This is a genomic window from Candidatus Delongbacteria bacterium (genome assembly GCA_041675285.1).
Classification (GTDB): Bacteria; CAIWAD01; CAIWAD01; order CAIWAD01; family CAIWAD01; genus CAIWAD01.
Map to the genome: position 1 here is coordinate 57,672 of JBAYTZ010000007.1, position 57,671 is coordinate 115,342.

A 57,671-nucleotide genomic window follows, 5' to 3' on the forward strand; every position below is an offset into this window, starting at 1 on the left:
CGTGCTCATGACCCTGTTCGCCACCCGGCGCAACGGCGAGGCGCGGAGCGCGCGGGACCTAGCCCTGGAGACGGGTCTGCCCCTGCCCATGGTCGGCAAGATCCTCAAGCTGCTGGTGCGCGATGGCCTGCTGGCCAGCCAGCGCGGGGCGCGGGGCGGTTATCGGCTCGGTCGACCAGCCGGCCTGATCTTCGTGGCCGACATCGTGCGCGCGCTGGAAGGCCCCATCGCCATCACGGAGTGTGTGGAGACGGGGCCCGGGGAGTGCCGCTTCCTGGCGGGCTGCTCGCTGCAGCCCAACTGGGTGCGGATCAACCAGGCCATCCAGCAGGCGCTGCAGGGGATCAGCCTGGAGGACATGGCCCCGGCCGAGGGCGATGGTTGCGGCGCCATGGCCTGTGGCGGCGGCGTGTCGAAGTCGGCCCAGGCGTTGCGGCAGCTGGCGGAGGGCGCGGCATGAGCAGCGAGACCCAACAGATCCGCGAACTGGCCGCCCAGGACTACAAGTACGGCTTCACCTCGGACATCGAGTCGGACACCATTCCCGCCGGGCTCTCCGAGGAGATCGTCGCGCTGATCTCCGGCCGCAAGGACGAGCCGGAGTTCATGCTGGAGTGGCGCCTGAAGGCCTACCGGGCCTGGCAGGAGATGAGCGTGCCCGACTGGGCCTACCTCAACATCCCGCCCATCGACTTCCAGTCCATCTCCTACTATTCGGCGCCCCGCAAGAAGGAGGGCCCGGCCAGTCTGGACGAGGTGGATCCGGAACTGCTGGAGACCTTCGAGAAGCTGGGCATCCCGCTGGGCGAGCGCGCCCGGCTGGCGGGCGTGGCCGTGGACGCGGTCTTCGACAGCGAGTCGGTCAAGACCACCTACAAGGAGGAGCTGGCCACCCGCGGGATCATCTTCTGCTCCATCAGCGAGGCCCTGCGCGAGCACCCCGAGCTGGTGCGACGCTACCTGGGTAGCGTGGTCCCCATGCGCGACAATTTCTACGCGGCCCTCAACACGGCCGTGTTCAGCGACGGCTCCTTCGTCTACATCCCCAAGGGCGTGCGCTGTCCGATGGAACTCTCCACCTACTTCCGCATCAACGCGGCGGGCACGGGGCAGTTCGAGCGCACGCTGATCATCGCCGACGAGGGCTCCTACGTCAGCTACCTGGAGGGCTGCACAGCGCCCATGCGCGACGAGAACCAGCTGCACGCGGCGGTGGTGGAGCTGGTGGCTTTGAAGGGCGCCAGCATCAAGTACAGCACGGTGCAGAACTGGTACCCGGGGGACCGCGAGGGCAAGGGCGGCATCTACAACTTCGTCACCAAGCGCGGGCTCTGCGAAGAGAAGGCCCGGATCAGCTGGACCCAGGTGGAGACCGGCTCGGCCATCACCTGGAAGTACCCCAGCTGCATCCTCAAGGGCGACGACTCCGTGGGCGAGTTCTATTCGGTGGCGCTGACCAACAACCACCAGCAGGCGGACACGGGCACCAAGATGATCCACCTGGGGCGCAACACGAGCTCGACCATCATCTCCAAGGGGATCAGCGCGGGGCTCAGCCAGAACAGCTACCGCGGGCTGGTCCAGGTGGGGGCCAAGGCCACGGGCGCGCGCAACCACTCCCAGTGCGACAGCCTGCTCATCGGGGACCGCTGCGGCGCGCACACCTGGCCCGTGATCGACGTGCGCAACCCCGACAGCGTGGTGGAGCACGAGGCCACCACCAGCCGGATCAGCGACGACCAGGTCTTCTACTGCCGCCAGCGCGGCATCAAGGAAGAGGACGCGGTCTCGATGATCGTGAACGGCTTCTGCCGCGAGGTGCTGGCCGAGCTGCCGATGGAGTTCGCCGTGGAGGCGCAGAAGCTGCTGGGCCTGAGCCTGGAAGGCAGCGTGGGCTGAGGGTGGATTCCGCGGACGGCCACACAGGGCTGGACGCGGAGCGATAACCGCGAAGAGAAGCGCGTGCGGTCCCGGGGCCGGCGAAGGTCGGCGGGGAGCGTGCGGAAGAGGCTGGAGGCGGCGTGCCGACGCGACCCGGCGCGCAGACAGGAGCGACGATGCTGCAGATCCACAACCTGCACGCCAGCGTGGCGGGCAAGGAAATCCTCAAAGGCCTGACGCTGGACGTGAAGCCCGGCGAGATCCACGCCATCATGGGGCCCAACGGCTCCGGCAAGAGCACGCTGGCCAACGTGCTGGCCGGGCGCGACGGTTACGAGGTCACGGCAGGAGACGTGCTCTACCAGGGGCGCAACCTGCTGGACCGCGAGCCCGAGGAGCGCGCCGGCGACGGCATCTTCCTGGCCTTCCAGTATCCGGTGGAGATTCCGGGCGTGCCCAACCTCTACTTCCTGCGGATGGCGCTCAACGCCCAGCGCCGGCACCGCGGCCAGCCCGAGATCCCGGCGGAGGACTTCCTGCGCCTGGTCAGCGAGAAGCTCAAGCTCGTGCACCTGGAGGACGGCCTGCAGAAGCGCGCGGTCAACGAGGGCTTCTCGGGCGGCGAGAAGAAGCGCAACGAGATCTTCCAGATGCTGATCCTCGAGCCCCGGCTGGCCCTGCTGGACGAGACGGACTCAGGGCTGGACATCGACGCGCTGAAGATCGTGGCCGAGGGCGTCAACGCCATGCGCTCGCCCGAGTTCAGCGCCGTGGTGGTGACCCACTACCAGCGTCTGCTGGACTACATCGTGCCCGACCAGGTGCACGTGCTGGCCGGCGGCCGGATCGTCAAGACCGGCGGGCGCGAACTGGCCCTGGAGCTGGAGAAGCGCGGCTACGGCTGGCTGACCCAGGAGGTCTCGGCATGAACAGGGCCCGCACCCTGACGGGTTGGCTGACGGATCCGCCTGACGACGCCGGGCTGGTGGCTGGCGAAGCGCGCGCGCGCCTGGCCCGGCGAGCCCTGGAGCTGGGCCTGCCCACGGCCCGCGACGAAGCCTGGCGCTACTCGCGGCTGGAGGGCCTGGCCGAGGAGGAACTGCTCCTGGCCGGCGAGGGCCCGGCGCCCACGGCCCCGCAGCTCACGGCCCTGACGCCCGAGGGCGTGCGCGTGGACCGCGTGGTGGTGGTCAACGGCCGCCTGATGCCCGAACTCTGCGAGATCGGTCCGTTGCCCGCCGGCGTGGGCTTCGGCAGCCTGCGGGCCATGGCCCGGGCCGCCCAGGGGGGACTGAAGGAGGCGGCGGACCTGCTGGAGCGGCTGGACAGCCTCTGCCGGCCCGACCAGCGCATGTTCAGCGCCCTCAACACCGCCCTGGCCGGCGACGCCACGGGGCTCTGGGTGCCCGACGGCGTCCGGCTGGAGCGCCCCCTGCTGGTGATCTCCCTGGTGCTGCCGGGGGCGGACGCGCTGCTCACCCAGCCGCGCCTGCTGGTGATCACCGGCCGGGAGAGCCAGGCCAGCGTGATGGAGGCCCACGGCGGCTTCGGCCCCACGCCCTACTTCTGCAACGCAGTGAGCGAATTCCACCTGGGCGCGGGCGCCACCCTCGAGCACCTGCGCGTGCAGCGCGACAGCCCGGCGGGCCGGCGAGTCTCCGGCGCCTTCCTGCGCGTGGAGGCCGGCGCGCACCTGCGCTCCCACACCTTCACCACCGGCGGACGCAGCGTGCGCAACGAGTTCCAGCTGGAGCTGGCCGGCGCGGGCGCGCGCGGCGAGGTCAACGGCCTCTCCCTCCTGAGCGGCGAGAGCGTGGTGGACAACCACACCCACGTGACGCACCTGGCGCCGGACTGCGAGAGCCGCCAGACCTTCCGCTCCATCCTGGCGGAGCGCAGCCGCGGCGTGTTCACGGGCCGCATCCTGGTGGCCCGGGACGCCCAGCGCACGGACGCCGTGCAGTCCTTCGCCGGCCTGCTGCTCTCCGACACGGCCCGGGCGCTGGCCCGGCCGCAGCTGGAGATCCTGGCCGACGACGTGAAGTGCACGCACGGCGCCACCGTGGGCAGCCTGGACCCGGACAGCCTGTTCTACCTGCGCAGCCGGGGCATTCCCAAGGCCCTGGCGCGCCGACTGCTGATCCACGCCTTCTGCTCGGACCTGCTGGGCCGCGTGCGCACCTCGGAGATGGTCAATCCGCTGGACCGCCTGGTGACCCGCACCCTGGCGGAGCAGGCATGAGCGTGCTGGACGTGGAGGCGCTGCGCGCGCAGTTCCCGGCCCTGGACCAACGGGTGCACGGCAAGCCGCTGGTCTACCTGGACAACGCGGCCACGACCCAGAAGGCCCGCGCCGTGCTGGACGCCCTGGACGGCTACTACCGCGGCGACTGCGCCAACGTGCACCGCGGCGTGCACACGCTGAGCGCGCGCGCGGGCGAGCGCTACGAGGCCGCGCGCGAGACCATCCGCGCCCGGTTGAACGCCCCCGGCACCGAGGGCGTGATCTTCACGGCGGGGACCACGGCGGCCATCAACCTGGTGGCCGACTCCTTCGGCCGCGCCTTCGTCCGCCCGGGGGACGAGATCCTGGTGAGCGGCCTGGAGCACCACTCCAACCTGGTGCCCTGGCAACTGCTCTGCCAGCGCAGCGGCGCCGTGCTGCGCGTGGCCCACGCGGACGCCGACGGCGTGGTGTCCACGGAGACCTTCGCCGCCGCCCTGTCGCAGCGCACGCGGCTGGCGGCCTTCACCCATGTCTCCAATGCGCTGGGCACCGTGAATCCCGTGGCCGAGTGGACGGCCCTGGCGCACCAGGCCGGTGCCCGCGTGCTGGTGGACGGCGCCCAGGCCGTGGCCCACCTGGGCGTGGACCTGCAGGCCATCGACTGCGATTTCTACGCCTTCAGCGGGCACAAGGTCTACGGACCCACGGGGATCGGCGCGCTGGTGGGCAAGCCCGAAGTGCTGGAGCAGCTCCCGCCCTGGCAGGGCGGCGGCGACATGATCAGCCACGTGGGCTACGAGAGTTCCGAGTACAACACGCTGCCCTGGCGCCTGGAGGCGGGCACGCCGCACATCGCGGGGGCCATCGGGCTGGGCGCGGCGCTGGAGTTCCTGGACGGCCTGCCGCTGGACGAACTCATCGCGCACGAGGATCGGCTGCTGGAGCGGGCCTGTGCCGAGCTGGACGCCATTCCCGGCGTCGTGCGCGTGGGCCGGGCCCCGCGGCGGGTCAGCGTGCTCTCTTTCGTGGTGGCGGGCGCCCATCCCAGCGACGTGGCCACCCTGCTGGACCTGGAGGGCGTGGCCGTGCGCAGCGGCCACCACTGCGCCCAGCCGCTGCTTGAGCGCCTGGGGCTGCCGGGGACGGTGCGCGCCTCCTTCAGTCTCTACAACACCGAAGCCGAGGTGGAGCGCCTGGCGGCCGCCCTGCGCAAGGCCCTGCGCCTGCTCGGGGTCGGGTAATTCACGGGGATCGCACCACGAAGCACGGGAAGGGGAACGAAGACCACGAAGAGTTTGATGGATGGATGCCGTTGTCCGGGTGAGTCAGGCGCTGGCGGTCATTTCAGCGCTGGACTTCATGCGGGTGGTTGGGAGTCTCCTTCAAGCGTTCGGCTTCGTGTTCTTCTGCGGACTTCGTGCCCTTCGTGGTGAAACGGGTTGAACGGTAGGAGCAGAAACATGCTGGACAAGCAGGCCCTGGAAGAGCGGATCGTCGCGGCGCTTAAGACGGTCTTCGACCCGGAGATCCCGGTGGACATCCACTCGCTCGGGTTGATCTACGGCGTGGACATCGCCGACGACGGCTTCGTGCAGGTGAGCATGACCCTGACCACGCCCAACTGCCCCGAAGCCGAGGCCCTGCCCGGGCGGGTCACCGAATGCGTGCTGGACGTGGACGGCGTGCAGGGCGTGCACGTGGACCTGGTCTGGGAACCCACCTGGACCAAGGACATGATGAGCGACGCGGCGCGCTTGCAGCTGGGCTTCTTCTGATGATCAATCTGGACCCCGCCCTGGGCGGCCGGGTGGCGGCGGCCTGGCTGGAACTGGAAGATGTGTGCGTGGCCCCGGCCGGGGCCGAGCAGGCGACGGCCTTCGCCGGGCTGGAGTGCGAGCTGCTCAGCCTCTACGGCGGCCGGACGCCGGCGGAGATCGAGGGTCTGCAGGCCGCGCGGCGCTTGTATCACGCCGCCGGGGTGGATCCCACCCGCACGCGGCCCTCCTCCGAGGCCCTGCTGCGGCGCGTGCTCAAGGGCCAGGGCCTGCCCGCCGTGAACAACGCCGTGGACGCGGGCAACGAACTCTCGCTGCGCACCCTGCTGCCGCTGGGCCTCTACGACGCCGGGCGGATCGAGGGCGCGGTGGAGCTGCGGCGGGGCCGGCCGGGGGAATCCTACCCGGGCATCCGCAAGGAGGAGGTCCACCTGGAGGGCCGGCTGGGCCTCTTCGACGCCGCCGGTCCCTTCGGCAGCCCCACCAGCGACAGCCCGCGCACGGCGGTGACGGAGGCCAGCCGCCGCCTGCTGCTGGTGCTGTTCGCGCCCGGCGACCTGCCCGCGGCCCGGCTGGACGGCGCGCTGGAACTGGGCGCGGAGCTGTTCGGCCGCTGGTGCGGTGCGCGGCCGGGCCGCAGCGGGCGCCTGGCCTGAGCCGCCCTTTCTCCCCGGGGATCCTGTTCGCTACCTTGCAGCCAGGGAAGGAACAGGAACACCATGCCACTCAGCTTCCATCTTGAATCGGAGGGGGTCCCCGCACCCTCTCACCCCGGGGTCCGGCTCTACGTGGACGGCACGAGCCACGGCATCCGCGAAGACCGGGACATCGAACTCAGCCACTGGAATCCCAGCACCACGCCGGAGATCTACCAGGCCGACAGCTCCACGGAGATCGCCCTCAATTTCCTCGTGTTCGGCCGGCTGCCGGCGGAGGGACTGGTGATCAACAACCACCTGGACGTGGACGGCATCCTCTCGGCCTTCGCCCTGCTGGAGCCCGCGACAGCTCTGGCGCATCGCGAGCAGCTGGTGGCCGCGGCGGAAACGGGGGATTTCTGGGCCTGGGCGGATGACGGGGCGCTGGGCCTCTACGAGTCGCTGGTGGAGATCCTCGCGGCCGGCCGCGCCGCCGGCCGGGACGAGCTGCAGTTGCACCACGACTGTTTCCAGGCGCTGCCCGGCCTGCTCAAACAGGACTTGTCCACCCGCGTGCCCGTCGCCCTGGGCGAGACCGTGCAGCGGCTAAAGGCGGGTCGCCTGCGTCGCCAGCTGCACCACCAACGCTTCGTGGCCTTCGAGATTCCTGCCGCCCTGCACGAGGGCCGGCTGACGGACGCCCTGCGCGTGAACGAGTTCAACGCCTCCCTGGACGACGGCAGCCTGCTGCACTCCGTGGCGCGCAATCGGCTGGACCGCGAGCGCGTGCAACTGGTCTCCGTGGAGGGCGCGGGCGGTTGGTATCACGACCTCTGCTATCCGGGCCACATGTGGGCGCTGACGGTGAACCGCTGGCGCGCGCCGGGCTTCTGGGAAGGCGAGACCAGCAACACCTGGTACTACCGCTTCGCCCCGCTGGAGGAGGCGCTGGCCCGCCTGCAGGCCCGGGAGGGTGGCGGCGGCCGCTGGCAGAGCGCCGAGGAGCTGACGCCCTTCGCCAGCGTGCTGGGACGCGCCTTTCCCGTGGTGGCCTGCTGCCTGGGCGAGGACGACACGCCGGCGGTCTCCAGCCTGACGCCGGACGAGGTGGCGCGCGAGCTGCGCGCGGCCTTCACCTGGGACCTGACCGGCAGCCGGGGATGATCCACGCCGTCGAGGCCACGCTCTGCTACGTGGAGCGCGCGGGCCAGGTGCTGATGCTGCGCCGCGACAAGCGCCCGGACGATTACCACTACGGTCGCTGCAACGGCTTGGGCGGCAAGCTCGAGCCCGGCGAATCCCCGCTGGACTGCGCCCGGCGGGAGATCCTGGAGGAGTGCGGCCTGGTGGTGGGTCGCCTGCGCTTCGCCGGGCACATCACCTTTCCCCGCTTCGACGGAGTCCGCGACTGGTCGGTCTTTCTCTTCCACGGAACGGAGGTGGCGGAGGGCGAGCCGGTGGATCCGCCGGAAGGCCACCTGCTCTGGGTGCCGCGCGCGGGGCTGCTGGAGCTGCCGCTCTGGGAGGGCGACCGCCACTTCCTGCCCTGGGTGCTGGCCGGCCGCCGCTTCCTGGCGCGCTTCGACTACGAGGCCGGCGTCTATCAGGGTCACGAGGTCTGCTTCCTCGACGACTAGACTCCTGGCCCGCTCCCTCTTACCACAGAGGCACAGAGACACAGAGTGTTGATTGGACTCGCCGGGGTTGGGTTGTCGTTGTCCGAGAATCCACTTGCGCACGAAGGCACGAAGGCACGAAGGCCCGAAGAGGGTTTGTGTAACGTGAGGTGAAGGCCGGAGAGGGAAGCTTCACCACAGAGGCACAGAGGCACAGAGAGCTTGTTGGACTCGGCTTGGGTCGGGTGCTGGACGTTCGAGAATCCACTTGCGCACGAAGGCACGAAGGCTCGAAGTGGGTTGTGTCATGTGAGGTGAAGGCCTTCAGGCCTGAACCAGAAAATGGGTGAAGCGCGCAGCGCGAACCAACTACACGGAGTCAGGAAGTCCACAGCTCGGCCGTCTGTTCGACGCCGGCCGTGAGGCCGGCTAGTTACGGCCGGTGAAAAGAGCGCGTCTTTGGCGCCACCTTTCTGCGCGCAAGCAGAAAGGTGGCAAACACGGGCTCCAGGAGAGCGTCGGGATGACGGAGAGAGGAGAGCCCCGCGTGCAACGCGTGATCATCGGTGTGATGGGCGGCAGCCGTTCCACGCCCGCCATTGACGCCCTGGCCGAAGAGCTGGGCGCCGCCATCGCGCGGGAGGGCTGGGTCCTGCTCACCGGCGGGCGGCCTCTTGGCGTGATGGAGGCGGCCTCGCGCGGCGCCGACCAGGCCGGCGGGTTGGTGCTGGGACTGCTTCCCGGGCTGGACCCCGCCGGCGCCTCGGCCCACGTGCACGTGGCCCTGCCCACCGGGCTGGGCATGGCGCGCAACCTGCTCAACGTGCTGGCGGCCCGGGTGGTGGTGGCCCTGCCGGGCGCGGCGGGCACGCTCTCGGAGATCAGCCTGGCGCTTTGCCACCAGCGCCCCGTCCTGCTGCTGGGCTGGGAGCGCCAACCGCTGGACGGCTTCACCCTGCCGCTCTTCCCGGACGTGGCGAGCCTGCTGCCGGCCTTGCGGGAGTTGGCGGGGCGCGCCCTGACGGCTGAGATGGTCTGTCCGCTGGTCTGATTCGACCCACATCGACAGGAGGTTCCGTGAACCGCATCGTGCGCATCGCCAACGGCCAGGGCTTCTGGGGCGACTCCATCGACGCTCCCGTGCACCTAGTGGAGCGCGGCGGGATCGACTTCCTCACCCTGGACTATCTGGCTGAGGTGACCCTGTCCATCATGCAGCGCCAGCGGCTGAAGAACCCCGAGTCCGGCTACGCGCGGGACTTCGTGGAACTGGCGGCTCGCATCCTGCCCCGCTGCCTGGAGCGCGACATTCGCGTGGTGACCAACGCCGGCGGCGTGAATCCGCGGGCCTGCCGCGAGGCGCTGGGCCGGGTGGCGGCCAAGCTGGGCAAGCGCGTGCGCATCGGCGTGGTGGAGGGCGACGACATCCTCGGCCGCGTGGCCGAGCTGGAGGCCGCGGGCGCCAATTTCCGCAATCTCGAGACCGGCGAGTCCTTCGGCGCCGTGCGCGACCGGATCAGCTCGGCCAACGTCTACATCGACTCCTTCTGCCTGGCGGAGGCGCTGGACCAGGGCGCGCAGATCGTGCTGGCCGGCCGCGTCTCCGACCCCGGCCTGGCGCTGGGCCCGCTGGTGCACGCCTTCGGCTGGGGCCGCGCGGACTGGGACCTGCTGGCCGCCGGCACGCTGGCCGGCCACGTCACCGAGTGCGGCGCTCAGTGCACGGGCGGCAACCACAGCCGCTGGTGGGAGGTGCCCGATCTGGCCGGGATCGGCTACCCCGTGGTGGAGGCCGGCCCGGACGGCTCCTTCGTGGTAACCAAGCAGCCCGGCAGCGGCGGCATGGTGACGCGCGAGACCGTGGGCGAGCAGATCCTCTACGAGATGGGCGACCCGCACAACTACATCAGCCCGGACGTGCGCGTGGACTTCACCTCCTTCCAGCTCGAGGAGGAGGCCCGCGACCGCGTGCGGATCAGCGGCGTGCGGGGCCTGCCCGCCACGGACACCTACAAGGTCTCGTTCTCGTATCACGCGGGCTGGAAGGCCCACGGCCAGCTCACCGTCAGCGGGCCGCGCGCGCGGCTGAAAGCGGCCCGGGTGGCGGAGATCATCTGGGAGCGGCTGCGCCAGGCGGGCTGCCGCTTCGAACACACCGAGACCGAATTCCTCGGCCTGGATTCCTGCCACCCCGGCATCCGGCCCGCTCCCGCCCAGCTGAACGAAGTGGTGCTGCGGCTGGGCGTGCGCGACCCCGACGCGGGAATGGTGGAGCGCTTCGGCAAGGAGCTGGCGCCGGTGATCACCAACGGCCCCCCGGGGATCACGGGTTTCGCCGGCGGGCGGCCCAAGCCCCAGGAGATCATCGCCTACTGGCCGGCGCTGGTGCCCAAGCAGCTGATCCGGACCAGCGTGAACGTCGAAGAAGCGGGAGCCTGAGATGCAGATCCGACTGGAGCAGATCGCCTGGGCCCGCAGCGGCGACAAGGGCCCGAACAGCAACGTGGGCGTGCTCTTCCGCCACGAGGCCCTCTACCGCTGGGCCCTGGAGATCCTGAGCGTGGAGCGCGTGGGCGCGCACCTGGCGCGCATCGCCCGGGGCGGGGTAATCCGCTACGAGCTGGACAACCTCCGGGCGCTCAACTTCATCCTGAAGGACAGCCTGGGCGGCGGGGGCAGCGAGTCCCTGCTCAACGACGCCCAGGGCAAGACCCACGGCCAGGCCCTGCTGCAACTGGAACTGGAGCTGCCCGAGGCGCTGGCCCACCTGGTGGACACCCTGCCCGCGGAGGACCTGTAGCGGTCCACCTCGCCGCGCGCTGAACGGAGTGCCGCGCCGTGCTGAAAGCCCCGCCTGAGATCGCCCCGCTGGAGCGCCCGGTGCGCGAGAGCATGCGCCCGCCGGGGCTCCTGCTGCCCCGCCACCTGAGCTGCGGCCAGGCGCTGGACCTGATCCGCGAGCGCGCCCCGGCCGACGCCATCTACTACTTCTACGTCATCGACGAGCACGAGGCCCTCTGCGGCGTGCTGCCCGTGCGCAGCCTGCTGACTTCGCCGCTGGAGCGGCCGCTGGAGGAGATCCTCGTCGCCCGCGTGATCAGCGTGCCCGACACGGCGCGCGTGCTCGACGCCTGCGAGCTCTTCGCCATGCACAAGCTGCTGGCCCTGCCGGTGGTGGACAGCGCCCGACGCGTCCAGGGCCTGCTGGACGTCAACCTGTTCACCGAGGGCGTGTTCGACGTGGCCGAGCGCGAGCGGATGGACGAGGTCTTCGAGGCCATCGGCGTGCGCGTCTCCCAGGTGCAGGGCCAGTCGCCCGTCCTGGCCTTCCGCTACCGCTTCCCCTGGCTGCTGCCCACCCTGGCCAGCGGACTGGCCTGCGCCGTCCTCACGGGCTGGTTCGGTAGCACGCTGGAGCGCTCGCTGGCCCTGGCCTTCTTCCTGACCCTGGTGCTCGGACTGGGGGAGAGCGTGGCGATCCAGACCATGACCCTGACCGTCCAGACCCTGCGCCACCGGCGGCCCACGCTGCGCTGGTACTTGCGCGAATGGTTGCGGGAGGCCATCTCGGCCGGGCTGCTGGGCCTGGCCTGCGGCGCGCTGGTGGGGCCGCTCACGCTGCTCTGGCAGGCGCCGCCCGCGGTGGCCCTGAGCGTGGCGCTGGCCATCGCCCTGGCCGTCACCCTAGCGGGCCTGCACGGCCTGAGCGTGCCCGCGCTGCTGCACGCGCTGCGCCTGGATCCGCGCATCGCCGCCGGCCCCCTGACCCTGGCCCTGACCGACCTGAGCACGCTGCTGCTCTTCTTCAGCACGGCCCGCCTGCTGATCGGCTGAACGAAAAGGGCCGGCGTGCGCCGGCCCTTTCCCAAGGCTGCTATTCGTCCACGCGTGGTTGTTTCACCAGCGGCGGCGCGGCGCGCCGGCCCGCCCGGGCGTCCAGCTGCGGGATGCCCGCCGGATCCGCGGCCCGCAGCGCGCCCTGCCACGACTTCACCTGATAGTAGCGCTGGACGCCGGACAGGGCGCCCGTGTCCGTCCAGGCGGTGCCCGGCACGCTGGCCAGGAAGCCGTAGCCCGTGTAGGGCTGATCGCTGCCGTAGACGTGATACGCGTCGGCTCCCGAGGGCGTCCAGGCCAGCTGCGCGTCGCCGCCCGCCGCCGTGATCTGCAGGGTCACGGGGGCCGGGTTGGAGAGCGTGCCCGTGAGACAGACGTCGTCCACGTACCAGTACCAGTCGTAGAGGTCGGAGTACTCGAAGGCGATCCGCACCTGGGGCTGTCCGGCGGCCCAGGCGCTGATGTCCAGCGTGTTGGGGCCCTCGATGATCTCCTCGCCCGCGCTGCCGTCGGAGGCCCACTCGCCCAGCAGGTAGGGCCAGGTCAGGCCGCCGTCCACGGAGCCGCGCACCTGGGCCAGGGTCCAGGCGCCCGAGTAGCCCATCCGCAGGTAGTGCCAGAAATCCAACTGGAGGCTGGACTGCTGGCTGCAGTCGAAGACCGGGCTGAGCAGGCTGGCGTGGTCCACCTGGGTGGTGCTGCTGTATTGGATGTAGGCCGTCTGGCCCTGGCCTTCGTAGGTGGAGAGGCCCCACGTGCTGCCCGCGGGTTCGTGGAGGAGGACGCTGAAGTCGTCCAGCCCGGCGCTGAAGTCCTGGCAGTACTGCAGGCCCACCGGGGCCAGGATCTGGAAGTCCCAGATCGGGCTGACGCTGGGGTTGGCCAGCGGCGAGGCGTCCACGGCCGTGATGCGGTACTCCACGAGCGAGGGCGTGCTGAGCGGGCCGGGAATCGCCCCGTGCCAGTTGGGCGCCACCGTCAGGTTCATCGGCAGCAAGTTCCAGCCGCCGCCGTTGACGCGGTACTCCAGGGTCGCGGAGGCCACGCCGGAGGCGTCGCTGATCTGCGCGTCCACGGGCCAGGGACCCAGGTCGTCCCCCGTGTCGGGCAGGCTGGTGTGGCTGATCAGCGGGCCGCTCTGGTCCGTGCCGCCCGTCACCACCACCTGCAGCAGGTTGGACCAACCGCTCAAGTCGTCCTGGGCGTCCCGGGCGCGCACCTTGTAGAACCAGGTGCCGGTGGAGTGGTCGCTGAAGGAATAGCTGGTGGCGGGGTGGGCGGCCGCCAGCGTGGTCTCGGAGGTGAAGCTCACTACCGGGCTGAAGTCGTCGACGTAGATGCCCTCATTGAGCACGCCGCCGTCGGTCTCGTAGCGCAGGCGCACCTGGATGGACTGGCCCACCCAGGCCGTCAGCGGGAAGGTGGCCAGCACGAAGCCGCTGGACGCGCCCGTGATCCCGTTGCCGTCGTTGAGGCCGTAGGGATTGGTGGTGGTGGTGCCGGTGCCCGCCAGGCCGGTCCAGCTGGTGCCGTTGGGGGAGACCTCCACGTAGGCGTAGTCGTAGTTCAGCTCGATGTTGTACCACATGCGCAGGCTGATCTGCATGCCGGCCGTGACCGAGATGGGCTGGTTCAGCAGGCTGACGGCGTTGCGGTTGTTGCCCGTGCCGCCGAAGAAGCTGGAGGGCGCGCTGAAGGAGCGGGCGCTGCTCAGCGCGAAGGCGGCCGTGCCGCCGGTCCAGTTGGCCGTGTTGGCGAAGGCGTCGCTGCCCTGGCTCAGGCCGCTCAATTCGCGCAGCTCATAGGTGACGGCGGGATTGTTGGGGTCGGGCGCGGCGGTGGTCCAGTTCAGCGTGAAGGCCGGGTTGGTCTCCGCCGGGCCGCTGAGGGCGGGCGCGGCGGGCGCTCCCAGGGTCCAGGGGTTGCCCGCGATTTCGGCGAACAACAGGTTGGGCTCGAGGTTCTCCGCCACCAGGGCCGGAATGCGCGACTCCGCGGGCCAGAAGCCGTCGCCGCTGGTGCCCACCTCGGTGGTGATGGACATGACCCGGGCGTGCTCGCCCGTGGCTCCGTGGCCCCAGTCCACCGCGTCGCCGTTGGTGTTGTAGAGCAGCTCCCAGGCCGTGCCGCAGGCGTAGCCGTTGTCCGCGCTCAGCAGGTCCGTCATGGCCACGTAGCCCGTGTGCCAGGGCTCTTCGCACTGGATGCTCGCGTAGCCGTAGGGATAGATCATCAGGTTGCTGTAACTGTGATACGACTGCATCGCGGAGATGGAGTGCGCGTTGACGAAGGTGCGCAGCGCCTGGGTCTCCAGCTCGCTGTTGGCGGAGGGCCCGCGGTAGGTGTCGCTGGAGGGCGTGGGGCTGGACCCCACGTTGTCGTAGCCCCACTGGTAGCCGAAGTTGCGGTTCAGGTCCACGCCGTAGCTGCCGTCGCCGTTGTTGCGCCGGTTCTTGCGCCACATGCCGCCGCCGGCGGGATTGGTGGCCTCGTTGTAGAGTACGCCGTCCGGGTTGATGAAGGGGATGAACCACAGCTCGCGGCCGTCCACGATCTCGGTCACCCGGCTGTCCGTGCCGTAGTTGTCCGTCAGGTGATGCAGGAAGTGGAGCAGCACCTCGATGGTGATGGCCTCCCGGGCGTGGATGTAGGCGCCGAACAGCACCTCAGGTTCGGCTTCGTCCACGCCGGGGTTGTCGGAGAGTTTGAAGGCCCAGATGGTGTTGCCGCCCAGCGTGGTGCCGATGCTGAAGGGCGCGCCCACGATCTCAGGGAAATCCGCGTGCAGCTGCTGGATCTCCGCCATGCCCTCGCTGTAGGTGTGGTAGGCGCCGTAGTTGCGGTCCGCGCCGAAGCGCGCGGCGTAGAATTCCTCCAGGTCCGCCACCAGCAGCTGGGGCGCCAGGCCGGCCCGGCTCAGGGCTGCCAGGTCGGCGTCGTCCACGGGCAGCTCCACCCCCGCCTCCGTGAACACCGTGCCGCAGGGGTCCAGCCCGTCCAGCGCCGACCGCAGGCGGACCAGATCCTGCTTGTCCTGCAGGGGAACGAACACCTGGTGCCAAGCGGCCTGCGCGGACTGCAGGGCCAGCAGCAGGACTGCCAGTCGGATCACAATGGACATGATGACTCCCAAGCTGTGTGAATCCGGCCGCGCGGTTCCAGTCATGCTGAGTGCGAGAAGGGGTGGGCGCCGGACGCCGGAGCTTAGGAGTTGAAGCTGGGAAAAGCGAGCGCAAGCTGGCGCGCGGACAGGGTTGACCGCCGGGCGGGGATCAGTCCTTGAGGGGCTGCATGTCCTTGATGCGCTGCTTCAGTTCCCGGGCCCGCTGGTCCCGGGGATGCTCGCGCAGGTGTTTCTTGATCCACGCCGTGGCCTGCTTGCGATCGCCCACGAAGTAGTAGGCCAGGGCCAGCGTGCGGGCCACGCCTTGGTCCATGGACTTCTGCTTGTCCAGCTGGAGCAGGCGCTGGCCGGTCTGGATCATGCCCGGGGCGAAGCCGGCGGACAGGTACTCGGCGTGCAGGCGGTAGAGCGCGCGCTCCTCGGTGCCGGGCATCAGCATGGCGCGCTTGTAGCACTCCAGCTGCTCGTTGTAGCAGCCGGCCATGTCGAAGGAATTGAGCCGGGCGTGCAGATCGGCCAGCAGCAGGATGTCCTCGCCGGTCATGCCGCGGCGGGGAGCCGCCTTGATGGCCCAGTCGCGCCAGTCCACGGCGGGTCCCGCCTGGATGGCCTGCTTGAGGCTGTCGTTGGCCTCGCGCTGCTGCAGGTTGAAGAAGGCCTCGAAGGTGCGGATGCCCAGGTCCAGGCTGTCGCGCAGGGCCTGGATGCGCTGTTCCTGGTGCGCCAGGGAGTCGGCGGCGGATTGGGCGCGGGCCGGGACGCTGCCGAGCAGCAGGAGAAGCAGGGCGAGGCGGGGCAGGGAAGGGCTCAAGCGAGGTACTCCGAATAGTCCGGGCGCTCGATGATCCGGTTGTGTTCGTCCAGTACGATCACTTCGGGCAGGGGCCGGTCCTGGGCGTCCACCCAGGCGAAGCTCATGATCACCAACTGGTCTCCCACCTGGCAGAGCCGGGCCACGCCGCCGTTGGGGGAGACTTCACGCGTGCCGCGCTCCGCCGGGATCAGGTAGGTCTCGAAGCGCTGGCCGTTGGTGAGGTTGCCCACCAGCACCTTCTCGAAGGGGACCAGGCCGCAGGCCTCGTAGATCTCCGGATCCACGGCCAGACTGCCGTTGTAATCCAGATGCGTGGCCGTCACCCGGGCCTTGTGGATTTTCGATTTGAGAACCTGCAGGGTCATCGTTTGTCCTGTTCCACCATGACGTTCCCCAGTGCCCGGCGCGAGTGCGGGTCGCGCGGAGGGCCGACGAGTATAGCATTGGACGGGGGGAGAGTCATCCGTCCAGTGCCGGGCCGGGAGGGCGGGTCCGGGGGCCGCCCGGGGGGCACCGCCGCCCTGCCCGGGCCGCGGGGCGCCTTGTCCAGCGGGGGCGACGCCCCGCGCCGGGAACCCGGGGCCGCCGCGCTCCGGCTTGGCCCTTCGGAGGTGGAATCCTATTATCCCGCCGTCATCGACCGGAAAGGGTGTCGTGAATCCACGCTTCGCTGAACTGCTCATCCTCCTGCTGCGGCGCTTCATGGAACAGGAGCCCGGCACAGATCTCCGTCCGGAGGTGCTGGCCGAGGATCTGACGGCCATGGGCTTCCAGGCGGAGGAAGTCTCCCAGGCGCTGGGCTGGCTGCTGGAGAAGCTGGAGATGCCGTCGGAGAGCCTGACGGGCGACGTGGTGCACGCCACCAGCCGCCGCATCCTGCACCAGGCGGAGGCCCATTACCTCACTCCGGAGGCGCGTTCCTTCCTGGCGGAGCTGCAGAACCACAGCCTGCTGGATCCCGGCGAGACGGAGACGGTCATCGAACGGGCGATCTGGATGCACCGCACCAGCGTGCCCCTGGACGACCTGCGTTCATTCGTGGACCACTACATGCTGGGTCAGGCGCGCCTGGACCCCGGTCAACAAAACCGGGTGGTGCTGCCTTTCCACGCCAGCCGACACTAGTCGACCCCGCACCCGGCGACGTGCCCGTCCCGGCGGGGTCCTCCCGTCCTCTAAGCCCGCAGGCGTGGACGGCCCAAGCCAGAGATGTTCAACACCATGGCCCATACCCTCGTCATCGTCGAATCTCCCACCAAGAGCAAGACCATCGGCCGCTATCTGGACGGCTACAAACCCGACCACTACCGGGTGACCAGCAGCGTCGGGCACATCATCGACCTGCCGGAGCGCGAGCTGGGCGTGGACATCGAGAACGGCTTCACGCCCACCTACGAGCCGGCCGCCCGCAAGGGCAAGGTGATCGCCGAGCTGCGCAAACTGGCCAAGGAGGCCGGCGAGGTGTTGCTGGCCACGGACCAGGACCGCGAGGGTGAGGCCATCGCCTGGCACATCGCCAACGTGCTCAAGGGCTACGCCAAGAAGGGCGTGCCCGTGCACCGCATCCGCTTCAACGAGATCACCAAGCAGGCCATCGTGGCCGCCGTGCAGCACCCGGAGGCCGTGGACCAGAACCGCGTGGACGCCCAGCAGGCGCGCCGGGTGATGGACCGGCTGGTGGGCTACCAGGTCAGTCCCATCCTGTGGAAGACCGTCAGCCGCGGACTGTCCGCCGGGCGGGTGCAGAGCGTGGCCGTGCGCCTGATCTGCGAGCGCGAGGAGGAGATCAACGCCTTCACGCCGCAGGAGTACTGGTCCTTCACCGGGCAGTTCGGCAGCGCCCAGGGCGAGTCCTTCGAGGCCGAGCTGCAGCGGATCTTCGCCGACGCCGCCACGGCCGGGCGCGAAGCGGGCAATCCCAAGGGCGGCGAGAAGCCCGAGGTGCGCTCGGCGGCGGAGGCCGCCTCCCTTAAGAAGGAAATGGAAGCCGCGGACTGGGTGGTCCAGACCATCGGCGAGAAGCAGGTGAGCCGCAAGGCGCCCCCGCCCTTCATCACCTCCACCCTGCAGCAGGACGCCGCCCGCCGGCTGGGCTTCAGCCCCAAGAAGACCATGATGGTGGCCCAGCAGCTCTACGAGGGCATCGAGCTGGAGAACGGCGAGCGCGCCGGTCTGATCACCTACATGCGAACCGACAGCATGCGTCTGTCCGACAGCGCCGTGCAGGAGGCCCGCCAGCTGCTGACCGGGCGCTACGGACCGCACTGCGTGCCCGACAAGCCCGTCGTGCACCGGGGCAAGGGCAAGGCCCAGGACGCCCACGAGGCCATCCGGCCCACCAGCCTGGCCTGGGCGCCCGAGCAGCTCTCGCACAGCCTGAACCGCGACCAGCTGCGGCTCTACGCCCTGATCTGGAACCGCTTCCTGGCCTGCCAGATGGTGCCCGCGCTCTTCAACCAGCGCTCCATCGACCTGCTGGGCGGGCGCTTCCTCTTCCGGGCCACGGGCAGCGTGCTGGCCCGCAAGGGCTACCTGGAGGTCTACGAGGACATCTCCGAGGTCGAGGCGCCCGAGGACGGCGACGGACCCAAGCCGGCGGCCAAGAGTCGCGCCGTGGCCAAGGCCGGCGCCCCGGCCATCCGCAACAAGACCATTCCCCTGCACATCGCCCAGGGCGAGGCGGCCACGCTGGCCGAGCTGGCGACCGAGCAGCACTTCACCAAGCCGCCCGCCCGCTTCAGCCAGGAGAGCCTGATCAAGGCGCTGGAGGAGCTGGGCATCGGCCGGCCTTCCACGTATGCGTCCATCGTGGACATGATCCTCAAGCGCAAGTACGTGGAGCTGAAGGAGCGGCGCTTCTTCCCCTCGCCCTTGGGCGTGACGGTGAACCACATTCTGGTCAATCACTTCACCCAGATTTTCAGCGTGGACTTCACCGCCCGGATGGAGGAGGAGCTGGACCTGGTGGAATCGGGCCGGGACTGGCGCAGCGTGGTCCAGGACTTCTACGGACCTTTTTCCGCGGCCCTGAGCGCGGCGGACTCGGCCCGGGCGGAGATCCGCGCCGCCACCCGCGAGGAGGTGGGCGAGGCCTGTCCGGAGTGCGCCCAGCCGCTGATCTACAAGCATGGCCGCAACGGGCGCTTCATCGCCTGCACGGGTTTCCCGGACTGCCGCTACACGCGCAATCCGGGCAGCGACACGCCCCATCCCACGGAGACCGACGAGGTCTGCGCCACCTGCGGCGCGCCCATGAGCGTCAAGCACTCGCGCTACGGACCCTTCCTGGGCTGCAGCCGCTATCCGGAGTGCAAGCAGACCAAGCCCTTTGACCTGGGGGCGGCCTGCCCGCGCAAGGATTGCGACGGCAAACTGAGCGAGCGCCGCAGCAAGCGCGGCAAGACCTTCTTCGGCTGCACGCGCTACCCGGCCTGCGACTACGCCACCTGGGACCGCCCGGAAAAAGTGGCCTGCCCCAGCTGCGGCTTCTCGTGGATGGGCCGCAAGACCGGCCGGGACCGCGACACGGATCTGCACTGCCCGCGCTGCGGCTTCAGCCAGGACGGCGAGCTGCTGAAGCAGGGCGAGGGCCAGGAGAGCGACGCCTCCTGATCCGGCCCAGGCGCGGGCCAACCGCGCTGGCCGGGCGTTTCGGCTGGAATTGTCGGCCTGGACCTTCAAGCCCGGGGCCGCGCCAGCCGATCTTGACAGCAGGCCGCCCCGGTCGGGCGGCCCATTCCCAGCAGCGGCCGCGTGGGTCGGCCGGTGCGGAAAGGCGCCAGGCATGAGTGCACGGGACAGGCGAGTCCAGCCGGTGACAGTCCCCCCTGGAACCCGGGAAGCCGCCTCCCTGCAAGCCTTTCTGGATCACCTGGGCCACGAGCGCCGCCTCTCCCCCGCCACCCTGCTGGCCTACGGCCGCGATCTGCGGGGCTACCTGGACTCCCTGGTGGAGGGCGCCGATCCCTTCGATCCCAATGAACTGCGCGACTACCTCAGCCTGCGCCTGCGCCAGGGCCTGAGCCGGCGCAGCGTCGCGCGCTGCCAGGCCGCGCTGCGCTCCTGGTGCCGCTGGCTGCAGTCCCGCGGCCGCCTGGAGGACAATCCCGCCGCCGGCCTGCCCGCCGTCAAGCAGGAGAAGCGCCTGCCCGAGGTGCTGAGCGAGCGCGAGGTGCGCGAGGCCATCGAGGGGATTCCCACCGCCACCTTCGCCGACTGCCGCGACCGGCTGATCCTCGAACTGCTCTACGCCGGCGGCCTGCGCCTGTCCGAGCTGACGGCGCTCAACCTGCGCGACCTGCAGGGCGAACTGGTGCTGCTGTTCGGCAAGGGTGCCAAGGAGCGGCTGATTCCCGTGGGCCGGCAGGCCCGGCTCGTGCTCGAGCAGTGGCGGCCCCTGCGGCGCGAGCTGCTGCTGGAGGCCGGGCGGCCGGAGGAGCCCGCGCTGCTGGTCAACCGTCGGGGCGGCCGCCTGAGCGGGCGCAGCGTGGAGAGCCTGGTGCGCGCGCGGCTGGAGCAGGTCTGCTCCCGGCGCACGCTCTCGCCCCACATCCTGCGCCACAGTTTCGCCACGCATCTGCTGGACCGCGGCGCCGACCTGCGCGTGGTGCAGGAGCTGCTGGGCCACGCCTCGCTCTCCACAACCCAGATCTACACGCATGTCAGCGTGAAGCGCATGCAGGAAGTGTACCAGTCGGCCCATCCGCGCGCGGGGCATCCCCCGGCGGGCGGAACCGACCCGAAGGATCCCAAGCTCTCGAAGGAGGTCCCATGAAAACCACCGTCACCTCACGCCATTTCCGGGCCAGTGACACGCTGAAGAGTCATGCGGAGGGGGAAGTCACACGCCTGGACAAGTACTTCGACAGCATCATGGAATGCGACGTGATCCTGTCCTTCGACGTGCACCAGAACAAGACGGCCGAACTGGCCATTCACGTTCCGGGCGAACGTCTGGTGGCGGAGGAGACCAGCGAGGATTTCTACAAGGCCATCGACGCGGCGGTGCTGAAGCTGGAGAAGCAGGTGCAGCGCTTCAAGGACAAGCTGAAGAAGAAGCACTAGCCCCTTGAGCCGTAGACGGACAACGACGCGGGCCGGCCGAACCGGCCCGCTTGTTTCCCGGTCCGCGGCTCCTGACCTTTTGCAGCCGCGCGCGGAGAGTCCGCGTGCCCAGCCAAGGAGAGGCGCCCCATGAGCACCGAGTCGGCGAGCAAGCAACTCAGCGTGCGCCAGTTCTTCGAGGAGGAGCACGAGGAGCTGCGCCTGACCCTGCTGACGGACCCCCAGCAGCTGGATCGGCTGATCCCGCAGAAGAACCTGCACCGGCCGGGCCTGGCGCTGGCCGGCTACCTGGACCTGTTCACCCACGACCGCATCCAGGTGCTGGGCAACACGGAGATCTCCTACCTGCGCTCCTTGAGCGCGGACAAGTGCGGCCAGGCCTTCGAGAAGGTGTTCCAGCACGTCATCCCCTGCCTGGTGATCACCAACAGCAACCCGCCCGTGCCGCCCATGCTGGAACTGGCCGAGCGCGCCGGCGTGCCGGTTTTCCAGTCCGAGATGGGCACCACGGAGTTGTATCACCTGCTCTCGGACTACCTGGACGATTTCTTCGCGCCCACGGAGACCCAGCACGCCACGCTGGTGGACGTCTACGGCACGGGTCTGCTGCTGACGGGCAAGAGCGGCATCGGCAAGAGCGAGGTGGCGCTGGATCTGGTGGAGCGCGGGCATCGCCTGGTGGCCGACGACGCCGTGCAGGTGACGCGCAAGGCCGACCGCATCCTGATGGGCCAGGGCAACGACCTGCTCCAGCACATGATGGAGATCCGCGGGCTGGGCATCCTGGACGTGCGGCAGATCTACGGGATCAGCGCCGTGCGGATGCAGAAGCGCGTGGAGATGGTGGTGGAGCTCTGCCTGTGGGAGGAGCGCGGCAACATCGACCGCACGGGCCTGGAGAAGGAGTCGGCGCAGATCCTGGGCATCGAGCTGCCGCTGGTGCGCCTGCCCATCTTCCCTGGCAAGAACATCACGGTGATCTGCGAGACCCTGGCGCTGAACCACCACCTCAAGGTCTACGGCTACAACAGCGCGGAGGAGCTGAACCGCCGCCTGCTGAAGACCATGGAGGAGCGCCGGCGGCTGCGGGCCTATCTGCGACGGGACCCGGAATGAGCCTGCTGCGCGCGCTGCTGATCACCCACGGCGAGCTGGGCGCGGCCCTGCTGGCCACGGCCGAGGAGATCCTCGGGCCGCGCGAGGGCCTGGCGGCCCTGAGCAACCGCGGTCTCTCCCGGGACGGACTGGTGGCCGAGTTGCGCGCGCGGCTGGCCGAACTGCCGGCGGAGGATGGTCTGCTGCTCTTGGTGGACGCGCCGGGGGCCTCGCCCCACGTGGCCGCGCGCCTGCTGCTGGGCGGCCTGGACAGCGCGGAGCGCGGGCGCGTGCTGGGTCCGCTGACGGGCGTGAACCTGCCCCTGCTGCTGACCTTCTTGAACCGCCGGGCGACCACGCCGGTGGAGGAACTGCTGCCCCTGCTGGTGGAGCGGGGCCGGGCCGGCATCCTGTTGTAACCATGGTGGAGGACCGGACGGCATGACGAAGGCGCCTCACTGGATCGTGCGCGTGGATGACCGGCTGGTGCACGGCCAGGTCTGCGTGGGCTGGTGCGACACCCTGGGCATCCGGCGGCTGGTGCTGGCGGACGACCTGATCGCCGCCTGCGAATTCGAGCGCGAACTCTACGCCTGCTGCCCCGCCGATGAGCAGAGCCTGGAGTTCATGACCCTGGCCCAGCTGGCCGCCGCCCTGGCCGTCCCGCCCGGGGAAACCACCCTGGCCGTGTTGTCGGATCCCGCCGCCGCCGAGACCCTGCTGGAGCTGGGCGCGCCCCTGCCCGAGCTGATCCTGGGCGGCCTGCACCACCAGCCCGGCGCCCGAGAGCTGGCCAACTACCTCTTCCTCACCCCTGACCAGGAAGCCGGCCTGCGCCGGCTGTCTGCCCGCGGCGTGCATCTGATCGGTCAGCCCCTGCCCGACAGCCCGCGACTGGATGTGAACCGGCTGATCTGACGCCCGGGTGCGGGAGTCTTGCTTCAACCAAGCTGCCTGATCCCCCACGGGCATGGTTTCTGCTGCATGGTTTGCCATCCGGACTCGCACAAGCTGCACAGCTTGGTTTCCACTTGCTTGCCCAACCATCTCGTCGAGTCCGCCTGCCGGCTTGTCAAGAATCCCGAACACGCCATTCCGGCCCTTGCCAGCGGGATGCCGTGCCCGCCAGCGCCAGGAGGAACCATGTGCCGTACTCTTCTCCCAGCTGTCGCCTTGCTGCTGCTGGCTCTCGATGTCCCGGTGATCCACGCCCAACAAGTGGACCTGACCGGATTCGGCTACCTCTCAAATGGCCAGATCAGCCCGCTGGGGAATCCGGTGAACTTTGCCTCCGGGCAGGTTTGGAGCGGAAGGGTGCATGTGAACGGCGCTGCGGGTCGCTCCCCGTCGGGTTATCCCCTGTTCACGGGGCCCTTTTCCCAGACGGAGCCTGCCGTCAACAACATGAGTGAAGGTGAGTATGACGAGGTGTTCCAAGGGGGATGGTGCATTCCCCATGCCCCGCTGGAATGGGACTTCGAGGACGAGCTGGAGTTGATCCGCCAGGTCTGCCCGCCGGAGCACCGCTGGACGGCGCTGCTGGACAGCCTGCCCCTCACCACGCTGATCCGCTTCGACGGCCCGGTCTACCACGCGGCCCAGTACAGCCCGACTCAGGTCCAAGGAGTTGACACGACCTACACCGTGCCGTGGACCACCCTGCCCTTGCCTGGCGGCGACCAGCCCCAGCTCATCTGGGTGCAGGGCGTGGCCCGGGTGAAGGGCGTGGTGGAGGGCCAGGTGACCCTGCTGGCCTCGGACAGCCTTTTCATCATGGGGGACGTGATCACCGCGGATGTCCTGCTCGAGACCTATCCGCCCTTCCCGCCCACCGCGGAGGCCTTGCATGGCATGGTGCCGGAGGGTTCGTTCAACCGCATCGGGCTCATCGGCGAGCAGAATGTGTTCATTGCCGCCACCCTGGAGAACGGCTTCGCCAACGGAATCAACACCCCGAGTGTCACCTGCGGCCTGCCCAATCACCCGGTGGTGGAGCAGGGCTGGCAGGGACGGATGGACGTGATCATCAGCGCCGCCGTGCTGGCGGGCTGCAGCTTCGGCACCGAGTACTGGAAGACCACCGCTTACAACGCCGATCCCCCGGCCCCCTTTCCGCAGGCGGCATGCGGCGACTCGGCGTACACCCACGTGCAGTTGTGGGACAATCTGCCCGGCGGCACGTGGCCGGATTGTCCCAATGCCTCCCCGAGCGAGGATCGACGAGGCACCCTTTGGTTCTGCGGTTCCCTGGCCGTGCAGCGGGCGGGCTACAACATTGTCAACCCTCCCGGCTCCATGGGCAACGTCACGGTGGGCTACCAATACCGCCGCCAGTCGCACGACTCCAACTTCCTGCTCAGCCCGCCGCCCTACTGGCCCGCCACTCGCTGGCTGCCGGAGCGCTGGGCCGTGGTGGAACCTACCGCGGAGGCCCCGCCCTGCGGCGTGGTGACGGACCCCGCCGCGCTGGCTCAGGCCTGGGCCTGGGGCGCGCCGGCGCTGCAAATTCGCAGCAGCCAGCCGGAGGCGGAAACCCCGCTGCACGGCCAAGTGCGCGCCTGGGTGAACCACGAACCCCAGGCCCTCTCCCGGTTCACCCTGGCGGGGGACTCCGTTCTGGTGTGGGTCCCCAATTTCAGTCTCTCCCCTTGGACAGCCGGCCCGGCGCGGGTCTGGTTCGAGGTGGAGACCGGCGATTTCTGGGGCGAGGACCAGTCGCTGGAAGTGCAGGCGATTTGGAATGCGGACGGCACTGACTGCGCCTGGTTCTGGGACGAAACCGCCCTGCCCCCGGTGCCCGCGCATCCCGCCGCCTTCCAGCTGGGCGAGCCCTGGCCCAACCCCTTCAACCCCGTGTGTCACGTGACGCTGGCGCTGCCCGCACCCGGCGCCGTGACGCTGGAGGTCTTCGACCTGCTGGGCCGCCGCGTGGCCCTGCTGCAGGACGGCCCACTGGCCGCAGGCGCCCATGATTTTTCCATCGACGGGAGCGGCTGGGCGGCAGGCCTGCATCTGCTGCGGGTCACGCACGCGGGTGGCGTGGAGATGAGGAAGCTGCTGCTGGTCAAGTGAGGAGTCGTCCCATGATTCGTCCGCGCTGGATTCTTCTACTGATGTGGGTGGCTGGCAGTGCCTTCGCTACGTCTCTTGCCCGCTTCCAACTGGTTTTGAATGAGCCGTCCACACCGGAGCACGGCGCCTTCCGTTTCGGCACTGAGGCGAGTTTTGAGGGCCGTGTGCATCTCAATGGAGTGGGGATAGCCCCAGCAATCGGTCTACCATTCTTCCATGGCCCCTACTCGCAGTCGGGAGATGATTTCGCCGGTTTGGACGAAAGACATTTCCCCACCGTGTTCCTGGGTGGCTGGAGTTTCCCGCACGATCGGCTGGATTATAACTTCGATGCCGACCTGCAAGCCCTGCGCCAGCAATGCCTGCCCGATCATCACTGGCTGGGATCTTTGGACACGCTGGCTCTGACCACACTTCTTCGGTTCGACGGATCCGTGTATCACGCGGCCCAGTATATCCCGGACCTCAGCGCAGGCATCGACACGGTCTGGCATGTTCCGTGGACCACTCTTCCCCTGCCCATTCCCGCGGCGCCCTTGGTGATCTGGGTGGAGGGTGTGACGAGAGTCAAGGGCGTGGTCAGTGGCCAGGTGACCGTGCTGGCCGCGGATTCGCTGTTCATCATGGGCGATTTGATCACTGCGGACACGGACACGGTCCACGCCTCGGACCCGGTACTATTCGGTTGCTCACCCGCTGGCTCACCGCATCGCATCGGTCTGGTGGGCGAGAAAGACATCATCCTGGCCGCCACGCTTGAAAATGGTTGGGCCAATGGTGCAGGCACGCCCAATGTGGACTGTGGGTTGAGCAGCCGGCCTGTGATTTGGGGCAATGGCCAGGCGCGTCGTGATGTGATGGTCCATGCCTCCCTGCTTGCTCGTTGCACCAGTTTCGAGACGGAGTTCTGGAAGACCACGGCGTTTGGCGCCACGGTGCCGCCGGTGGCCGACACGCTCTCGGAGTGCCCGGGACCGCGCAATACGCACGTGACCCTCTGGGACGATGTGCAGGGTGGCAGTTGGCCAGATTGTCCGGGGGCCGTTGCCCTCAATGATCGGCGTGGCACGCTCTGGTTCAGCGGCTCTGTGGCTGCCGAGCGCAGCGGGTTCCTCAGTCGCAATCCGTGGGGAGGTCCGTGGGGTCAAGCCTACATCGGGTACTTTCAGCGGCGCTGGGATTTCGATGATAATCTATTGGCTTTGGCACCGCCTGGCTGGCCCGAACTACGCTGGCTGGACGACACTCCCGTGCAGGTCACCTTGAACGTAGGGGCGGGATCCAACTGGGGCGAGGTGGACGATCCCGCCGCCCTGGCGCTTGACTGGGCTGCCGGGCAGGTCCGGCTGGAATTCGAGGCACTGGGCGACTCGAGCGAGACGGGCGAGGATCTGCGCATCCAGACCTGGATCAATGGCCTCGTGGTGGACAGCGCCGAGGTGGCGTTGAATCGGGACACGCCGGTGATGCACTGGACTTCCAGTCTGGAGCTTTCGCCTTGGCTAGCGGAGCCGGGCACCTTGCATGTAGAGGTTCAGCGGGGCATCCATGTGGGATTGCTCAGAGAATACGACCTGTTGGAGCGCTGGAACGAGGGGGGCGCGCTCTATTCGTGGACGTGGCAGGAAACAACCGTGATTCCCGCCCGTCCGGCGACCGCTCTGCTTTCCCAGCCCTGGCCCAACCCCTTCAACCCTGTGTGTCACGTGACGCTGGAACTACCCCATCCTGGCGCCGTGACGCTAGAGGTCTTCGACCTGCTGGGCCGCCGCGTGGCCCTATTGCAGGAGGGTCCGCTGGCCGCGGGCTCACATGAGATCCCCATCGACGGAAGCGGCTGGGCGGCGGGTCTGCAGCTGCTGCGAGTCACGCACGCGGGGGGCGTGGAGATGAGGAAGCTGTTGCTGGTCAAGTGATGTCCCCTGGAAAGGGACAGGGACGGGATAGAGGGACGCAAGCCCAATTCCGGCAATGGGATCTGAAGTGAAGGAGCCGCGAGCATGATTCGATTGCCGGTCCTCTGCCTGACGCTTTTGGCCCTGGGCCAGCTAGAGGCCGCCAGTCTGGCCGGTTTGACCTATGCCAGCGATGCTCAGGCATTTCCAGATGGGATCCCCGCGCGCATTGTATGGCGTGAATTTGGGCAGATCCATACCAATGGCCGTTTCTATCCCGACCCCGCGGGCTTTGGCTCTGATTTGATCGCCAACCAGGTAGAGGAACTGTTGCCCGACCAGGAGGGCTACTTGCCCAACGTGCTTGGTCGACACGATGAATTGGAGTTGGACTTCAGCGAAGACCTGGCCCGCCTGCGCGCCGAGTGCGAACCCTGGCACCATTGGCCGGCCCGCGCGGACAGCCTGGAGCTGACCACCCTGCTGCGTTTCGACGGCGGTGTGTATCACGCGGCGCAGTTCGCCCAATCCCAGGTGGCGGATGGCGACACCAGCTGGAGCGTGCCCTGGACGGTCTATCCGCTCCCGCAGGCGCCCCAGCAGGCTCCACTGATCTGGATCGAAGGCGTGGGGCGGATCAAAGGAGTGGTTCAGGGCCGGATCACCGTGCTCTGCAGCGACTCGCTCTTCCTGATGGGCGACCTGCTCACGGCCGATACCATCCTGGAGCCCTGCGCCGGTGATCCGCCCGCTGAGAACTCACCGTTTGGCACCGTGCCGGCCGGCTCGCCCAACCGCATCGGACTGATCGGCGAGCGCGACGTGATCGTCGCCGCCACATTGGAGAACGGCTTCGCCAATGGCCTTCAGACACCAGGGGTGGATTGCGGCTGGCCCAACGATCCTGTGGTGACGGTGTGCGGAAGTCGACGGCGCGATCTGATCCTCACGGCAGACGTGCTGGCCCTCGGCTGCACGTTTGAAGTGGAGTTCTGGAAGACGACCGCCTGGGGAGCCACGGTTCCACCTGTCGCGCCCCAAGCGGAACCCTGCGGCGGGTTCAGCAACACGCACGTGCGGCTCTGGGACAATGAACCCGGCGGAAGCTGGCCGGATTGCCTCGGGTGCAATGACTTGAGTGATCGTCGGGGCACTCTCTTCCTGATGGGATCGCGTGTGATGCAGCGGGCCGGATACGTCAGTCGCAATCCGGTGGGGGCCTGGGGTAATGCCTACATCGGGTACATGTTCAGGTGTTACCGGTTCGACCCCGCTCTGGCCGCGGACCCACCGCCCTACTGGCCCCAGCTGCGCTGGCGCCCGCCCGTGGAGCTGCATCCCACGCTAATCACGGGCACCCACTCCGCCTGCGGCAGCGTCACGGACGTGTCGGCCTTCCTGGAGGACTGGAACGCGGGCCTCGTGCGCCTGACCCTGGTGCCCGAGGCCATGGCCGAGGATTCCATTTCCATCCGGGTGCTGCTGGACTTTCAGGGTTCTGAGATCATCCTGGAAGAGCGCACGCTGGGGATCGATCAGCCGCTGATCGAGTGGGTGCCGACAGTGGATCCTTCCCCCTGGATGCAACACGATCCCGTCACCCTGCACGTGGAAGTCCGGCGCAACGACGTGCTGCAGAGCCATGACGGCTGGGTGGCGGGGGAATGGCGGCCGGTGTGGAACACGGACGGCGAGGCCTGTTCCTGGCAGCTGGATGCCCTGGAGCTGCCGACAGTCCGGCCCGCGACTGTTCTGCTTTCCCAGCCCTGGCCGAACCCGTTCAACCCCGTGTGTCACGTGACGCTGGAACTGCCAGTGCCCGGCGCCGTGACGCTGGAGGTCTTCGATCTGCTGGGCCGGCGCGTGGCCCTGCTGCAGGATGGTCCGCTGGCCGCGGGCGCTCATGACATCCCCATCGACGGGAGCGGTTGGGCGGCGGGCCTGCAGCTGCTGCGGGTCACTCACACGGGGGGCGTGGAGATGAGGAAGCTGCTGCTGGTGAAATGAGGCACTGCCGGACAGCCATCCCAACGGACGGGATTGGCCGGCAGGACAGGAGGTGAGCGTGCGAATGGGAACGTGGCTGACACTGGCTCTGGTACTGGGCGGCGCGGCCTCGGCGCAACAGACAACCAGCCTGGCTGCCTTGCTTTGGGCACAGGATGTGCCTCTGGCGCCGGAAGGCAATCCCGTGAGAGTCAATAACGCCTTCTACGGGTGGTGCCATTTCAATCAACAGCCCGATTTCGGAATTGGCGCCCGCATCATCTGTCTTTCCACGTGTGACGAAATGGTTGTGGAGCCAATCCCCCCTCCGCCCGTGTGGACCTACAACAGCTTCTCCCATGCCCGGCTGCTGCTGGACTCCGATGAGGAGTTGGACAGCATGCGCTCCGCCTGCCTGCCGGAACATCGCTGGGCGGCGGCGCTGGACAGCCTGCCCCTCACCACGCTGATCCGTTTCGACGGCCCGGTCTATCACGCGGCCCAGTTCAGCCAGGCCCAGGTACAGGGAGCGGACACGGTCTACACGGTGCCGTGGACGACCACCTCCTTGCCGACGGGCGACCAGCCCCAGCTCATCTGGGTGCAGGGCGTGGCCCGGCTCAAGGGCGTGGTGGACGGCTCCGTCACGGTGCTGGTCTCCGACAGCCTGTTCATCACCGGCGATCTGATCACTTCGGACACAATCCTCGAGCCTTGTCCCGGCGATCCGCCGCCGGAGAACAGCTTGTTCGGCACCGTGCCGGCAGACTCACCGCGCTTCATCGGTCTCATCGGCGAGAACAATGTGATCCTCGCCGCGAGCCTGGAAAATGGATTCGCCAATGGCTCGGATTCCCCCGGCGCCGCGTGTGGACTTCCCAATCCGGATCCCGTGATCACCCAATGCCAACAGCAGCGCCGCGACGTGGTGGTCACCGCCTCCATTCTGGCGCTGGGGTGCTGCCTGGAGAGCGAGTTCTGGCAGACCACCGCCTTTGGCGCCATGGTTCCTTCGCCTGTGCCACAGATCACCGAGTGCGGTGGAAGCGCCAATACTCACGTGCGCATCTGGGACGCAAGTGATGGGTGCGAGGGACTGTCCTCCACCTACGATCGTCGCGGCACGTTTTTCTTCTATGGCTCCCTGGCCCAACGGGCTGCCGGGTTCCTGATCCGCAACCCGGTCGGACCCTGGGGCCAGGCTATGATTGGATACCAGTACCGCGCTTTCAGCTATGACCCGCGCCTGTTCACCCAGGCCCCGCCCTTTTGGCCGGCGGCCCACTGGCAGATACCAGAGTTGGACATCCAGCTGGAAACGGACAGCATCGCGGTGTGTGGCGAAGTGACCGATCCGGACGCCTTCGTGGCCGGCTGGAACGAGCAGGTTGGCATCAACCTGACGGTTGCGGAGAACGAGTGGAATCTGCCGGCCAACGTCCAACTGGTCACCTGGGTGAACGGTGTGGCCATGGACAGCACCGCCCTGCGCGTGTGGGACAGCGAAGCCTGGCATCCCGGCCTGGACCTGGAGCCCTGGCGGGATTCCGGCGCCCGGGTGTGGGTGGAAGTGCGCCAGGGCGAATGGTGGAACCTGCCCGGGTCCATGGCAGGCAGCCTGGACTCCCTTGGCGTGTACTCCCGCTGGAATGTCGACGGTTCGGAGTGCGCCTGGGAGTGGGGCGGCACGGGCGTGGGGCCTTCTCCTCAACCCGCCGCCTTCCAGCTGGGCGAGCCCTGGCCCAACCCCTTCAACCCCGTGTGTCACGTGACGCTGGTGCTGCCCGCGTCCGGCGCCGTGACACTGGAGGTCTTCGACCTACTGGGCCGGCGCGTGGCCCTGCTGCAGGAGGGCCTGCTGGCCGCGGGCGCCCATGAGATTCCCATCGACGGGAGCGGCTGGGCGGCGGGCCTGCATCTGCTGCGGGTCACGCATGCGGGTGGCGTGGAAGTGCGCAAGCTGCTGTTGGTGAAGTGATTGGCTGCGGGAGTGATGCGGGAGCACTGCGGGAGAGGAGTCACCAAAGGAGCCTGGCTTTCGTGGCTCACGAAGGGAATTCGAGCTCGCCGGCGGGTCCGCAGGCCCCCTCCGGCGGGAGGGGCTTCCCTATATTCGGATGTCAAGAAAGGGAGGCGCGCATGCGCGTCAGGGCTCTGTTGGTGGGATTGCTGCTTTGGGCGGGCGCGACCGACGCCATTCTGCAACTGGATCTCCCCGCCGCCACGCTGGACGAGGCCTGCCTGGGCGAGCTCCAGGCCCGGCTGTTTTGCGTGGGCAGTGCCCGGCCCTGGCCCGCCAGCGCCATTCTGACCCCCTCGGGCCATCCGGCCCACTGGCACCTGATCTTCCAGTACGACGACGAGTTGCGCGGCAAGCAGATGGACAAGGTGGAGCTGCAGGTAGGCAAGGAACACCGCCAATGGAAGCCGGGCAAGCTGGAGGCGGGCTATCCCGTCGGTCCGGCCTTTCCCCTGACGGGCAAGCTGCGGCCTCTGGCCCCCTGCGCCGCCGGCGCCGCCCCCGCACTTCTACGCCTGGTGCCCGATCCCAAGTCGCGGGCGACCACGATCCAGGTCTATCTGGGACGGGAAGGGGCCATGCGGCTGGAAGTTCTTGACTTGCTTGGGAATTCAGTTTCCACGTTGGGAAACGGCAGCCGCCAGCGCGGGCTTCACAACTTCCTCTTCACCGGCGCGGGACTGCCCGCCGGACTCTACCTGTTGAAGCTGGAAGCGGAGGGTCGGCGGGAGATCCGCAAGCTGCTGCTCTCCTGAGCCGCCCAATGGCATGGCGCTTGCTCAGGGCTGCGTACACACCGCTCCCACCCCCGATTTCATTGGTGGGATCGTTTCGGAACTTTACATTCGACACGAAAAACAGCTAACCGGGAGAAACTTGTGAGCGTCCTGCGTACCGCCGCGTATGGGTTGGTCGGCCTTGTCCTTTGCTGTTCCCAGGCCAATGCCCAGGGCGCCGACGAATCCCGCAAGGCGGCCCCCGATTCGTCCCCCGGCATGCCCATGGTCCTGCCAGGTTATGCCCAGCTGGAGGGCTTCACCCTGACGGAGCCCGGCGGCATGAAGCCCCTGACCCATCGCCACATCGAGGTCATCACCGTCACGGGCGAAGTGGACCCCCCTTTCGCGGACGGGGACGACCGCATCCAGACCGTCAACCCGGAGTACAACGAGCCGCGCTTCAAGGAGCTGATGAACCAGTTTCCGGGCCTGGTGAAGGCCACCATGACGGTCTTCGTGGAAGAGCCCGATGCCAGTGACACGCGCGTCCAACTCTGGGAGCAGGTGATCGTGCGCGTCTACGATTCCGAGGACAAGGACACGGCCCGCCACTACTGCGACACCACTCCCTGGAAAGCGCAGCCGGGCTTCAACGATATCACGCCCAAGCAGGTCCAGTTCGGGGCGTGGAAGTCCATCAAGAAGAGCCACAGCAACTCTAAATGAAATGGGGTCTCCCATGAAGAAACTCTCTCTGCTGACATTGTTGACCTTGGCTGGTGCTAGCTCCTCGTGGGCCATCTACCAGTTTGACGTGCGCATCGAAGACATGGGCGTCATCGACTGCTGGAACCCGGCCACCTGCGCGGCCACGGAAGGTTCCATCACCATCGTCAACGACAACGACGAGATGGACGTGCGGGTCATCCCCGCCACGATCATCCAGGGCGGCATTCCGGAAGCCTACGGCTTCGTCTGCGACGCCGACGAGCAAGTGGACAACTGCGAAGGCGACGACAGCTTCACCATCACCGAGCGTCGCGCCCACTTCGAAGGCCCCGGTTTCCGCTACGACCTCGTGCGGACCCAGATGATCCCCTACCCCTGCAGCATCCCCTTCGCCGCGCGGATCATTCCCACGGCCGACGACGGCTGCTACGAGGCGCCGCAGATTCTGGAGTGGACCTGGGAGAACTATCCCGAAGGTCTGGTGGAAGTGACCGCCGACTTCGTGGTTGGCGCCGGCGAGACCCTGTTCGTCGAGCCGGGCATCCAGGGCAACATGGGCGCGGGCATCAAGATCATCGTCCAGGAAGGCGGCGACGTGGACGCCCAGGGCACGCTGGAGGACGGCATCGTCTTCAACGGCCAGGGCTGGGGCGGCTTTGACTTCGAAGCCAACTCCGACGCCACCATGCGCTACGTCACCGTCAAGAACGTAGCCTCCACGGACGACGGCGGCGCCTTCAACGTCGCCAGCGGCGCCTGGGTGCGGATCTACGATTCCATCATCGCCCACAACAGCACCACGGGTGAGGGCGGCGCGGCCTACCTGCAGGACGGCGGCATTATGTCGCTGAACAGCTGCACGGTTTCCGACAACATGGGCGCCACCGTCGGCGGCGTCTACGTGGGCGGCGACTTCTCCCAGTTCGAGTGCAGCATGTCCATCCTGAGCTTCGCCTCCCCGGCCAACACGGAGCTGGTGGGCACGGGCTTCGCGAACGTCGGCTTCACGAACATCTATCCCCAGAGCACGGGTTTCCCCGAGGGCATGGAAGTGCTGAGCTGGAACTGCGATCCGGGCTACGTGGACGCGGCCAACTTCAACTACTACCCGTCCTTCTGGTCGGTTGACGATCCCGCCGTCGTGAACTGCATCATCGACGTCTCCGTCAACGAGCTCGAGAACGATCCCGACGGCACCCCGGGCGACCTGGGCGCCATCCCCTTCGATCAGCACGAGATCATGATGCCGGCGACTATCCTCGCCGTGACCGACCGTCCCAACGACCAGGGCGGCTTCGTGCTGGTGGAGTTCCTGGCCTCCCCGAACGACGGTTCCATGCTGAACCCGACCACCATGTACTCGGTCTGGATCCAGTACCCCGGCATGAGCGAGGACGAATGGGTGTCCGCCGGCACGGTGGCCGCCATCGCCAACCCCGAGCAGCACTACTTCGTGCAGGTCCCGACGCTGGACGACCAGTTCGAAGGCAACGAGAACATCCACGCCTTCATGATCGGCACCCACAGCGTGCACTTCCCGGTGCCCGCCGCCTCCGCCGTGATGACCGGCTTCTCCCTGGACAACCTGGCCCCGCCGGTCCTGGCCTCCACCAACGTGGGCACCTGGGAGTACGACCAGTTCCCGGCCGAGAACGACCTGATCACCCTGTCCTGGAGCGGCAGCGCGGCCAACGACTTCTCGCACTACGTGGTGCTGACCTCGCTGTCCGAGGACATCAGCACGGCAGAGCAGTACTATCAGGGCCCCGCCACCTCCGTGGTCTACAGCCAGCCCTTCGGCGAGCTGCAGGACGGCGACCACCTGTACTTCTGGGTGTCCGCCGTGGACGAGCACGCCAACGTCGGCACCCCGGTGCTGGGCGGCGCGGACTACGTGGGCATCGCGGACCGTCTGCCGCGCGCCTACGCCCTGTCCCAGAATTACCCGAACCCCTTCAACCCCTCCACCACGATCAACTTCGCCCTGCCGCAGGCCGGCCAGGTGAAGCTGTCCGTCTACAACATGCTGGGCAACGTGGTGGCCACGCTGGTCAACGGCCAGAAGGCCGCGGGCAATTACAGCGTGAAGTTCGACGGCAGCCAGTTGGCCTCGGGCGTCTACTTCTACAAGCTGGAAGCCGCGGGCTTCAGCGACCTGAAGAAGATGATCCTGGTCAAGTAAGCCGACCCTGATCCATCGTCCCGGGGGGCCGCGTGCCCCCCGGGATTTTTTTTGTTCCCTCCCCCCCGACGCACGCCCCACACGCCCAGCTGAAGCACTGCCCTGGCGAGCACCGCAGCGGTCCACGGAGTTCTCTTGTAACACAGGAGATGAACATGAAATGGCAGCGGCGGATACTGGCCTTCAGCGCACTCCTGTTGCTGACTTGCGCGCGCGGCGCAGGGGCCGCGTATCAGTTCAACGTGCTGGTGGATGACCTGGAAGAGATTGACTGCTGGAACTCGGCCAGCTGTTCGGCCACGGCAGGCTCCGTCACCATTGTCAGCGACGAAGATCCGGGGGTCACCCACGAGTTTGCGTGCTCCATCTTCCAGGGTGGCGTCCCCCTGGCATACTCCTTCGTCGTGGATGCCGACGACTGGACCCATTGCGAGGACGGAGCGAGCTACACGATCACAGAGCGGCAGGCCCTGTTCGAGGGTCCGGGCTTCCAATACGAGCTGGTGAACAGCATCGGGGTCCCCTATCCGTGTGACATGCCCTTTCCCGTGCGGCTCATTCCGGCCCCGGGCAGCGACGGATGCGTGGAGTGGGCCTGGCCGGAGGACTGCGAGCTGGATTGCGAGATCGTGCTGCTCGAGGATTTCGAGGTGCCGGCGGGCGAAACCCTGACCATTCCGCCCGGAAGCACCATCACGTGCCTGCCGGGCGTGACGTTCACCGTCCGGGGCGAGCTGCTCGCGCCGGGCAGCGCGGAGCATCCCATCACCATCACGGGTCAGAATTGGGACGGGCTGGAGTTCTTGGGCGACGGGACCGGCCTGCTCAGCCACTGCCGCATCCACGCGGTGACACACGAGGGCGCGGGCGGCGCCCTGCGGCTGACGGATCAGGCCCAGGTGCGGCTGACCCGCTGCCTGGTGAGCGGCAACGAATCCAGCGGCGACGGCGGCGCGGCCTGGCTGGCGGGGGAGTCCGTGCTCAGCCTGCAGGCTTGCACGATTGCGCACAACCGCGGCGCCGCCACGGGAGGCGTGCAGCTGGAGGGCGGCCAGTGCTTGCTGGAGGCCAACCTGAGCCTCGTGACCCACGCCGAACCCGCGGGCAGCGAGATCCGCGGCGCGGGCTTCGTGCATCTCGAAAGCACCGATGTCTTCCCGCAGCTGGAGGACTTTCCCGCCGGCCTGCAGCCGCCGCGCTGGCATTGCGATCCGGGTTATCTCAATCCGTCCGCCGGGGACTTCCACATTTCGTTCTGGGCGCCGGAAGACGGCAGTCTCGTGAACTGCACCATCGATGTGTCCATCAGCGAGCTGGAACTGGATCCCGACGGCACGCCCGGCGACATGGGCGCTTTCCCCTTCGATCAGCACCTGGTGCTACGCCCCGCCACCATCCTGGCGGTGACGGATCGGGCCGAGGATCAGGGCGGCACGGTGCTGGTGGAGTTTCTGGCTTCGCCCAACGACGGCTCGTGGATCAATCCCACCACATTGTACTCCGTGTGGATCCGCTATCCGGGCATGAATGAAGATGACTGGGTTGCCGCCGGAGCCGTGGCGGCCCAAGGCGACCCCGGCCGGCACTACGTCGTGCCGGTGGCGACGCTGGACGACCGCTTCGAGGGCCACGAAAACGTCCACGAGTTCCTGATCGGCACCCACAGCGTGCAGTTCAGCGGGCCCGCCCTCTCCGCCGTCGTGCCCGGCTTCTCCCTGGACAATCGGGCGCCGGAGCCGGTGACGGACGTGTGGGACACGGATTGGGAGGTGGATCCTTGGCCTCCCTTCTGGGTGAATTGCGACGTGGATTGGAGCTACGAGACACCGCAGGACTTTTCCCACTTCGTGGTCTTGGGCTCTCAAGTGGAAGATCCAGACACCGCGCAGCTGGTTTACCAGGGAACCGACGCCCACTGCACCCTTACACTCGAAGGGGGCCCTCCCAGCATCTACTTCCTGTGGATTTGGGCCGTGGATCGCCATGGAAATGCCGGGCCAGCCATGATATACATCATCCTTTCAATGGATTTGGAGCCCGGGCGTCCGGCGGCTTTTGTTTTAGAGCCCAACCTGCCCAATCCTTTCAATCCATCGACTCGCATTGCCTATGAACTGCCTACAGCCGGCCAGCTGCGCTTGACCGTTTTCAACCTGGTCGGTGCAGAAGTGGCGCGCCTGGTGGACGGCCACCAACCTGCGGGTCGGCATGAGCTGCTGTTCGATGGCAGCGGACTGGCCAGCGGCGTGTACGTCTACCGGCTGGAGACGCCCGGGCAGTGCGCCCAGCGCAAGATGCTGCTGCTCAAGTGAGCGGCGGCGCGTTGTGCCCACGGATCACCGTGGCACAGGACGTGCCCACGGGATGAACGGCGAAAGGAGGGAATTCATGAGTGCCCGCATGTGGCTGTTCTCTCTGCTGCTGGCGGCCTGGCCCGCCCGTGCCATCTACCAGTTCGACATCCGGGTGGAGGACATGGCGGTCGTCGACTGCTGGGATCCCAACAGTTGTGCGCCATACGCGGGCTCAATCACCATTGTCAATGACGACGATGAGAGCGAGCTCCACGTCATTCCCTGCGCCATCTCGACGGGCGGCTCCCCCTTGGCGTACCAGTTCGTGGCGGACGCGGACTCGCTGGTGGACAACTGCGAGGGAGACGCCACTTACACCATTGTCGAGCGTCGGGCGCGTTTCTGCGGGCCGGGGTTCGGATACATGGTGAGTCGCCCGCAGCAGATCCCCTATCCTTGCGGGGTTTCCTTTCCCAATCGCATCATCCCCACCGACGATACCGGCTGCGATGTCTCGTGCGGACAACCCTACTGGACGTGCTATTCCTGGGAGGCACACCCGTCAGGGGTCGTTACCCTGCTGGACGATCTCATCGAACTCGTCCTCCATCCGTCGACGCGCGACCTGTGCATCGATCCCGGCATGCGCCTGCACTTCCAGCCTGGAAAGCGTCTCATCGTCGCGGGACCCGGCGAGCTCCGCATCCAGGGCACAGCGGAGGCACCCATCACATTGGCAGGGGAGGACTGGGGCGGCGTGGAATTGCGGGACGGCGCGCGGTTGGAGCTGCGCCACGTGCGGATCACGGGCGTGAACAACCCGGGCGACGGCGGCGCCTTGGAAGTGGGGCCGGGCAGCGAGGCGCGGCTCTTCCACTGCATCGTGGATCACAACGCCTGCGCCGGCGCCGGCGGGGCCGCCGTGGTGCGGGAGAACGGCCTGCTCTTCCTGGATCACTGCACCGTGGCCGACAACACGGGCGGCACGGCGGGCGGCGTCTTCCTGGCGTCGCCCAGCGCCCAGTTCGAGAGCAACATGTCCATCCTCGCCTTCTCCGCGCCGGCGGGCACGGAGCTGACGGGCGAGGGTTTCGCCCACATCCCCTTCACCGACTTCTTTCCTCAGACCAGCGGCTTCCCGCCCGCCATGGACGCGCCGGACTGGACCTGCGAGCCGGGCTTCGTGGAGCGCGCGGCCGGCGACTATCACCTCACCTGGCTGGCCCCGAATGATTCCAGTCAGGTGAACTGCGTGGTGGACGTGTGGGACGACCCCCTGCAGCTGGATCCCGACGGCACGCCGGGGGACATGGGCGCGCTGCCCTTCGACCAGTACGACCTGCTGCTGCCGCCGCGCCTGCTGGAGGTGACGGACCTGCCCGACGACGAGGGCGGCCGGGTCTGGCTGCGCTTCCAGGCCTCGCCCAACGACGGCTCCCCGCGCAACCCCGTGCTGGGCTACTCGCTCTGGCAGCGCTATCCGGACGCGGCGCCGGGCGATCCCTGGTTCTCCGTCGGCTTCCTGCCGGCCACGGGCACGCCCGGCGGCTGGCGGCAGACCTTGCTCAGCACCTGGGACGACCAGTGGGAGGGCCATCCCAACCTGCACGAGTTCCGGGTGGCCGCGCACAGCGTGGACTTCCCACAGCCGGCCTTCGCGCCGGTCTGCCCGGGCTTCTCGCTGGACAACCGCGGGCCGGTGGCGGTCTCCAACGTGAGCAACTCGGACTGGTACTACGATCAGTGGCCGCCCACGCAGGATCTGCTGAATTTGAGCTGGGACCATCCCTACGGCGCGGACTTCTCCCACTTCGAAGTCTGGATCTCAGGGGAGGAGGACGTGGCGACAGCTGTCCTGGCCTATGCGGGAACGCAACGAACCTGCATGCTGAGCTTCCCGCTCGGGGAGCTGCAGCCGGGAGATCCGCTCTACTGCTGGATCCGCGCGCTGGACGTGCACGACAACGCCAGCCCCTGGGTCGAGCACCCCGTGATCAGCCTGATTCCCACTACGGCGGTGGAAGTCCAGGCGCCACGGGGCTGGGACCTGCTGCCCAACGTGCCCAACCCTTTCAATCCGCTCACCCACATCCGTTATAATCTGGGCGCGGCCGGCCCCGTCCGTCTCGGCGTCTGGAATCTGGCGGGCCAACAGGTGGCCGGGCTGGTGGACGGCGAGCAGCCTGCCGGGCCGCACGAACTGGAATTCGACGCCCGCGGACTGGCCAGCGGGGTCTACATCTACCGACTGGAGGCCGGCGGCCGCGCGTGGACGGGCAAGATGCTCCTGGCGCGCTAACGAGCCCGGCCTCGCAAGCCTAGGAGTCCCATGCCTCAGGTCCTTCTTCTCCTGCCGGCGCTGGAAGGCGGCGCGGCCTGCCTCCGCAGCCTTGACAGCCTGCTCAACCAGAGCCTGGGTGATTTCGAAGTGCTGGTCTGCACCAACGGCCGCGGCACAGTGGACCTGCCCGCGGATCCGCGCTTGCGCCTGGTCACGGACGAGTTCCGCAACCTCAGTTCCATGAAGGCCGCGCTGTTCGCGCGTGCATCCGCCGAGCTGGTGGCCGAGTTGCCGGAGGGTCTGGAACTGGAGCGCGAGGCGCTGGAGCGCGCCGTGCTGGCGGCCCGGACCCAACCCAAGGCCGGGGCGTTCTACGGCCGCGTGCGCGAGGTGGCGGACGGCCCGACGGGGCCGGAGGAGCAAGTGCTGACGCCGCGGCTCTGGCCCGGCGACCTGACCGAGCGCGTCAATGTCGGACCGCTGGTCTTCCTGCGCCGAACAGCCCTCTTGCAGAGCGGCAACTACGACCCGGCCTTCAACACGGCCCACGAGTACGAACTGCGCCTGCGCATGCTGGATCGCTGGGAGTGGTTCGGGCTGGACGCCGTGCTCTGCACCATGCGGCCGCGGCCGTTGGAGAGCGCGGCCGCGCGCCAGCTGGGGGCCAGCAAGGTCTTCTCGCCGGGCGAGGGTCCGCAGGGCGGCTTCAGCTACCTGTTCTACGGGCCGGCGGAGGAGATGGAGTTCGAGACCGCCTTCAAGAACTACCTGCGCGCCCACGACGCCTACCTGAGCCACCTGCCCGCCACCGTGAAGCCGGTGGGCGAGCCGGGCACGGTGAGCGTGGTCATTCCCTTCCACAACCGCGCCCGCTTCCTGGACCGGGCCATCGCCTCGGTGCTGGACGGCCGCTGGCCGCAGGTGGAGGTGATCTGCGTGAACAACTGCTCCACGGACGACGGCGCCGCCGTGGTCCAGGCCTGGGTGGACAAGGACCCGCGCGTGCGGCTGCTGGAGAACGACCGCAACGTCATCGCCCGCGCCCTCAACCTGGGCGTGTCTCGCGCGAGCGGGCGCTACGTGGCCCAGCTGGACTCGGACGACGAGTACACACCGCGCACCCTGGAGGCCGCGGTGGAGGGGCTGGAGGCCCATCCGGACTGGGGTCTGGCCATCTCCTACTACGAGTTGATCTCCGAGGACGGCGAGCCGCTGACGGAGTTGGGGATCATCAAGCACCTGGAGTACGATCCCAACAACCACCTGCGCGTGGATGGCGCCGGCGCCGTGCGCGTCTGGCAGCGGGCGGTGATCGAGGAGCTGGGCGGCTTCGACGAGGAGCACTACGGCGACTTCGCCGAGGACTACGACCTGGTGGCCCGGGTGGCGGAGAAGTACACCGTGGGCAAGCTCCACGAGGTGCTCTACCGCTATCGCCGGCACCCGGACAACACGGACGTCAAGCGCTCGGCGGACATGAAAATCGGCAACAAGACGCGCATCCGGCACGCGGCCATCGCGCGGCGCCGGGCCCTCAACCAGCGCTTGCGCGGAGGGGATCAGGCCTGATGAGACGTTGGAGCGCCGCCGTCCTGCTGCTGGCCCTGCTGGCCCGCGGCGTCAATCCGGCCGGGTCGCCGCAGGCGCCCCGCGGGCCGGCCGCTGGAGCGCCGGCCACCGGGCCAGCGTCCGGGCTGGCCCTGCCGGATTCGCTGGCGGCCTGGCTGGACGGACTGGGCGGCGACTCCCTGCTGGTGCAGCTGGCCGTCTCGGAGCTGACGGCGGGCGGCGCGCGCCGGCTCTACGGCCGCCTGGACGAGTTGCGCCAGACCCCCGCCTCGCTGATCAAGCTCTGCACGGCCAGTGCCGCGCTGGAGCTCTGGGGCCCTGACCATCGCATCGCCACGCGCGTGGCCTACGATCCCGGCGAGCTGCGCTTCCAGAAAAAGAGCGGACTTCTGCAGGTGGAGCACGTGTGGGTGGAGGCCGGCGGCGATCCCAGCCTGGGGGCCGAGGATCTGCGCCAGCTTTTCCTGCAGATCTGGCAGGCCGGCGTGGACCAGGTCTCCGGCCCGGTCTGCGTGTTGCCCAACCGCTTCGCCGCGGAGCGCCAGGGTCCCGGCTGGATGTGGGACGACGCTGGCGCGCCCTTCGCCGCGCGGCCCTCCGACCTGACCGTGCAGGGCAACTGCCTGGTGGCGCGTTCCGGCCCGGGGGGCTGGGAGCTGCCGGGCTCGGCCCTGCTGCGTGTGGAGCACGAAGCCGCCGCCCGTGGCGCGGAGGCCCGCCTGACCCGCCGCTGGGAAGAGGCCCGGGACGAGATCTTCTTTATCGCGCCGCTGGCCCCGCCGCCCAGCGGCCCGGCGCCACGCTGGCGCGTGCGTCCGCCCGACCCCGCCTGCAGCGTGGAGCACCCGGATTCCCTCTTCCGCTCGGTCTGCTTCGAGGCGGCCCAGGAGGTGTTCGGCGAAGCCCGTCCGCCCGTTCTGAACGGCGCCCTGGCCCTGCCCGTGGCGCCGGTCTGGAAACAGCACCTGAGTCCGCCGCTGGCCCAACTGCTGGACAGCGTGCTGACCGAGAGCTGGAACCTGGGCGCCGAATGCCTCTTCCAGGGGCTTGCCCTGGACCGGCCCGGCCTGACAGGCACCAATTGGGAGCGCGCCGCGACCCTGGTGGAGCGCGTGCTGAGCGACTCGCTGGGCGTGCGGGGCTGGCGTCGGCAGGTGGACGGCTCCGGTATCTCGCGTTACAACTCCATCGCGCCCCGCCAGTTCGTGGAGTTGTTGGCCGCGATGGAGCGCCGGCATCCGGGCCTCCTGCGCGGCTTGTTGCCGGGCACGGGGGAAGGCACCCTGCGTCTGGACGGACCCAAGCTGCCGGCCGGTGTCCGGCTGGCCGCCAAGACCGGCACCCTGCGGGGCGTGGTGGGTCTGGCGGGCTACCTGGAGCGCGAGCGCGGCCCGCGCCTGGCCTTCTGCCTGTTGATTTCCGGCCAGCAGGCGGGGCGCGACGCCGTGCGGCTGCGCAACCGCGTGCTGACCCGGCTGGCGGCCTGGCTGGAGTCGGTGCCGGAGGAGTTGAAATGAGTTTCCTGCGCTGGGCTGCGGCCGGATGGCTCGGCGTTGGCCTAAGCCTGCTGCTGGCGTTGCCGGCGGGGGCCAAAGGTCCCTTCCGCAGTCCCCTAGCGGCGCCCCGGGTGCTGAGCGGGCTGGAGGTTCTGCTCAGCGACTCTCTGGCTTGCGTGCAGGGCAAGCGGGTGGCGCTGGTCACCAACCAGACCGGCCGGGATGCCCAGGGCCGCAGCAGCATCGAGCTATTGGCCACGCATCCCCGCCTCAAGCTGGTCCGGCTGTTCGCCCCCGAGCACGGGCTGGACGGCAGCCGGCCCGCCGGGGAGCAGATCTTGGACGAGCGCGATCCCGGCAGCGGCCTGCCGGTGAGCAGTCTCTACCAGGGCTCCAACCAGGTGGATCCGGCCCTGCTGGCGGGGCTGGATCAGGTGTTGTTCGACATCCAGGACATCGGGATCCGGCCCTACACCTTCACGTCCACCCTGGCGGAAGTGATGAAGGCCGCGCGCAAGGCCAAGGTGGAGGTGGTGGTGCTGGACCGCCCCAATCCCACCGGCGGTCAGCTGCTGGGCGGCCTGACGCTGGAGCCGGCCTGGTCCAGCTTCATCGGGCTCTACCCGGTGCCGTACGTGCACGGTCTGACCATCGGCGAGCTGGCCCAGCTCTACAACCAGTCCTTCCAGATCGGCTGCCGGCTGCGGGTGATTCCCATGCGCGGCTGGCGCCGGGGCATGACCCAGCTCCAGACGGGCCTGCCCTGGATTCCCACCTCGCCCAATGTCCCCAACTGGGACACGCCCCTGGCCATGGGGATCACGGGGGCGGTGGGCGAGCTGGGCACGGTCTCCATCGGCATCGGCACGGCCTCGCCCTTCTGGGTGGCCGGCACCGTCGAGGCGGACGCGGAGGCCATGGCCGCCGCCTTCAACGCCGCCCTGGTGCCCGGGCTGCGCGCCATTCCCTGGCGCTGGACGCCTTGCGCCGGTTCCTGGGCGGGCAAGAGCTGTCGGGGCATCCGCTTGCTGGTGACGGATTTGCCCAGCCTGGATCCCGGGCTGGCGCAGTTGGCGCTGCTGGAGTGCCTGAAGGCGGGGGGTGTGGATCCCCTGGCGGGAGCCGGCGAAGCCCAGCGGCGGATGTTCTGCAAGGCGCTGGGCACGGAGCGGATTCTCACGCGGCTGGCGGAGGGCCGCCCGCTGGCGGACCTGAAGCAGGAGCTGGCGCGGGACAAGCGGGCCTTTCGCGAACTTCGCCGCACCGCCTTGCTCTATCCGGATTGAAATCCCACCATCTGAACTAAAACTGTCCGACATGGAACAAATGGCTGCAAGGGGTGGTTTTGACCAGCCCTTCAGACAGGATGACCGTTGAAGGACAAGGGACACCCGCTGCTGTCCAATTTTTCTTCCGAACAGCGTTGTCCTGTCAGGGGAGGAGAGCTACCTTAATCATTCTGGGGAAAAAATGCCATGAAGTCTGAACGTCTGCAACTGCTGAAAACTAGTATTCTGACCAGCATCATTGCAACGGGTTGTTTGATTCTCGGCGTGCTTTTTGCTTCTGCGAAGGGATGGACGCCGGCAGCCCTGGCTGGAATGCTGCAGAACGCAGGTTCCCGAGACGGGAGTGCGGGGGGCTGGATCATGCCCGCTTCGCTCCCGTTGACCGTGGATGACCGGGGCACTTCTCCGTTCGTGGCCGTGGCCGACCGCCTGTTGCCCAGTGTGGTGCACATCAAGGTGACGTCGAACCTGAAGCAGAACCCCGGGGATTGGTTCGGCTTCGGCCCGGAAATGTTCGGCATCCCGGACGACCGGTTCCACCAGGATCTGGAAAAGATGTCCAGTTCGGGCACCGGCTTCATCATTGACAACGACGGCTACATCCTGACCAACAACCACGTGATCGAGAACGCCAGCGAACTGACGGTGGTGCTGTCCGACAAGCGGGAGGTCAAGGGTGAGGTGATCGGCACGGATCCGGACACCGACGTGGCCGTGGTTCGGATCGACGCCAAGCACGCGGCCGGCCGGGCGGCGCCCCTGGGCAATTCGGATGAAATTCGTGTCGGCGATTGGGCCATCGCGCTTGGGAATCCTTACGGGCTGGAGCAATCCTTGACGGTGGGGGTGATCAGCGGGACGGGACGCGCCAACCTGAACATCGCCGGCGGCGCGCCGATCTTTCAGAATTTCATCCAGACGGACGCGGCCATCAACTTTGGCAATTCCGGCGGTCCGCTGGTGAACATCCATGGCCAGGTGATGGCCATCAACACGGCCATCAACACCCAGGCCCAGGGGATCGGCTTCGCCATCCCCATCAACATGGCCAAGAAGGTGTACCAGGACTTGCGGGATCGGGGAGCCGTGGTGCGCGGCTACTTGGGCATGGTGCCCCGCGAGTTGACGACGGAGATGAAGAAGGCCCTGGGGCTGGATACGGACGTCCAGGGCGTGTTCGTGGATTCCGTCCAGGAGGACGGCCCCGCGGCCGCGGGTGACCTGCAGGCCGGGGACGTGGTCCAGGATTGGGGCGGCCATTCCGTGACGGATGTGGCCGATTTCCGCATGCAGGTGGCCCAGACCGCCCCGGGCGAAAAGGTCAAGGCCCGGATTTTGCGGGACGGAGACGCCAAGACCCTGACCTTCGTGCTGGCGGATCGCGCCGCGGCCATGAAGGTGGAGGGTGTGCGCCCGGGTGCCGCGCCGGAAGCCGTCGAGCCGGACCTGCTGGGTCTGGAGGTGGCCACCGCCGATGAGAATCTGATTCGTCGTTTCCGGCTGGACGAGGCCTTGCTGAAGCGGAACGGCGGCGTGGTGATCACGGCCATCCGGCGGGATTCCCCCGCGCGGGGCCGCCTGAACGTGGGCGACGTGATCTTCCGCCTGGACAAGACGCCGGTCCGCAACGCCAAGGAATACGCCGCGGCGGAGAAGGAACTGACGAAAGCCAAGTCCGCGGTCCTGGTGCACATCATCCGGGAAAAGCGGACGACCATCGAGGCGATCGACCTCGGAGACTAACGGGAGCCGCTGTGCGAGCGAACCAGACCCTGGAACGGTACCTCCAGGAAATCGGCGAGGTGGAACTCCTGACCGCTGACCAGGAAATCGAACTGGCCAAGCGGATCAAGAAGGGGGACCAGACGGCGCTCGAGACGCTGACCAAGGCCAACCTGCGCTTCGTGGTCTCGGTGGCCAAACAGTACCAGAACCAGGGCCTGGACCTCTGCGACCTGATCAACGAGGGCAACCTCGGCCTGATCAAGGCCGCCAAGCGCTTCGACGAGACCCGCGGGTTCAAGTTCATCTCCTACGCCGTGTGGTGGATCCGGCAGTCGATCCTGCAGGCCCTGGCGGAGCAGAGCCGCGTGGTGCGGCTGCCCCTGAACCGCGTGGGCGCGCTGAACAAGATCGGCAAGACCTACAACCAGCTCGAACAGCAGATGGAGCGCGAGCCCACCGCCGAGGAGATCGCCAACGAGCTCGAGATGTCCGCCTTCGAAGTGACGGACACCATGAAGCGCTCGGGCCGGCACTTGTCCATGGACGCGCCCTTCAACATGGGCGAAGAGAACCGCCTGCTGGACATCCTGCACAACGAGTCCCAGCCGGCGCCGGACAGCAACCTGATGGGCGAGTCCCTGCGCACGGAAGTGCAGCGGGCCCTGGCCACGCTCTCCGACCGCGAGGCGGAGGTGGTGCGGCTGTACTTCGGCCTGCACCGGGAGCATCCCATGACGCTGGAGGAGATCGGCGAGAAGTTCAGCCTGACCCGCGAGCGCGTGCGCCAGATCAAGGAAAAGGCCCTGCGGCGCCTGCGTCACGCCAGTCGCAGCAAGAATCTGAAGGCTTATCTGGGCTAAGCGCCCGGCCAGTGTCGACGCGCCGTCGACCCGCAAGGGGTCGGGGCCCGAACCGCGGAATCTCATGATCCAGTCCATGACCGGCTTCGGCCGGGGAACGGCCAGCGGCGCCGGATATCAGGTGCAGGCGGAGTTGTCCAGCCTGAACAATCGCTTCCTGGAAATCGGGCTCAAGCTGCCCCGGCCGCTGATGGCCTACCAGCATCCCATCCGGGAGCGGCTCAAACAGGCCATCAGCCGCGGCAAGCTCAACCTCTACATGAGCGTGACGCGCACGGCGGAGGCCGAGTTGAAGATCGAGGTGGACGAGGGCCTGGCCCGCGCCTACCGCGACGCCGCCCGCCGGCTGGCGCTGAACCTGCAGGTGCCCGAGACCCTGGGCACGCGCGAGCTGCTCCAGCTGGACGGCGTGCTTTCCACCGGCGAGCCCGCGGGCGAGAACGACGCCCTCTTCGGCGTGGCCGGCGAGGCGTTGGGTCTGGCCCTGGATGCCTTCCACGAGACCCGGCGCCGCGAGGGCGAGACCCTGCGCCAGGATTTCGTGGCGCGGCTGGAGACCATCGAGAGCGCCTTCGCGCGCATCCGCGCCGCCTGGGAGGCCAACCGGCCGGAGATCCGGCGTCAGTTGCAGGAGCGCCTGAACAAGCTGCTGGAGGGCTCGGAGCTGCGGCCCGAGCGTTTCGAGATGGAAGTGGCGCTGCTGCTGGACAAGCAGGACATCTCCGAGGAGATCGTGCGCTTCCAGAGTCACAGCGAGCTGTTCCGCCAGACGCTGGAGAGCGGGCAGCCGGTGGGGTCCAAGCTGGGCTTCATCCTGCAGGAGTTGGTGCGCGAGGCCAACACCACCAGCTCCAAGACGCCGGACACGGAGATCACCCACCTGGTCGTGCAGATCAAGGAAGAGGTGGAACGGATCCGCGAACAGGTGCAGAACGTCGAGTGATCGGCCGGGGCGACGTGACGGGATGCTCCCGATGACCGGCGGTCTGGTGGTGATGGCCGGGCCCTCGGGCGCGGGCAAGAGCACGCTGCTCAAGCGCCTGCTGGCCGGGCACGGGCGTTTCGCCTTCGCCGTCTCCTGCACCACGCGGCCTCCGCGGGCCGGCGAGCAGGAGGGCCGGGAGTACTACTTCATCGGCCCGGAGGAGTTCGAACGGCGCGTGCAGGCCGGCGAGTTCGCCGAGTGGGAGGCCTTCTTCGCCCACCGCTACGGCACGCTCAAGACCGAGATCGAGCGGCTGCGCCAGGCGGGCCGGCACGTGGTTTTCGATCTGGACGTGAAGGGCGCGCTGAACCTCAAGGGCCAGTATCCGGAGGCCCGGCTGGTCTTCGTGGCGCCGCCCTCGCTGGAAGAACTGGAACGCCGCCTGCGGGCGCGGGGCAGCGAGAGCGAGGAGCAGGTGCAGATCCGCCTGGCCCGCTGTCGCGAGGAACTGGAACTGGCCGCCCGCTTCGATTGCCGGGTGGTCAACGATCGGCTGGAATCAAGTTATCTCGAGTTGCTCCGCTGCCTGGAGGCCTTCCTGCAGCCGGCGGAAGAAGGGGAGGAACGCCGTGCAGAGCCTGCATGAGACCACCAAGGAAGACCTGGAGCTGCGCAACCACAACATCTACGAGGCCATCCTGGTGATGGGCCTGCGTGCGCGCCAGGTGAACGAGCATCAGAAGTCCATTCTCAGCCGGATCCACGAGGAATACCAGGCCACCCTCAACCTGAGTGAGGATGCGCCCGAGGAGCCCGAGGAGCTGGAGCTGCCCTTCTTCACCAAGCCCTCGGTGCAGGCCGTGCGCGAGATGCTGGACGGCACGGTGAAGTACGACTACCTGGATCCGGTCGATGGAGAATCCCGCTAGCGCCAAGATCCTGCTGGGCGTCACCGGCGGCATCGCGGCCTACAAGTCCTGCCTGCTGCTGCGGCGGCTGGTCAGCGCCGGTCACGACGTCCGGGTGGTGATGACCCGTCATGCGGCCCAGTTCGTCGGGCCGCTGACCTTCTCCACCCTCTCGGGTCACCCGGTGCTGGCGGATCCCTTCGCCGAGGGCCGGGTGGAGGGCGCCGAGCACATCGACCTCTCCGCCTGGGCCGAGCGCTTCGTGGTGGCGCCGGCCACGGCCAACATCCTGGGCAAGGCCGCCCAGGGCCTCGCCGACGACTTCCTCTCCACGCTGATCTGCGCCTTCGACAAGCCCATCCTCTTCGCTCCCGCCATGAACCACCGCATGTGGGCCAATCCCGCCGTGCGCCACAACTGCCAGCGCCTGCAGGAGTTCGGCCACACTCTGGTGGAGCCCGACTCCGGCTGGCTGGCCTGCGGCGAGACTGGCGCCGGCCGGATGGCCGAGCCCGAGGTGATCCACGAGTGGCTGGAGTGGCAGATCCAGCGCACGGGCGAACTGGCCGGCCGCCGCGTGCTGGTCAGTGCCGGACCCACGGTGGAGGACATCGACGAGGTGCGCGTGCTGAGCAACCGCTCCAGCGGCCGGATGGGCTTCGCCCTGGCGCGTGCCGCGCAGCGGATGGGCGCCGAGACGCGGCTGGTGGCCGGACCGGTGGAGCTGCCCACCCCGCTGGGGGTCTGTCGCACGGACGTGCGCTCCGCCGCGCAGATGGCCGCGGCCCTGCGCGAGCAGGCCCGCGACGCGGACCTGGTGGTGATGTGCGCGGCCGTGGCCGACTACGCGCCCGAGTTCCAGCCCGGCAAGCGCAAGAAGGACGGCGGCGAGTGGCTGCTGCCCCTGCGGCCGACGGAGGACATCCTGGGCTCGCTGGCCCAGCTGCCCGGGCGGGCCGGCCGCGTCCACGTGGGCTTCGCCCTGGAGGTGGAGCAGGAGCTGGAGCACGGGGCCGACAAACTGCGCCGCAAGGATCTGGACCTGGTCTGCGTGAACAATCCACGGACGGAGGGCGCGGGCTTCGGCTCGCCCACCAACCGCGTCACGCTGCTGGGGCGCGACGGCTCGGTGGAGGAACTGCCGCTGCTGGACAAGCTCGACGCCGCCCGCCACATCCTGCGGCGCGCCGCCCACCTGCTGGACGCCCGGCCGTGAGCGACACCCTCAAGGCCCGACTGCTGGAGCTTTTGGAAGGGCAGGCCGAGTTCGGCGCGCTGCCCCTGCCCGCCGGCGTGGATCCGGCGCTGTTCCGGGATCCGGCCCGCCTGCGCAAGGCCCTGGAGAGCCGGGGTGCGGGGGCGCCCGCCGCGCCGGCTTCTACCTCTCAACCCTCCCCGTGGTCGGGCGGCAGCCTGCGGCCGACCGCTCCCGCCGCCGCGCCGCCGGTCAAGGCGCCGCCGGCAAAGGCGCCGCTGAATGCCCCGCCAGTCCGCCCGTTGGAATTGCGTTGGTCCAGCTTGGACGAGCTGCGGGCCGCGGTCTGCGCCTGCAAGCTGTGCGGGCTGGCGGGCCGCCGCACCCAGACGGTGTTCGGCGTGGGCCGGACCAACGCGGATCTGGTGCTGGTGGGCGAGGCCCCCGGCGAGCAGGAGGATCTGCGCGGCGAGCCCTTCGTGGGCCCGGCGGGGGAACTGCTGGACAAGATGCTGGCGGCCATCGGCTTCGCCCGCCAGGATCTGTTCATCTGCAACACGCTCAAGTGCCGGCCGCCCGGCAACCGCAATCCCGGCGTGGACGAGCTGGTGGCCTGCCGTCCCTTCCTGGACCACCAGCTGCACTTCCTGAAGCCCAAGCTGATCCTGGCGCTGGGCAAGGTGGCGGCCAACACGCTGCTGGGCCGCGAGAGCAGTCTGGGATCCATGCGGGGCGAGGAATTCAGCTACCAGGGCGTGCCCCTGCGGGTGACCTACCACCCCGCCGCCCTGCTGCGCAACATCCACTGGAAGCGCCCCGCCTGGGAGGATCTGCAGGCCCTGCGCAAGCGCTACGACGAGCTGGGCGGCGCTCCCGGCTCCCTGCCCCAGGCTGGCAAGGCAAGCTGAGGGACTCCCGCCCCTTCACCCCGGAGTTTGCCGGATCCCTTGGTTTCCACCTTTTCGCTGGCACCAGAAATGGACACTGCTCTGGCACCGACCTGGCGGGCCCCATGTTTTCCACCTTTCTGCTTGCGCCAGAAAGGTGGAGCCAAAGAGGCGCTTTTTCTCAGCGGCCGTAACTAGGCGGCCTCACGGCCGCCGTCAGACAGACGGCCGGATGAAGTGATTCCTGGTCCAGTTGTAGTTGGTTCGCGCTTCGCGCTTCACGCAGTTTCTGGTTCAGTCCTGCGGCCTTCACCTCACGCAACCATTTTCGTCATCCCCCGGCTTGACCGGGGGATCCCATGGCTTGGGCGAGGCGAAGCCAATTCCCTTCCCTCGATGCCCCGGGCCCACGCAAGCGTGGGCATGGGGAAGGCGCGACCCGGCATCGCCGGGGCGCGATGGGATGGGGGCGTGCTCAACCCCCAAGTCCGCCCGTCTTCGAGCCTTTGAGTCTTCGTGCTCAGGCAGATCCTCGAACGTGTCACGCGCAACCCAAGCCAAGACCTATCCGGCCTCTGTGACTCCGTGGCTCTGAGGTGAGCCGCCAGCGCGAGAGGTCAGCGCAGCAGGGTGATGGTGCGGCTTTCGCGCCGTGCGCCCACTTCCAGCGTGACGAAGTAGAGCCCGCTGGCCAGCCCGGCGCCATCCAGCACGACTTCCTGCCTGCCGGCCATGCGTAGGCCATTCACCAGCACGGCCACTTCTTGACCCATCAGATTATGCACGCTGAGCTTAATGACCTCTGGGCGCATGAGGGTGAAGGGAATGCGTGTCACGGGGTTGAAGGGGTTGGGCCACGGGGCGCCCAGGCTGATATCCACTGGCCGGAACCCCACCTCCGGCTTCTCGTGCACGCCCACCCAGAACACGCCCGTCAACTTGGCCGCAGGACCGCCCGTGTACCCGATGTCGTTGCGCAGCGCGCCCTGACTGGGCCAGCGGGCGACTCCGGGGGCGAGTGGGTCTTCCAGGTCGTTGTAGCCTAGATCCGGATCCCCCGCATCGATCAGAGGGGAGTCCGCCGCCAGCCAGGGCGCCTCCAGTTCGGGATCAAATCCGGGGTCCACGCCCCACACGTTGCCGGCACCTGGGAAACTCCCAGGAAGCAGACAGTACTCGAACCCCGCTTCCTGCCCCAGTGGGTGGAAGAACCAGTCCGCCTCGTTGTTGTCCAGCAGACAGTTCCGCATTGTGAATCCAGGCCCGTTGTTCGAGCAGCGCAGCAGGACCGGCAGGTCGCAGTCCATAAGGGTGACGTTGCTGACATCATATTGATCCGGCTGCAGGTTGCCCAGGAACAGTGCATGGTGAAGCGAATTCTCGCGAGGAATGCTCCCATAGTACTCCTGGCGAAAGACATGCTTCACGTAGATGTTTCGGAGCGTGCTGTAGGCATGGTCCGAATCGCTGGCTGCGTAACAAGTGAGACCAAAGCGGCCGACGTCGATGATCTCCAGGTTCTCGATGGACGTGATTCCACCCCGATTCTGGATCCAGAAGCCTCCGTCATCGCCATCAATCATCCGGCAGTTGCGGATGTAAAGATTGAATTGCTCGGTTTGGGACGCCGATCTGATCTCAACACTGCTCCCCACGGTGTGAAGCATCGCGGTCACGCCATCGGGCATGATGTTGGGCTGGTGGTTCCCGACGAAGACGCAGGAGTCCAGAACCAGGGCTCCGGGCGGATAGGCGTAGTTGGCGCCGCTGAAGAGCAGGCGTCCAAGGTTGGGGCCAATGCCCCAGAAGTCCGCCTCCGCCATATGAGATTCGTCGTACACGTCCGGATCCACATAGAGGTTGTTCAAGAACTGCACATTGTGCAGGACCATGCTGTCCGCCTCTTCCCCCCCCACGTAGAGCATGGAACCACCGACCCCAAGATCAATGTCCTCCATCTGACGCGCGATGTATGTGTTGTTCTCAAACAGTGCATGGTATAGGTTACCGCGCTCAAAATGGGTATGATCATCTGGGTTCCCCGTGTAGAAGTACTCCACCCGCCCGGTCCGATTTCCCGTTACAATCAGGTTCCGCACCTCACCTGGCGCCAGGAGTTGGAAAAGATTGTAACTCTGGTCCAGCCGGTTGTCACGAATGTAGAGGCTGTCCGCATCCACCTGGCCCCGGTAGCCGAACGTGAGCGATAGGCTGCCTTCGGGAAAGTAGTTGTCCTCGAAGTGGATGTTCCGCGCAATCGTTTCACCGAAGTCAGCCGTCGAGAATGTGTAGGTCATATCGCCAGTTACGGTATTTCCGCAGAAGTAGATGTCTCGGAATGATGCATACCTCGCTGGCCAGCCCGAGTTGTGACGAGTAGAAAAATAGAAGGGGCTTTGACGCAGACTATCCAACCCCGTAAAAACAGCATCACTGACGATAATACTGTCGCAAGCGCTCAACCTGTACTGAGTCGTTACTGTGGATCCTTGATTAGAAATCCGCAAACGGTTTGCATATACTGTCATGGCATTCGAAATAGTGATAGCGTGATCGTTATTCGATGGGGAAATATTCGAATAGCAGTTGATGTTCGTGAGCACGAAATGAGCTTCAGGCGTTGGTACCACGAGATTCACGTAGCATACGGCTGGTGGCCCACTGCCAATCGCACGATTCCCAAAGAAAACCAGATTGGACAAGTTGACATGGCCGCACGTGACGATGTCAATGGCTCCGCCAATGAGATCGCTCGTTTCGAAGATGAAGCTTCCCATGCCGCCGGTAAAGGTCAGGCCATTGATCTCCAGCCGGCTAGCCTCGTCCATCTCCACGGAGATGATCGTGCCTTCCAATTGGCCGTCCAGTACCGTGTTCACGATGTCCGTGCTATCGCCGCTGAAGATGTAGTTGGAGGCCAGGCAGAGGGTCCCTGAAGGAATGTGAACTCGCTCCGTCCAGGTGCCCGGCGCCACCAGCACCGTGTCGCCCTCCATGGCCAAATCGATGGCGGACTGCAATGAGTCCACATCCTGGGGGACACGGATCAGGCCCTGGGCCGCGCCGACCCAGAACAGCAGTACAAGAAGGCCTTGCGGAAAGCGTGACATGGGGCGAATCTCCACACCGGGGAGGACGGATTGCGGCTGCCCGACGGCAGCTCAGCGTAACAGGGTAATGGCGCGGCTTTGCACTCGACCGGCACAGGTCATGGTGACGACGTAGGTGCCACTGGCCAAGGACTGCGCTTCCAATGGGAATACATGGGTTCCGGCGTGCAAGGGACCGTGGTGAAGAAGTCCCACCTGCTGCCCCAGCAGATTGTACACAGCTAATGTGAAGGCTGCCGGACTCTGCAACGTGATTGGGATCCAGGTCACGGGATTGAAGGGGTTGGGCCAGGGCGCGCCCAGGGAAAAGACCTGGGGGATTGTCCTAGGTTCCCACTTGGGCAGATGGGTCCACGTGGTATCGTAAAGAGTGGCATGCGGACCGCCGGTATAGCCAATGTCATTCCGCAACGTGCCCTGGCTGGGCCAAAGGGCGTGACCTGGATTGGTGGGGTCCTCACGATCATCCCACATGGGATCCGGAATGCCGGCATCGATGCAAGGAGATAGGACCGAAAGCCACGGTGGGCCAAGCATTTCATCGAATAGGGGATCAACTTCAACCAAATTGCCGACTCCTGGACGGTCCTCTGGCAAAAGACAATACTCAAATGTAATTGGCTGCCCATTAGGGTTTTCAAAGTCAATCGATCCATTTTCTGAGAACAAGCTATTCCGAATTATCGTTCCTTCATATGATTCTTCATTTCTAATAATAAACGGAACATCGCATCCTTCTATTGTAATGTTCGATATATCATTCGCTTGATTACTCCTAATAACTAAAGACAAAGCATTTTGGTGGCAGCTATAATATGGAAATTCCGTGTAGGATTCTTGTTGTTGAAGATTTGAGATATAAACATTATTTACATTGGCAGTGTAATTAGTATCATTGCAGCCAATAGCCAATCCCGCTCGCTTGTTATTTATAATCATCACATTGTCAACAAACAAATCTCCCTTGTTTCCTATTACAATACCACCATCATCACAATCAATCATTTGAACATTTTTAACAATTCGTGTGAAAATGTCTGTCCCCCCGTAAATCCATACATTGCTTCCAATGTAAAACTGCGCGCCTGGCGAATTCACTGGTTCAACTTCAGGGATGATATTGGGTTGTCGATTCCCAATGAACACACATGAATCCATCTCAAAGTAATGAGGACGAACACCATAGATGCCATCAATTAAACGACCATCATTTGCGCCGGGGATCCCTGCATACACATCTGCCATTTCATATACATCCGGATCAATATGTAGGTTATTGATGAAACTCATGTTTCGATAAAAGAGCGAATCAGCGGTGTGTCCACTTAAATGCAGAAGATGCCCCCCGCTCGTATATTGCCCCGGCGGTGCCAAGGACCGCTCCAGCACATTGTCCGCAAAGATGGCCCCGTCAATACTTAGATCCTCCATAATGGCATTTTCACCCGGCCAAGTCGGTTCGAACTCAGCATGGCTGCCCATGTGGTTGCCGATGACAAAGAGGTTAGTAATGGTGCCTGGAATCTGACAATTGAACAATGCGTACGATTTTGCCGATTGGTTACCGCAAATGAAGATACTATCTGCTAAATAAGTTCCATAGTTCCCAAATTCAAACTGCATTCCTCCATTGGGGAAAACATTATTTTCCATCCTTATGTTGTGCAGTCTGCAAAAACCATTGTATCCTTGCACAAAAGCAAATCCCCCCACATTATTGAATACATTTTCAGAAATGTTGATATTAGTTAATTGCATATACATAGATCTTCCGTAGTTGTCATAAGCACCAAATTTATAGGGCATCCCCAACATGTTTGTTAGTCCTGAGAACGAGCAATCATCAACTTCTAATGTGTCGCTTGCAACTAACAGGTACTGTTTATACATTGACTGATTAATATTTGAAATTCTAAGTCGACTTGCTTCAATTCTCTTTGCATAAGATATGTGGATTGCCCCATAAGCCGCATTGTAAGAATTGGTGTATTCATTTTCGAAGCAATTGACATTATTGAGAACAAATCGCGCAGAGCTAGGATGTTGAAAATCTATGTAAAACACAGCTGATCCCGCGCGGGGCGCACGATTGTTATGAAATACCAGATTGCTCAGGTACACGGTCCCCGCTTGAATGAAATCCACTCCTCCACCGACTCGATCTCCTGTCTCCGCGTCATAGGCACCTTGTCCACGGGTAACCGTGAATCCATTCAGTTCAAGGCGACTTTCAGCATCCATATCCACGCTGAGGATCGTGCCCTGGAACTGCCCATCCAAAATGGTGGCCACAATGTCCGCACTGTCTTGGCTGAATAGGAAATTCGAGCACAACGTGACTTGGCCCGAGTTAATGTGCAAGCGCTCGTACCAGGTCCCTGGGGCCACGACCACCGTGTCGCCATCCATGGCCAAATCGATGGCGGTCTGGATGGAATCCACGTCCTGGGGGACACGGATCAGGCCCTGGGCCGCGCCGACCCAGAACAGCAGCAGAAGAAGTCCTTGCGGAAAGCGTGACATGGGGCGAATCTCCACAGCGGGGAGGACGGGTTGCGGCTGCAAGTTGGGAATCGGCGGGCGGCGGGTGCAGAGGAAAATGGGGGATCGGAAGACCAGGTGCTGCGCGGCAGGCTGGACCTGAACTCTCGCGTGCCCCCATCCCGTCTTCGCGTTGCGAAGCCGGGCCTTCCCCCGCCGGGGGCGAGGGAAGGGAATTGGCTTCGCCGCGCACGGACCATGGGATCCCGGCTTTCGCCGGAATGACAGTCACTGTGCCATGGGATCCCCCGGTCGAGCCGGGGGATGACGAATTGGTTGAGTGAGGTTAAGCGCGCAGCGCTGAACCAGAAAATGGGTGAAGCCCGAAGGGCGAACCAACTACAACTGGACCAGGAATCACTTCATCCGGCCGTCTGTTTGACGGCGGGCTAACCGCCCGTGCCGCGAGGCCGCCTAGTTACGGCCGCTGAAAAAAGCGCCTCTTTGGCACCTAACCGGCCGTTCCACCTTTCTGGCGCCAGCAGAAAGGTGGAAAACAAGGCAACCCGGCAGACTGCCGAATCGCGAAAAACCCCCATCCCAACCTTCCCCCTGCAGGGGGAAGGGGCCGCCCAGCGCTTGTCGAAACAACTGGCCTCGCGGCCTCAGCGATTGCGCGGATGCCGTGCCGCAACGCCTTCGTTGCCCCGCCGGTAGTTGCCGGTCAGACGGGCCAGCAGCTGCTGGACGGCATCGGCTTCCAGTCCCGCCAGTTGGGCTCGCGCGCGCCGGGCGGCGGCGCCGCGCAGCACCGTGACCGTACTGCCGTGGCGCTGGATGGCCAACTCATCATCGCCCTGCTCGCGCCAACTGAAGCCCAGCTCTTCGGCCATGCTAGACCAGCGCGGCGTCCAGGCTGATCTCCGCGTTGAGCACGCGGCTCACCGGACAACCGGCCTTGGCGGACTGCGCGGCGGTCTGGAAGGCCTCGGGCGTGGCGCCCGGGACGCTGGCGCGACAGGTCAGCTGGATTTTGGTGATGGTGAAGCCGGCCTCGAGCTTCTCGAAACTGAGCTGCGCCGCGGTCTTGATGGAGGTGGGCGTCAAGCCCGCCGCGCCCAGCTGGGCGGAGAGCGCCATGGAGAAGCAGCCCGCGTGGGCCGCGGCGATCAGCTCCTCCGGGTTGGTGCCGGCGCCGTCCTCGAAGCGGGTGTGGAAGGAATAGGCCGTCTCCTGGAGCACGCCGCTGGCTGAGCTGAGGGTGCCCCGGCCGGCCTTCAGGTCGCCCTGCCAATGGGCGGTTGCGCTGCGGATCATGCGGGAATCTCCTTCTGATAGTGGCTGTGCGATTCGTCGCCCCCACCGCGGGCCACGCCGGACGCCCAGGCGGCGGCGGCCACGGCGGCGGCGATCTCCGCGTGCACGGCGCGGTCCAGGATGTTGGGCGTCAGGTCGCCCTCCAACGCGTTCAAGGCGATGGTCCGGGCCGCGGCGATCTTCATTTCGTTGTTGATGGTGCGGGCCCGTGCGGTCAGCGCGCCCTTGAACAGCCCGGGGAAGGCCATGGCGTTGTTGACGCCCTTGCCGTCCGCCGCGAAGGAGGCGCCCGCCGCCAGCGCTTCGTCGGGTTCGATCTCCGGGTTGGGGTTGGAGAGGGCGAGGATCACCTGTCCCGGCCGGACCTGGGCTGCCTTGATCAGCCCGGGCACGCCCGTGGTGGCAATGACGATGGAGGAGCGGGCCATCACGCCGGCCAGATCCGTGGGCTGGCCGCCCTTGGAGGCGAAGCGCTCGCTCATCAGCGGATTGATGTCCGCGCCGTAAATGGTCTTCACGCCGTAGGCGCTGAGCAGCTGATGGATGCCCGCGCCGGCGGCGCCCAGCCCGACGATTCCCACCTCCGCGTGTGCCAGGTCCAGTTCTCTCTGGCGCGCGATGCTGAGCAGCGCGGCCAGCACCACGGTGGCGGTGCCGTGC

General features: G+C 67.0%; 47 protein-coding genes (2 of these 47 cut by a window edge). 39 read left to right on the forward strand and 8 right to left on the reverse strand.

Features of this window, described 5'->3' with window-relative positions:
- From WC326_08790 to WC326_08850, 13 genes are all read left to right on the forward strand, one after another.
- Positions 1-460 carry the 3' portion of an SUF system Fe-S cluster assembly regulator gene (locus tag WC326_08790; protein MFA7331156.1) on the forward strand. The gene continues 35 nt to the left of window position 1, outside the view, so only the last 460 of its 495 coding nucleotides appear in the window; its start codon lies off the left edge, out of view; it ends in the stop codon at positions 458-460.
- Positions 457-1,899, forward strand: a complete 1,443-nt coding sequence (gene sufB, locus WC326_08795) for a Fe-S cluster assembly protein SufB (protein ID MFA7331157.1) — start codon at positions 457-459, stop codon at positions 1,897-1,899. Before WC326_08790 ends, sufB begins: the two co-directional genes overlap by 4 nt.
- Positions 1,900-2,057: 158 nt before the next feature.
- Positions 2,058-2,810 carry a Fe-S cluster assembly ATPase SufC gene (gene sufC, locus WC326_08800; protein MFA7331158.1) on the forward strand — a complete coding sequence of 251 codons (753 nt, stop codon included), beginning with the start codon at positions 2,058-2,060 and terminating at the stop codon, positions 2,808-2,810.
- The gene (gene sufD, locus WC326_08805) at positions 2,807-4,123 is read left to right on the forward strand and encodes a Fe-S cluster assembly protein SufD (protein MFA7331159.1); all 1,317 of its coding nucleotides are present in this window, start codon (positions 2,807-2,809) and stop codon (positions 4,121-4,123) included. The genes sufC and sufD overlap by 4 nt, the downstream gene beginning before the upstream one ends.
- Positions 4,120-5,349: a SufS family cysteine desulfurase gene (locus tag WC326_08810; protein MFA7331160.1), complete on the forward strand. Its 1,230-nt coding sequence runs from the start codon at positions 4,120-4,122 to the stop codon at positions 5,347-5,349. The genes sufD and WC326_08810 overlap by 4 nt, the downstream gene beginning before the upstream one ends.
- A gap of 219 nt (positions 5,350-5,568) precedes the next feature.
- A complete protein-coding gene (locus WC326_08815; GenBank protein MFA7331161.1) occupies positions 5,569-5,883 on the forward strand; it encodes a DUF59 domain-containing protein in 315 nt (104 codons plus the stop codon).
- Positions 5,883-6,539 (forward strand): phenylalanine--tRNA ligase beta subunit-related protein, encoded by a 657-nt coding sequence (locus tag WC326_08820; protein ID MFA7331162.1) that lies wholly within the window; start codon positions 5,883-5,885, stop codon positions 6,537-6,539. The genes WC326_08815 and WC326_08820 overlap by 1 nt, the downstream gene beginning before the upstream one ends.
- A 63-nt stretch (positions 6,540-6,602) precedes the next feature.
- The gene (locus WC326_08825; GenBank protein MFA7331163.1) at positions 6,603-7,685 is read left to right on the forward strand and encodes a DUF6687 family protein; all 1,083 of its coding nucleotides are present in this window, start codon (positions 6,603-6,605) and stop codon (positions 7,683-7,685) included.
- Entirely contained in the window at positions 7,682-8,158 is a 477-nt protein-coding gene (locus WC326_08830) for an 8-oxo-dGTP diphosphatase (GenBank protein ID MFA7331164.1), read from the forward strand. Before WC326_08825 ends, WC326_08830 begins: the two co-directional genes overlap by 4 nt.
- Before the next feature lie 526 nt (positions 8,159-8,684).
- Positions 8,685-9,188: a DNA-binding protein gene (locus tag WC326_08835; protein ID MFA7331165.1), complete on the forward strand. Its 504-nt coding sequence runs from the start codon at positions 8,685-8,687 to the stop codon at positions 9,186-9,188.
- A 26-nt stretch (positions 9,189-9,214) separates the two neighbouring features.
- Positions 9,215-10,576 carry an acyclic terpene utilization AtuA family protein gene (locus WC326_08840; protein ID MFA7331166.1) on the forward strand — a complete coding sequence of 454 codons (1,362 nt, stop codon included), beginning with the start codon at positions 9,215-9,217 and terminating at the stop codon, positions 10,574-10,576.
- Position 10,577: 1 nt separating this feature from the next.
- A complete protein-coding gene (locus tag WC326_08845; protein ID MFA7331167.1) occupies positions 10,578-10,937 on the forward strand; it encodes a hypothetical protein in 360 nt (119 codons plus the stop codon).
- 38 nt (positions 10,938-10,975) lie between these two features.
- Positions 10,976-11,971 carry a magnesium transporter gene (locus tag WC326_08850; protein MFA7331168.1) on the forward strand — a complete coding sequence of 332 codons (996 nt, stop codon included), beginning with the start codon at positions 10,976-10,978 and terminating at the stop codon, positions 11,969-11,971.
- 40 nt (positions 11,972-12,011) lie between these two features.
- Here WC326_08850 and WC326_08855 read toward each other — a convergent pair whose 3' ends face one another.
- The 3 genes from WC326_08855 to WC326_08865 all read right to left on the reverse strand — a co-directional run bounded on the left by WC326_08855 (position 12,012) and on the right by WC326_08865 (position 16,277).
- Entirely contained in the window at positions 12,012-15,095 is a 3,084-nt protein-coding gene (locus WC326_08855; protein ID MFA7331169.1) for a M14 family zinc carboxypeptidase, read from the reverse strand.
- 151 nt (positions 15,096-15,246) lie between these two features.
- Positions 15,247-15,909 (reverse strand): hypothetical protein, encoded by a 663-nt coding sequence (locus WC326_08860; protein MFA7331170.1) that lies wholly within the window; start codon positions 15,907-15,909, stop codon positions 15,247-15,249.
- Positions 15,906-16,277, reverse strand: coding sequence for an aspartate 1-decarboxylase (locus tag WC326_08865; GenBank protein ID MFA7331171.1), 372 nt, complete (start codon positions 16,275-16,277; stop codon positions 15,906-15,908). The genes WC326_08860 and WC326_08865 overlap by 4 nt, the downstream gene beginning before the upstream one ends.
- Positions 16,278-16,566: 289 nt before the next feature.
- Between WC326_08865 and WC326_08870 the strand changes: the two genes are divergently transcribed.
- From WC326_08870 to WC326_08995, 26 genes are all read left to right on the forward strand, one after another.
- Complete coding sequence (locus WC326_08870) at positions 16,567-17,037, forward strand: DUF494 family protein (protein MFA7331172.1); 471 nt, start codon at positions 16,567-16,569, stop codon at positions 17,035-17,037.
- A gap of 96 nt (positions 17,038-17,133) precedes the next feature.
- Positions 17,134-19,524, forward strand: coding sequence for a type I DNA topoisomerase (gene topA / locus WC326_08875; GenBank protein ID MFA7331173.1), 2,391 nt, complete (start codon positions 17,134-17,136; stop codon positions 19,522-19,524).
- 202 nt (positions 19,525-19,726) lie between these two features.
- Positions 19,727-20,686, forward strand: a complete 960-nt coding sequence (locus tag WC326_08880) for a tyrosine recombinase XerC (GenBank protein MFA7331174.1) — start codon at positions 19,727-19,729, stop codon at positions 20,684-20,686.
- On the forward strand, positions 20,683-20,976 hold the full coding sequence (gene raiA / locus WC326_08885; protein MFA7331175.1) for a ribosome-associated translation inhibitor RaiA: 294 nt from the start codon (positions 20,683-20,685) through the stop codon (positions 20,974-20,976). The genes WC326_08880 and raiA overlap by 4 nt, the downstream gene beginning before the upstream one ends.
- A gap of 129 nt (positions 20,977-21,105) precedes the next feature.
- A complete protein-coding gene (gene hprK / locus WC326_08890) occupies positions 21,106-22,092 on the forward strand; it encodes an HPr(Ser) kinase/phosphatase (protein MFA7331176.1) in 987 nt (328 codons plus the stop codon).
- The gene (locus WC326_08895; protein ID MFA7331177.1) at positions 22,089-22,490 is read left to right on the forward strand and encodes a PTS fructose transporter subunit IIA; all 402 of its coding nucleotides are present in this window, start codon (positions 22,089-22,091) and stop codon (positions 22,488-22,490) included. The genes hprK and WC326_08895 overlap by 4 nt, the downstream gene beginning before the upstream one ends.
- Before the next feature lie 22 nt (positions 22,491-22,512).
- Positions 22,513-22,989, forward strand: a complete 477-nt coding sequence (locus WC326_08900; protein ID MFA7331178.1) for a PTS sugar transporter subunit IIB — start codon at positions 22,513-22,515, stop codon at positions 22,987-22,989.
- Between the two features lie 225 nt (positions 22,990-23,214).
- Positions 23,215-25,143: a T9SS type A sorting domain-containing protein gene (locus WC326_08905; GenBank protein MFA7331179.1), complete on the forward strand. Its 1,929-nt coding sequence runs from the start codon at positions 23,215-23,217 to the stop codon at positions 25,141-25,143.
- A gap of 11 nt (positions 25,144-25,154) precedes the next feature.
- Positions 25,155-27,059 (forward strand): hypothetical protein, encoded by a 1,905-nt coding sequence (locus WC326_08910; protein MFA7331180.1) that lies wholly within the window; start codon positions 25,155-25,157, stop codon positions 27,057-27,059.
- An 84-nt stretch (positions 27,060-27,143) separates the two neighbouring features.
- Complete coding sequence (locus tag WC326_08915) at positions 27,144-29,045, forward strand: hypothetical protein (protein MFA7331181.1); 1,902 nt, start codon at positions 27,144-27,146, stop codon at positions 29,043-29,045.
- 289 nt (positions 29,046-29,334) lie between these two features.
- Positions 29,335-31,002 carry a T9SS type A sorting domain-containing protein gene (locus WC326_08920; protein ID MFA7331182.1) on the forward strand — a complete coding sequence of 556 codons (1,668 nt, stop codon included), beginning with the start codon at positions 29,335-29,337 and terminating at the stop codon, positions 31,000-31,002.
- 161 nt (positions 31,003-31,163) lie between these two features.
- The gene (locus WC326_08925; protein MFA7331183.1) at positions 31,164-31,799 is read left to right on the forward strand and encodes a hypothetical protein; all 636 of its coding nucleotides are present in this window, start codon (positions 31,164-31,166) and stop codon (positions 31,797-31,799) included.
- 123 nt (positions 31,800-31,922) lie between these two features.
- A complete protein-coding gene (locus tag WC326_08930; protein MFA7331184.1) occupies positions 31,923-32,489 on the forward strand; it encodes a hypothetical protein in 567 nt (188 codons plus the stop codon).
- A 13-nt stretch (positions 32,490-32,502) separates the two neighbouring features.
- A complete protein-coding gene (locus tag WC326_08935) occupies positions 32,503-34,674 on the forward strand; it encodes a T9SS type A sorting domain-containing protein (GenBank protein MFA7331185.1) in 2,172 nt (723 codons plus the stop codon).
- Positions 34,675-34,829: 155 nt separating this feature from the next.
- Positions 34,830-36,986 carry a hypothetical protein gene (locus WC326_08940; protein MFA7331186.1) on the forward strand — a complete coding sequence of 719 codons (2,157 nt, stop codon included), beginning with the start codon at positions 34,830-34,832 and terminating at the stop codon, positions 36,984-36,986.
- 76 nt (positions 36,987-37,062) lie between these two features.
- On the forward strand, positions 37,063-39,267 hold the full coding sequence (locus WC326_08945; protein MFA7331187.1) for a T9SS type A sorting domain-containing protein: 2,205 nt from the start codon (positions 37,063-37,065) through the stop codon (positions 39,265-39,267).
- A gap of 30 nt (positions 39,268-39,297) precedes the next feature.
- The gene (locus WC326_08950) at positions 39,298-40,818 is read left to right on the forward strand and encodes a glycosyltransferase (GenBank protein MFA7331188.1); all 1,521 of its coding nucleotides are present in this window, start codon (positions 39,298-39,300) and stop codon (positions 40,816-40,818) included.
- Complete coding sequence (locus WC326_08955) at positions 40,818-42,335, forward strand: D-alanyl-D-alanine carboxypeptidase (protein ID MFA7331189.1); 1,518 nt, start codon at positions 40,818-40,820, stop codon at positions 42,333-42,335. Before WC326_08950 ends, WC326_08955 begins: the two co-directional genes overlap by 1 nt.
- Positions 42,332-43,600 carry a DUF1343 domain-containing protein gene (locus tag WC326_08960; protein ID MFA7331190.1) on the forward strand — a complete coding sequence of 423 codons (1,269 nt, stop codon included), beginning with the start codon at positions 42,332-42,334 and terminating at the stop codon, positions 43,598-43,600. Before WC326_08955 ends, WC326_08960 begins: the two co-directional genes overlap by 4 nt.
- 363 nt (positions 43,601-43,963) lie before the next feature.
- On the forward strand, positions 43,964-45,346 hold the full coding sequence (locus WC326_08965; GenBank protein ID MFA7331191.1) for a trypsin-like peptidase domain-containing protein: 1,383 nt from the start codon (positions 43,964-43,966) through the stop codon (positions 45,344-45,346).
- Between the two features lie 11 nt (positions 45,347-45,357).
- Positions 45,358-46,188 carry a sigma-70 family RNA polymerase sigma factor gene (locus tag WC326_08970; protein MFA7331192.1) on the forward strand — a complete coding sequence of 277 codons (831 nt, stop codon included), beginning with the start codon at positions 45,358-45,360 and terminating at the stop codon, positions 46,186-46,188.
- A 64-nt stretch (positions 46,189-46,252) separates the two neighbouring features.
- On the forward strand, positions 46,253-47,131 hold the full coding sequence (locus WC326_08975) for a YicC/YloC family endoribonuclease (protein ID MFA7331193.1): 879 nt from the start codon (positions 46,253-46,255) through the stop codon (positions 47,129-47,131).
- A 31-nt stretch (positions 47,132-47,162) separates the two neighbouring features.
- Positions 47,163-47,759, forward strand: a complete 597-nt coding sequence (gmk, locus tag WC326_08980) for a guanylate kinase (GenBank protein MFA7331194.1) — start codon at positions 47,163-47,165, stop codon at positions 47,757-47,759.
- Positions 47,743-48,042, forward strand: a complete 300-nt coding sequence (locus tag WC326_08985) for a hypothetical protein (protein MFA7331195.1) — start codon at positions 47,743-47,745, stop codon at positions 48,040-48,042. The genes gmk and WC326_08985 overlap by 17 nt, the downstream gene beginning before the upstream one ends.
- Positions 48,026-49,237, forward strand: coding sequence for a bifunctional phosphopantothenoylcysteine decarboxylase/phosphopantothenate--cysteine ligase CoaBC (gene coaBC / locus WC326_08990; protein ID MFA7331196.1), 1,212 nt, complete (start codon positions 48,026-48,028; stop codon positions 49,235-49,237). Before WC326_08985 ends, coaBC begins: the two co-directional genes overlap by 17 nt.
- Positions 49,234-50,124, forward strand: a complete 891-nt coding sequence (locus tag WC326_08995) for a uracil-DNA glycosylase (GenBank protein MFA7331197.1) — start codon at positions 49,234-49,236, stop codon at positions 50,122-50,124. Before coaBC ends, WC326_08995 begins: the two co-directional genes overlap by 4 nt.
- A 596-nt stretch (positions 50,125-50,720) precedes the next feature.
- Here the strand turns inward: WC326_08995 and WC326_09000 are convergent.
- From WC326_09000 to WC326_09020, 5 genes are all read right to left on the reverse strand, one after another.
- On the reverse strand, positions 50,721-53,213 hold the full coding sequence (locus WC326_09000) for a hypothetical protein (GenBank protein MFA7331198.1): 2,493 nt from the start codon (positions 53,211-53,213) through the stop codon (positions 50,721-50,723).
- A 51-nt stretch (positions 53,214-53,264) separates the two neighbouring features.
- Entirely contained in the window at positions 53,265-55,736 is a 2,472-nt protein-coding gene (locus WC326_09005; protein MFA7331199.1) for a T9SS type A sorting domain-containing protein, read from the reverse strand.
- A 623-nt stretch (positions 55,737-56,359) separates the two neighbouring features.
- Entirely contained in the window at positions 56,360-56,587 is a 228-nt protein-coding gene (locus WC326_09010) for a hypothetical protein (GenBank protein MFA7331200.1), read from the reverse strand.
- Between the two features lies 1 nt (position 56,588).
- Positions 56,589-57,011, reverse strand: a complete 423-nt coding sequence (locus WC326_09015) for an OsmC family protein (GenBank protein MFA7331201.1) — start codon at positions 57,009-57,011, stop codon at positions 56,589-56,591.
- Positions 57,008-57,671 carry the 3' portion of an NAD-dependent malic enzyme gene (locus WC326_09020; protein MFA7331202.1) on the reverse strand. 713 nt of this gene lie beyond the right edge of the window, so the window shows 664 of its 1,377 coding nt (coding positions 714-1,377); the start codon falls outside the window, past its right edge — the gene reads right to left on this strand; its stop codon occupies positions 57,008-57,010. The genes WC326_09015 and WC326_09020 overlap by 4 nt, the downstream gene beginning before the upstream one ends.

Bases quoted from the DNA above. Each gene is read 5' to 3' on its own strand.
- WC326_09010 (MFA7331200.1), bottom strand. From the start codon at position 56,587: ATGGCCGAAGAGCTGGGCTTCAGTTGGCGCGAGCAGGGCGATGATGAG.
- WC326_08825 (MFA7331163.1), top strand. From the start codon at position 6,603: ATGCCACTCAGCTTCCATCTTGAATCGGAGGGGGTCCCCGCACCCTCT.
- sufB (MFA7331157.1), top strand. From the start codon at position 457: ATGAGCAGCGAGACCCAACAGATCCGCGAACTGGCCGCCCAGGACTAC.
- WC326_08915 (MFA7331181.1), top strand. From the start codon at position 27,144: ATGATTCGATTGCCGGTCCTCTGCCTGACGCTTTTGGCCCTGGGCCAG.
- WC326_08935 (MFA7331185.1), top strand. From the start codon at position 32,503: ATGAAGAAACTCTCTCTGCTGACATTGTTGACCTTGGCTGGTGCTAGC.
- WC326_08925 (MFA7331183.1), top strand. From the start codon at position 31,164: ATGCGCGTCAGGGCTCTGTTGGTGGGATTGCTGCTTTGGGCGGGCGCG.
- WC326_08830 (MFA7331164.1), top strand. From the start codon at position 7,682: ATGATCCACGCCGTCGAGGCCACGCTCTGCTACGTGGAGCGCGCGGGC.
- raiA (MFA7331175.1), top strand. From the start codon at position 20,683: ATGAAAACCACCGTCACCTCACGCCATTTCCGGGCCAGTGACACGCTG.
- topA (MFA7331173.1), top strand. From the start codon at position 17,134: ATGGCCCATACCCTCGTCATCGTCGAATCTCCCACCAAGAGCAAGACC.
- sufD (MFA7331159.1), top strand. From the start codon at position 2,807: ATGAACAGGGCCCGCACCCTGACGGGTTGGCTGACGGATCCGCCTGAC.
- WC326_08960 (MFA7331190.1), top strand. From the start codon at position 42,332: ATGAGTTTCCTGCGCTGGGCTGCGGCCGGATGGCTCGGCGTTGGCCTA.
- WC326_08965 (MFA7331191.1), top strand. From the start codon at position 43,964: ATGCCCGCTTCGCTCCCGTTGACCGTGGATGACCGGGGCACTTCTCCG.
- WC326_08975 (MFA7331193.1), top strand. From the start codon at position 46,253: ATGATCCAGTCCATGACCGGCTTCGGCCGGGGAACGGCCAGCGGCGCC.
- WC326_08815 (MFA7331161.1), top strand. From the start codon at position 5,569: ATGCTGGACAAGCAGGCCCTGGAAGAGCGGATCGTCGCGGCGCTTAAG.
- WC326_09005 (MFA7331199.1), bottom strand. From the start codon at position 55,736: ATGTCACGCTTTCCGCAAGGACTTCTTCTGCTGCTGTTCTGGGTCGGC.
- WC326_08950 (MFA7331188.1), top strand. From the start codon at position 39,298: ATGCCTCAGGTCCTTCTTCTCCTGCCGGCGCTGGAAGGCGGCGCGGCC.
- WC326_08955 (MFA7331189.1), top strand. From the start codon at position 40,818: ATGAGACGTTGGAGCGCCGCCGTCCTGCTGCTGGCCCTGCTGGCCCGC.
- WC326_09000 (MFA7331198.1), bottom strand. From the start codon at position 53,213: ATGTCACGCTTTCCGCAAGGCCTTCTTGTACTGCTGTTCTGGGTCGGC.
- WC326_08820 (MFA7331162.1), top strand. From the start codon at position 5,883: ATGATCAATCTGGACCCCGCCCTGGGCGGCCGGGTGGCGGCGGCCTGG.
- WC326_08865 (MFA7331171.1), bottom strand. From the start codon at position 16,277: ATGACCCTGCAGGTTCTCAAATCGAAAATCCACAAGGCCCGGGTGACG.
- WC326_09015 (MFA7331201.1), bottom strand. From the start codon at position 57,011: ATGATCCGCAGCGCAACCGCCCATTGGCAGGGCGACCTGAAGGCCGGC.
- sufC (MFA7331158.1), top strand. From the start codon at position 2,058: ATGCTGCAGATCCACAACCTGCACGCCAGCGTGGCGGGCAAGGAAATC.
- WC326_08910 (MFA7331180.1), top strand. From the start codon at position 25,155: ATGATTCGTCCGCGCTGGATTCTTCTACTGATGTGGGTGGCTGGCAGT.
- gmk (MFA7331194.1), top strand. From the start codon at position 47,163: ATGACCGGCGGTCTGGTGGTGATGGCCGGGCCCTCGGGCGCGGGCAAG.
- WC326_08895 (MFA7331177.1), top strand. From the start codon at position 22,089: ATGAGCCTGCTGCGCGCGCTGCTGATCACCCACGGCGAGCTGGGCGCG.
- hprK (MFA7331176.1), top strand. From the start codon at position 21,106: ATGAGCACCGAGTCGGCGAGCAAGCAACTCAGCGTGCGCCAGTTCTTC.
- WC326_08855 (MFA7331169.1), bottom strand. From the start codon at position 15,095: ATGTCCATTGTGATCCGACTGGCAGTCCTGCTGCTGGCCCTGCAGTCC.
- WC326_08845 (MFA7331167.1), top strand. From the start codon at position 10,578: ATGCAGATCCGACTGGAGCAGATCGCCTGGGCCCGCAGCGGCGACAAG.
- WC326_08900 (MFA7331178.1), top strand. From the start codon at position 22,513: ATGACGAAGGCGCCTCACTGGATCGTGCGCGTGGATGACCGGCTGGTG.
- coaBC (MFA7331196.1), top strand. From the start codon at position 48,026: ATGGAGAATCCCGCTAGCGCCAAGATCCTGCTGGGCGTCACCGGCGGC.
- WC326_08945 (MFA7331187.1), top strand. From the start codon at position 37,063: ATGAGTGCCCGCATGTGGCTGTTCTCTCTGCTGCTGGCGGCCTGGCCC.
- WC326_08940 (MFA7331186.1), top strand. From the start codon at position 34,830: ATGAAATGGCAGCGGCGGATACTGGCCTTCAGCGCACTCCTGTTGCTG.
- WC326_08810 (MFA7331160.1), top strand. From the start codon at position 4,120: ATGAGCGTGCTGGACGTGGAGGCGCTGCGCGCGCAGTTCCCGGCCCTG.
- WC326_08905 (MFA7331179.1), top strand. From the start codon at position 23,215: ATGTGCCGTACTCTTCTCCCAGCTGTCGCCTTGCTGCTGCTGGCTCTC.